This is a genomic window from Candidatus Eisenbacteria bacterium (assembly GCA_016235265.1).
Lineage (GTDB): Bacteria > Eisenbacteria > RBG-16-71-46 > RBG-16-71-46 > JACRLI01 > JACRLI01.
Genome location: JACRLI010000004.1, coordinates 57672 through 114260 on the forward strand (window position 1 = coordinate 57672; position 56589 = coordinate 114260).

Genomic DNA, 56589 nt, shown 5'->3' on the forward strand with positions numbered 1-56589 from the left:
TGTACGGAGGCGCGGTCCTGGGGTCGAGCAATCCGAGCGCATCCCAGTCCGGGACCTTCGGCGTGGTGAACACCAGCTTGCCGAAGTCGTAGACTTCAAACGCGTCGGACACCACCCAGATGTCCGTGATCGTGAACGCCACGTTGCACGCGGACTCCCAGTCCCAGTTGCCCGTGAAGAAGGAACCCTCCGCCATGTTCTCATCGAGCCTCACCCAGGAGCCGTCAAGCGGCATGGGCGCGGCGTGGACGGGGCCGGCGACCAGCGCGAGCAGCAGCGCGCCGGCGATGAGGGGGAGAAACCTCGGGACTCTCATGGGCGACCTCCCACTTGGACCGCGTGACCGCGGCCTGACCCAGCCCTCCGTGCGAAGCCGCACGTTCGCATCCGTACGCCGCTGCCGGTGCAAGGGCGTGGTTCGCGGCGGCACGTCGCGAAACCCACCGACAGCCCGTGCGCAGCCCCGGGATTGCCCGGGGCGGGAATGCTCCCGGAACGATCTGGTTTCCAGATTCTGTGAACGAGCCTTGCGCCGCCGCGGGGCGTTGTCAAGACTGGTTTCCCACTCCCGGGCGGAGGGGGCTGGGTACCAAGGAAACAGCGGACCGCCCGTCTCGCGGGCGATCCGCCGTTGTGCGACCCCGGGTCTTTGGGGGCTACCCGGGGCTACCGCAGTCCCTTAGTCGTTCTTCCGGCGCAGGGCCAGCAGGGCCACGCCGCCCAGCAGCATCAGGCCCATGGTGCCCGGCTCCGGGGTGGTGGCCTTGAATGCCACCGTGCCGTCCGGGAACGGGCCGGCGCCGACCGCGGTGATGGGGATGTGGTAGTCCTGGATGGTCAGCGAGTGGGCGCCCGCGCCAAACGTGTACACCGCGCTGCTGAAGTTGCCGCTGGCCAGGGCCACGTCCGGGTCGCTGGTGTACGGCGGGCTGGTGAACGCGCCGGCGGCGCCGAGGACGTTCCAGTCGGGCATCAGCGGGGTGCTGAATGCCAGCACGCCGAAGTCGTACACGTTGAACGCGTCGGAAACCACGGCCCAGTCGGTGATGGTGAAGTCCACGTTGCTGCTCGAGGTGAAGTCATAGCTGCCGGCGAAAAAGCCGCCGACCGGCATGGTCTCATCGAGCACCACCCAGCTGCCGTCGAGCGCCAGCGGGGTGGCCATGGCCGGGGCCGCGACGGCCGCGAACACGAGCGCGGCGGCGGACAGGAACACGAGAGCCTTCTGACGCATGCTGCCTCCAGTTTCGCCGCTTGCGCGGCGCAAAAAGTCCAGCCCTCCGTGATGGGGTTTCACGGTCGCACTTCGTGCGCCGCTGCCGGATGTGAGGGCAGGCCTTCCGGCGCTTCGCCGTCGGGCACATCGGCAGCCCGTGGGCCTGACGGGAATGACCCGGCAGACTCGGGCGTTCGGCTACTTGGGGCAACCCGCGGGTCGGTGCAAGGTAGCCTTTGGTATACCGGGTTCGAAAGTAGCATTCTCGAGCCCATATTGTCAAGAAACAAAGCTGCCATCTGGAGGCTTGAGGAGGGTGAAATCACGGGTCCTATCGTTGCAAGACAAGTAGTTACGAGGATAGTATCTATAGTATCTTCTTCCCCAGCGCGGAGCAGATAAGCTCCACCCCCAGCGAGGCGGTCTTGTTGCGATCGTCCAGCACCGGGTTGATCTCGACCAGGTCCAGCGCCCGCATCAGGCCGGAATCGGCGATCACTTCCATCGCCAGGTGCGCCTCGCGGTAGGAGATCCCGCCACGGACCGGCGTGCCGGTGCCGGGCGCCTCGTGCGGGTCCAGCACGTCCATGTCGAAGCTCACATGCACGCCCGCCGCCCCCCTGCCGGCCACCTCCAGGGCCCGGTCCACCACCCGGTGCATGCCCTGCTCGTCCACCTCGCGCATGGTGAAGACGGTCACCCCCGCGGCGCGCAGATTATCCCGCTCGCCAGGGTCGAGGTCGCGGGCGCCGATCAGCACGCACCGCTCGGGGTGCACCTTCGGGGCGAAGCCCAGCAGCCCGGTCAGCGCTGGATCTCCCATGCCGCAGCACACTGCCAGCGCCATGCCGTGGATGTTGCCCGAGGGGGTGGTGTGGCAGGTGTTGAAGTCGGCGTGGGCGTCCATCCAGACCAGCCCCAGCTCCGCGCCCTGGCCGCGGTGGTGGGCTGCGGATCCGGCGAGCGAGCCGATGGCCAGCGAGTGGTCTCCGCCCAGCGTGAGCGGCAGCCGGCCCCCGGAGAGCGAGCCCTTCACGCGCTCCGCCAGCCGGGCGCAGGCGTCGGCGATCGGGCCGAGATAACGCAGGCGCGCGTCGCCGCTGTCGGCGGCCTCGGGGATCACCGCGGACAGGTCGCCCGAGTCGTCCACGTCCACGCCGATCTCGGCGAGACGCCGGTCCAGGTCTGCCAGGCGCAGCGCCGAGGGGCCCATGTCCACCCCGCGGCGCCCGGCGCCCAGGTCGATCTGCATGCCGATGAGCCGGACCTTCGCATTCACCGCGTCATGCCCCTCGCGGCCCCGATCAGGGCCGGTAGTCCCTGGACTTGGTGGCGCCGGAGGCCAGGTCGGCCTTGATCTTGGCGGCCTTGGGGCCCTCCGGGTGGTGCTCCACGTAGTCCCGCCAGGCCTTGTCCGCCTCCTCCTGGTTGCCCAGCGACTTCTCGATCACGCCGCGGTTATACATCGCGTTGGCGTGGTGCGGGTCCTTCGCCAGGACCTTGTCCAGTTCGTCCAGCGCGGTGTGGCCGTCCCCGACCTGGAACTTGGACGTGGCCAGGTCCACGCGCACGTCCAGGTTGTCGGGCTGCAGCTTGAGGCCCTTCTCGTAATAGGGGATGGCCTCCTTGAACTTGCCCGCGTCGTACATCATGTTCGCCAGCCCCACGATGTGGGTGAAGTTGTCGGGGGTCTTGTCCACGGCCTCCTTGAGCATGGCGATCTTGGCGTTCATGTCCTCGGGCAGCGCCGGCGCCTGGCCCGAGCCCGGCGGCATGTCGGCCGGCATCCGGCCGTTGTCCTCGGCCGTCTGCTGCGCGTTCTGGGCGGGCTGCATGGAATGCACCATGTACATGCCGCCCGCGCCCAGGGCCGCGCCGATGACCACACCGATGAGCCCCACCTGCAGCGAGCGCGAATTGCCCGCGGCGGTACCCGCGACGGCCGGACGGCGCACGGGCGCCGGCTTCGGGGCCGGCGCGGGCGCCTCGGGCCTGGCCGCCCCGGCCTTCGCGCCCTCCTGCACCGGCAGCCCGCAGTCCGGACAGGTTCCGGCGCCCTCGGGGATGGCGGCCCCACATTCCCAGCATTTCCGCGGAGCGGTCATGCGCGTTCCTCCTCCTGGCAAGCTTGGATATTCCAGATCGCCGACGCTGCGCGCCGGACACGCAAAAGGGCAGGGCCCGGGCCCTGCCCTTCAGCCTGAACCGATGGGGATACTAGCTGGCCTTGCTGGCCTTGTCGCCCTTCTTGCACGGCATCGGGCACTCGGCGCTGGACGGGCAGTCCGCGTCCGCCTTCAGCACGGCGGTCTTGAAGCCGGCCTCGGTCAGCTTCTTCGAAACGACGTCGCAGTTCTTGTCGCCGTTCCAGCACACCGTGGCGGTGCCGGCCTTGGCGTCGCAGTGGCTCATCTTCACCGCGTCCATGCCCGCGAGCAGCGAGCTGACCTTCGCTGCGGCGGCCTCGTCGGTCAGGCCCGCGACCGAGAACGAGGAGTGCTGCATCTTCGCGCAGGCTGCGGCGGAGGTGTTCTTCGCGCCCTTGGCGCAGCACGAACCCCCGGCGCTGGCGGCAGTGGCCTTCATGCCCTTGGCGCAGGAGGCATCGGCGTTGGTGGCGCTGGCCTTGCTACCCTTGGCGGCGCAGGAGGCGTCGCCCTTCATGGCGGCGGACTTCATGCCCGCGCAGCCTTCGGCGGACGCGGCCGCGGCGCCGTGGGCCGAGGCACAACCTTCGGCGGAGGCGGCGGTGGCCTTCATGCCCTTGGCGTGCGGGCAGGCACCGGTGGAGGCCGCGGAGGCCTTCATGTCCTTGGAGCAGGAACCGGCGGCCGCGCTCTTGGCGGCCTGGTCGCAGGCGAGGGCGACGCCGGCGATACACAGGGCCAGCGCGAGGGTCAGGCCGAGGATCTTCTTCATCTTGGATCTCCTCCCGTCAGGTTTCATAACTCGTTGCGCGATCTGCGTTTTCGTTGTTCCTGGCGGCCTGGTTTGGGTTCCGGGCCCAGGTTCGGGGAGATTTCTGGCTACTTTACCATCCGCCCGCCCGCCGGGCAAGCGCCGACGGCCGGGCGGAAGGGGTCACAGCATTGGATGCCCGGGCGGGGATCCGGGTTGCCGGGGATCGCGTACGAAAGCACGGCCCGGGCGGGGGACCGCCCGGGCCGGCACAGGGCCTCCTGCACGAGATGGAGAACGCGGTCGCGGCGGGCCCACCCCACCTGCCGCGGGTCCGCCCTACTTCCCTTGCTTGTCGTCCACCGTGACGCGCGCACCGCCAGCGGATTTCGGAGCCCCCTTGGTCTCGATCTTGACCTCGATCCGGGTGCGCTCCCCCTCGCGGGTCACCTGTACGCTCGGATTGGTGAAGCCCACCTCCGCCAGGCGCCGGGTGATTTCCTGTTCGATCTCCGCGGTGGTCTTGCCCTTGCCCTGCACCCGGATCTCGCGGATGCGATCGGCCGCCATGGCGCACACGCTGCCCAACGCGGGCTCGCGCACCGGCCGCACCTCCGCCGTCGCCGTCACGCCCTTCGCGGTGAGCGCGCGCGCGAAGCCCTCGGCGGCGGTTCTCACCGATGCCGCCGAGCCGCCCTTCACGTGCGCGGAGAGCACGGCCCCGCCGGCCCCGTCGCCGCGCGTGCTCATGGACAGCGTGACCGTCTCCGCGCCCAGCAGGCCCTTCATCTGCCGGGCGATGTCGGCGAACGGCGTGCCGGCCTGGCTCGCCCCGGCCAGCTTCAGATCCACGTCGCAACCGGTGGTGCGCGTGTAGCGGATGGGCACGAACAGCAGCGCCAGCGCCACCGCCGCGGCCGCGGCGACGGCCCACCCGCGGCCGGAGTTCAGGGAATTCCAGAGTTTCACGGGCACTCCTCCTTCGATGTCGCGGCGGCTGCGCTCGCGCAGCAGTCGCGTGGTCGTTTCGATGTCGTCCGGCCGCTCCGCGGTGACCCGCGCCAGCGACTCGAGATCCGCCGCCAGGCGCTCGGAGGCGCGTGTCGCCTCTCCCCCGCGCGCCGGGCCTGCCTTTTCATTCGGGCTCATGATGTCTCCCCTTCGGGCCGCAGCACGATTCCACCCGGACGCACCCGGTAGCCCAGCCGTTCGTAATGCCGGCGCAGCCGTTCACGCCCCCGCGCCAGCCGGGACTTCACCGCCGCCACGCTGGCGCCCTGGACCTCGGAGATCTCCCCGATCGAGAAGCCCTCCAGTTCGAACAGGACCACCGCTTCCCGCTGCGCGGCGGGAAGCCGTGCCAGCGCGTCGGCCACGCGCCGGGCCGCGGCCCGCCGGTGCTCCCGGTCCACCCCGTTCTCCCCGGCCGGGTCCGTGCCGGCGCCGGGCCCGTCGCCGTCCAGGGAGACGAAGCGTTTCCAGAAGTCCCGCCGGGCTCGGTTCCGGTGGACCGTGACCAGGATCGCGTAGAACCAGGGACGAAACCGCGTGGCGTCCCTCAGGCCGGGCAGCTTCTCGTATGCGCGCAGCACCGCTTCCTGCAGCAGATCATCCCCGTCGGCCACCGACCGGCTCAGCCGGCGCGCGGTGAGCGCGGCCTGCCGGTGGATCGGCCCCAGGAGTTCGATCAGGCGGCGCCAGTCGCGTGGTTCCACGTGTGCTTCCCGTTCGCGTTCGGGTGGGGGTTCGAGCTCGGCCCTCGCCCCCTGAGACACCTTGGGGGGCCGGAAAAGTCGCACTCATCCTACACGCCGGCCGGCTCGCGGCACAAAAAACGATCGAGCCCGGGTGCTTGCGCACCCGGGCCCACATCGCCGCATTCCGCGCGAAACGCCGGTTTCCCGGTGCCCGCCGGCCTGCTCCTACTTGGCGGCGCCCACCTTCGCGCCCTGCAGGCGCTTCTCGAGGGCGTCCACCTCTTCCTTGATGCCCTGCGGCAGCTTGTTCCCGAACTTCGCCAGGTGCTCGCGCATCAGCGGCAGCTCGTTGGTCCAGGCTTCGACGTCCACCTTCAGGACCTCTTCCATCGCGCCCGGCGACACGTTGAGTCCGCTCACGTCCATCGAGCCCGGGGCGGGCAGGCGGCCGATCGGCGTCTCCACGGCCTTGCCGGTGCCGGTGACGCGCTCGAACACCCACTTGAGCACCCGGCTGTTCTCGCCGTAGCCCGGCCACAGGAACTTGCCGTCCGCGCCCTTGCGGAACCAGTTCACGTAGTAGAGCTTCGGCAGCTTCGCCGCGTCGGCCTTCGCGCCGACCTTGAGCCAGTGGCCGAAGTAATCGCCCATGTGGTAGCCGCAGAACGGCAGCATGGCGAACGGGTCGTAGCGCAGCGCGCCCACCTTGCCGGTCGCGGCGGCGGTGGTCTCCGAGCTCATGATCGAGCCCATGAACGTGCCGTGCTGCCAGCTCAGCGCCTCGTTGACCAGAGGCACCACGGTGCCGCGGCGGCCGCCGAAGAGGATCGCAGAGATGGGCACGCCGGCCGGGTTCTCCCAGTCCTTCGAGATCACCGGGCACTGCTTCGCCGGCGTGGTGAAGCGTGCGTTCGGGTGGCTCGCCTTGCGGCCGCACGTGGGCGTCCACGGGCGGCGCAGCCAGTCGGTCAGCTCCGCCGGCGGCGTGTCGGTCATCTCCTCCCACCAGATGTCGCCGTCGGGCGTGACCGCGACGTTGGTGAAGATGGAGTTCTTCGCGGCGGTCAGCATGGCGTTGGGGTTGCTCTTCATGCTGGTGCCGGGGGCCACGCCGAAGAAGCCCGCCTCGGGGTTGATGGCGTACAGCCGGCCGTCCGGGCCGAACTTCATCCACGCGATGTCGTCGCCCACGGTCTCGATGGTCCAGCCGGGAATCGTGGGGTTGAGCATCGCCAGGTTGGTCTTGCCGCAGGCCGACGGGAACGCCGCCGCGACGTAGATTTTCTTCCCCTCGGGGTTGGTGAGGCCGAGGATCAGCATGTGCTCGGCCAGCCAGCCCTCGTCGCGCGCCTGCACCGAGGCGATGCGCAGCGCGTGGCACTTCTTGCCCAGCAGCGCGTTGCCGCCGTAGCCGGAGCCGTACGACCAGATCTCGCGCGTCTCGGGGAAGTGGCAGATGTACTTGGTCTTGTCGTTGCACGGCCAGGGCGAATCGGGGGCGTTCTCGGCGAGCGGCGAGCCCACCGAGTGCAGGCCGCGCACGAATTCACCGTCCGTGCCCAGCACCTCGATCACCTTCGTCCCCACGCGGGCCATGGTGTGCATGTTGGCCACCACGTAGGCGGAGTCGGTGATCTCGATCCCGATCTTGGCGATGGGCGAGCCCACCGGGCCCATGCTGTAGGGGATCACGTACATGGTGCGGCCCTTCATGGCGCCGGTGAAGAGCTCGCTCAGCGTCTTCTTCATCTCGGCCGGGTCGCGCCAGTTGTTGGTGGGGCCGGCGTCGTCCTTGTTGGCCGAACAGATGAAAGTGAACTCCTCCACCCGGGCCACGTCGGCGGGGTTGGAGCGGACGTAGATGCTGTTGGGGCGCTTCTTTTCGTCCAGCCACATCGCGGTGCCGGCCTGGACCAGCAGCCTGAGCATGTTCTGGTACTCCGCCGGCGATCCGTCGCACCACACGACCTTCTCTGGCTGGCACAACGCCGCCACTTCCTTGACCCACGCCTCCAGTTTCTTGTTCTGCGTCATGGCATTCGCCTTTCCCTTGAGGAAACCACGGGCCACCAGTGCCCGGAACTCTATGGAAACGAAGCAGATCGCAGGGAAGATGGCCTCTCGGCCCGGATGGCAACCCCACCGCGTCCCCGTGGGCGCGTGGCGCGCCCTCGAAAGACTCTAGCACTTTCGGGAGGTGGTGCAAGGGCGTGGGCGGCGTGGGCGGCGAAACACGGGCGGCAGGCAGGCAGGTGGGTCAGGGATTCCTGGCCTCCCCACCTGCCTGCCCGCACGGTCGGGGCGCCGCGGAACGCGCGGCGCCCCCTACCGGGCGTTCGTGTCCGCCTGCATCACGCCGAAGATGTTGCCTTCCGTGTCCTTGGCGTAGAACAGCCAGCCCACGCCGGGAATCGCCATGCGCGGCAGCGCCATGGTCCCACCCGCAGCCATGACCTTGCGCTCCGCCTCCTCCACCGAGTCCACCCCCACCGTGCACACGTAGGCGTTCACCGCCTGGCCCTCCGCCGGGCCGGCTCCCATGCGCTTCATCATGCCGCCGTTGATCCCGGGCGCGCCGTCGGGCCCGGTCTTCACGAGCCAGTACGGTTGCGGTCCCGCCCACCCGGTGAATTCCCACCCGAAGACGGCGGTGTAGAACTTGATGGCGCGCTCGGGGTTCTCGGCGTGGATCTCGAAGTGGATGACGCGGGACATGTGGGGCCTCCGGTTGCGGGATGGGAAGTGCTCGATGGTCGAGGATATCGGCGGCCAGGCGGATTGTGCCGCATCGCGCGGCGGCCGCGCAAGATGGACCACTACCAGATGGACCACGACCACCCTCGGACCGGCCCCATGCTATCTTCCCGCCATGGACTTCCGCGAGAACGTCTCACTCGCCGGATTCACCACGCTGGGCGTGGGCGGCCCCGCGCGCTGGTTCGCCGACGCCGGCTCCGAGGGCGAGGTGCGCGAGGCGCTGGCATTCGCCGCGGCGCGCTCCCTCCCGCTGTTCGTTCTCGGCGGCGGCAGCAACCTGCTGGTGGCCGACGAGGGATTCCCCGGCGTGGTGCTGCACATGGGCCTGCGCGGCGTGCGCACCACGTCACAGGGCCCGGTGGAGATCCTGGAAGTGGGCGCGGGCGAGGACTGGGACAGGTTCGTCGGCGTGTGCGTCGCCGGCGGCCTGGCCGGCCTGGAGTGCTTGAGCGGCATCCCCGGCACCGTGGGCGGCACGCCGGTGCAGAACGTGGGCGCCTACGGGCAGGAAGTCTCCTCGGCCATCCAGAGCGTGCGCGTGCTGGACCGGCGCAGCGGCGAGACGCGTGAGATGACCCGCACCGAGTGCGCCTTCGGCTACCGCGCCAGTGTGTTCAACACTGTCGAGCGTGACCGCTTCATCGTCCTGCGCGTCACCTTCACCCTGCCGCACGGGGCCGCGCCCGCCCTGAACTACAGGGACGTGAAGGAGTACTTCGCCGCGCGCACCGGCGCCGCGGCCGCGCTCCCTTCGCTTGCCGAAGTGCGCAACGCCGTGCGCGAGATCCGCGCGCGCAAGGCGATGCTGCTGGTGCCGGGAGATCCCGACTGCCGCAGCGCGGGGTCGTTCTTCAAGAACCCGGTGGTGAGCGAGGCGCAGTACGCGCAGATTTGCGAGGCTGCCGGAGCCGACGCGCCGCGCTTCCCGGCAGGCGCGGCGGCAGCCGGCGCGTTTGCTGCCATTGGCAAGGATTCCACCTCGACGACAACTTCCACTTCCGCTCCGTCCTCCCCCGCACTCGTGAAAGTCCCCGCCGCCTGGCTCATCGAGCGAGCCGGCTTCCAGCGTGGCCATGCTCGCGGCCGCGCGGGCATTTCCAGCAAACACACCCTGGCCCTGGTCAACCGCGGGGGAGCCACGGCCACGGAGATCCTGGACCTGGCGCGGGAAGTGCGCGACGGCGTGGAGAGGAACTTCGGGGTGAAGCTGGAGGTGGAACCAGTGATGTTGGGGGGCGGGCCCTAGGCCGATGCCGGACCGCCCTTCCCCAATTTGCACCTCGATTGAGCACGAACCGCAGGGGAAGAGATGGTCCCCGGCCATTCCTTACCGATAGCGCCTCCTCAGCGCTCCCCATGTCGTCTCCGGTGTCGGCGTCGCAAGAGTTCCGTAAACGACCACGTGATCTCCGCCGAAGTCAGCCACGAAGATGTTTCCAAACCCATCCACAGCAACATCGTAGGCATCGAACTGCCCGGGGCCGCTCCCTAACGATCCGACTGACCACTCGTAGGTTCCCTGAGTCGTGTATCTGTCAACAGCAGAGTATCCGGAACCTGATCGGGCAAGATACAAATGTCCGCTGTGATCAGTGGCCATACCCCTGACATCGTTGACGTACCACTCCTTTATGAACGTGCAGTCTGGCGTGAACTTGTCGATCCGATCACAATGTGAGAATGCTGGACTGTACTGGGCGACAAATACGTTTCCGCTGTCGTCAACGGCAATGCTCGTTGAGAGACCCGTAACGACGCCTGGTGAGCACGCTACAAATGGTGGAATGGCCTCCGGACTGCGCCCCAGGTAGCCGCCGTCGGAGGTGAAGTACTGGATGCGGGCATTGCCAGAATCCAGCACGTACACGTTCCCATTCGGCCCGACGGCCACCCCCTGTGGATTCTTGAATTGTCCCGGTCCGCTGCCAGTGGAGCCCCACCCGCCTACAGGATGTCCCTGCAGGTCGTACACCAAGATCGCGTCGCCATAGTTCGAGTACAGTCTTCCAATTGAACTGTTGATTGAAATATCTCCGCCTCCGGGCGCCCAGACTCTCACCGCGGTACCACGCGATTCGAACTCCTGGATCCGGAGGTTGTACCACTCACCTGTGTAAACATGGCCGGTCCCGTCCACGGCAATGTAGTGAAGTCCCGAGAACTGGCCAGGCGCGCCGCCGTGCCCTCCCCACGATAGGACATAGGGAGGCTGCGCAAGCGCGAGGCCATACTCACCCAGCCAGAGGACCAGCGCACACAACGTAGTGCACACCGCAAGGAGATTCCTGGTCTTCATGGGTCCATCTCCATCGCCAATTACAGACTCTGTAGCTCGTGCCACGCATTTGCGTACCAGATCTTGACGCGTTCGGCGTCGATGTCGAAGGCCATGTCACCGTCTTGAGGATCAAGAACTTGCGTGGTTATGTCTTGCGAAGTCACGAGCGGGAGGCGAATGCGGTTGCCGAAGATCGCGCCGGCACGCCGGGATTCGTCCACCACCTTTACATCCCGGAATCCCTGGCTGCGGGTGGCGTGCCACGATCCCAGCACGGTCAGCTCAGACCCCGGCGCAGAGACATGAATGTCCCCGTCCGGATCCTCACTTCCGGGCGTGAGTGGGGCCGGGTAACTATCGCTGTAGATTTCGCAGTTGGAGACGAGCATACAACGCGCGACGCGCGTGACAGCGATCGCGTTGCAGCGGTCTGCAGCGTTGCGTCTGAAGGTGCAGGTATCGACAGTGATTCCGTGCGAGTCCTGGTGATCCAGATCCGGTGATGTGATTTCAATGAACCATGCGCGCCGGGTTGGAGGGACAGTCTGCCCCAGATTGTCTTCGAAGAAGCAGCCACCGAACCGGACTGTTACGCAGTTGCTCAGCGTCACCCAGCTCTGGTCGTTGGCGGCTGGCTCGAATACGCAGTCTACCAGGGAGAGGCTCTGCACCCACGTTGCCGAAAGAAGTGATCCCTGGGCATAGATTCCTGGGGAGGCTTCCGCCATCCCGAATTCGCAACGCGCAAAGCTCAGCAGGTTCAGCGAATGGGTGGGTCCCCCCGTGGCGAGTCGCACCGCACCATCCCGGTGCGCTTGAACGAAGGAGCAATCCTGAAAGTCGCACTCGATCACATCACGGACGGCATTCGGCTCCCCACAATTCACATCCAGCGCCCAACTACCGGTATCCTGGACGCGACAGTTGGTGACGGATACGCGCGCCATTGCCGAACCGGCCGCGCTCGGACTGACGACAATTCCTCTCCCGGACCCGGCCGCAACCGCCCCCTTCAGGTGCAGGCCCTCCACGCGAACGAAACCATCCTGGATCCTCAGGATGTCCTGATTGGGATTGGAGCAGTGGAGAATCGTGCGCGAGACGCCCTCTCCACGAACGAGAATGCTCTGGTTCGATGCAGGTGGAATGCTCAGCGTCGAAGGCACCTCCCAGGTTCCTGCGGGAATGATCACCGTTCCACCGGCGGGTCCCAGGGTATCCAAGGCTGTCTGGATGCCGTCGAAATGGCCGGCGTTGAGCACCAGCGGACCAGTCGTCTGTCCTGCTTCGATCCGAGGCGTCACGCCCACACCAGAAATGAGCAGGTCGACCGAGGTGCGCGCAAGAGTCGCCGCCGCCACTCCACTTGCGGGGTCCGTCTGCACCACGCCGGTGGTAGTCGGAGCGCATACGGTCGTGGCCGAATTGCTGAACATCGTCTTGTAGAGCGCGGGTCGGTTGTTGGTGGGAAGCAAGCGCGTGCCGAGGGTGATGTTGACTGCGGGATGGCCAACGTTGGAGACGATCAGAGTCTCGCGGTCGGGGCTGGGCTCCGAAACTGTGAGGGTGGACGCTGTGGTGCCGACACGAATCGTGTCGCCCCCTTCGATCTCACCGATGTCGTCCACCGGAATGGGGAAATCAAGCGCGTTCTGCGGCACCTGAACGGTCTGCGTGGCTGTCGCCCCCCCCCTGTAGACGTCCACTGTGGCGTCCGCGGGAATCTGCGTCCCGTCCCTGACTACTGGCTTGTACAGCAGGTGCGTGGGCTTTGACATCTGGATCTCACTCCCCACCTTGCCCGCAACAGTTGAAGGCGCGACGGTCTCCCTCGCGCGGACGCTGCCTGACCTTCGGAGTTCAGCACATCCTGAGGATACCACGGAATGTGTGGTCTCGTTAAGCCATCCGCCGCGCACGTCATGCCACTCGCGGATGCGGACCGCCCTGCCCGGAACCACCCCGCATGCGTTTTGAGTCGTGGGAGTATGAGTGAGGTCTGCCGGTGCGTCTGCGACCGACGAAGCCAGGAAGGCGAAGGAGGGAGCAGCCGCAGCGAAGTCGCGCCAGGAAGGCGCGACGAGCGGGCCGGCAGACCCACTCATACTCCCACGACTCAAAACGCAGGAAGCCCTACTCGCTGAACTCCCGGCTCACCGCCGTGACCGCATCCTTCAGCGTGATCAGGCCCTTCAACTTCTTGTCCTCATCCACCACCGGCAGCGCCACGAAGTCGTACTTCGCGAACGCCGCCGCCACCTCGTGGCGGTGGGCGTCGAGCTCGATCACCTGCGGGTGGGTCTCCATGACCTCCGAAACCGGCGCCTCGGGCGCGGCGCGCAGCAGGTCCAGCAGGCTTACCGTGCCGTGCAGCTTCTCGTCGGCGTCGGCCACGAACACGTAGGCGCTGGACTCGAACAGCAGGTCGGCGGCGCGCACCGTCTCCAGCGCCTTCGCGCAGGTGTCGGTGGGGCTTACCGTGATGTAGTCGGTGGTCATCAGCGCGCCCGCGGAGCCCTCGTCGTAGCTCAGCAGCTCTTGCAGCTCCTCGCGCTTCTCCACCTCCATGTCCTGCATCAGGTTCTCGGCTTCCTTCTCGGGCAATTCTTGAAGAAGGTCCGCGGCCTCGTCGGGGGCCATCTCCTCGAGGATGTCCGCGGCCTTCTCCTCGCCCACCGACTCCAGCAGCTGGACTTGGAGTTTCTCGTCCACTTCCTCCAGCGTCTCGGCGGCGGTCTCCACGTCCAGCGAGCGGAACATGGCCTGCCGCTGGTGCACGTCCAGCTCCTCGATGATGTCCGCGAGGTCCGAGGGGTGGATGTCGGCGAGGCGGCGCTGGGTCAGGTTCATCTTGAGCGCCTTCACGCTGGGGTCGCTGGCCAGCGGCTGCACGAACTTCCAGCTCACCAGGTGGTCGGCCACCTGGTAGCTGAACAGCCAGTCGGTGAGTGCGTCGAAGGCCTTCACGCCGCCCAGGCGGCGCACCAGCCCGCGGAAGCCCACGTCCACGTGCACCACGCGCAGCTCGCGGTCGCTGACCAGCAGGTGCAGGTCGTTCACCCGCTCCAGCTTGGCGCCGTGCGTGTCCACGATCTGCTTGTCCAGGATCTCGCGGCGCAGCTGGATGTGGTGGGGCTGCGGCCGGAACGGGATCACCAGGTCCTCGGCGCGCGAGCGCAGCGTGAGCTCCTTGCCGTTGAAGCCCTGCACCCCTGCCCAGTCGAGCTGCATGCGGCCCTTGCGGCTCTTGAGCACCACGGTGCTGACCTGCGGGAACACCTCGCCGAGCACGATGAGCAGGTCGTCCACCCGCCCCCAGTGGCGGCCGTCGGGGGTGACGGCCCGGGCGCCGAGCACCTCGCTGAGGAAGATGAACATCCTCAGCACGCTCTCGGGATAGACGGACGTGTTCATGCCTGGCCCCGTTTCAGGCCGGCTCGTGCCGGCGGTGTTCAGCTCGGGTAGACGGGCGGGTGCAGCCGCCCGTAGAAGCGCCCCAGCGTGGGGCGCGAGAAGATCCGGAGCGCGTCGTGGAGCCAGGCGGTGTCGGGCCTGGCGCTCACGCGCGGCACGGCCAGCGAGTCGTCCCCGCGCACGCACGCGCGCGGCTGGACGGTGAAGATCAGCGTGTAGCCCGCCCGGCGGGCGCGCTCGCGCAACTCCGGGCTCCAGCGGCCCCAGGGCCACGCCAGCAGGCGGACGTCCCGCCCCAGCGAGTCCGAGAGGCGTCGGCGGGAGCCGTCCAGCTCGCGTGTCAGCCGCGTCTCGTAGGCGGCGGGGGTCTCGTACACGCCCGCGCGCCCGGCCTGCCGGAATGTTCGCACGATGGCGCGCAGGGAATCAACAGGAAGGGGCGCGACAAGGGAGGCCGGGACCGCGGCGCGATCTCGTCCGCGCATACCCGATGCCGCACCCGCGCCCACGCGCGCGCCCGCCGCCGCACGCGCCAGCGCCTCCACCATGCCCTTGTCCGGCTGGAACTCCGGCGCCAGCAGCGCGGGACCGCCCTCGAAGCGCGGCGCCCCGCGGGTCGCGGAGCCACCCAGCGCGTCGGTCTCGCGCCAGCCGGGCGACAGCATGAAGCCCAGCAGCGAGTCCGAGCGGAACGCGAAGTGGTGGCTGGCGGTGTGCGAGCCCACTTCGCCCGCGCCGCCTGCCTCCAACAGGCGCGCCTCGCTCCAGCGCATGGACCACGGATCTGGCCGCCCCGGGTGCCGCGCCGCGTACATGTCGGCATCCGGCGGGGCGTCGGCGATGGAATCCGCCGGCGGCGAACCGGAAACCCGCGGGGGACCGTCCCCCATCCGGTCGGTCAGGGTGAAGAAGATGCCGGTGAACCCGTGGCGCTTCAGCGCCGGCGCCGCGGAGAGGTGGTTGGTGGCGTCGCCGTCGTCGAAGGTGAGCACCACGCTGCCGCGCGGCGGGCGGAACTGCCCGCGCAGGAAGGCGCGCAGCTCGGCGGAGGTCAGGCTGTGGTGGCCGTGGCGCTCCAGCCACGCGGCGACGGGCTCGAAGTCAGGAGTATGGTGGAAGAGCAGCACCACGACCGAAGGGCGGAGCCAGGGCTCCAGTGCCAGCCAGGCGCAGAGTGCGGCGATCGCGAAGGCCGCCGCGAACAGCAGGCGGCGCACGTCGGGGTCAGTTCCGGACGGCGGAGACCGCGGCCCCGGCGGCCGGGGCATTCACGGCGGCCTCGCGCTCGGGGCGCTCCTCGCCGTCCACGAACAGGAAGCGCTTGACCTTGCCGGTGGTGGTGCGGGGCAGCTCCTCGCGCCGGACCTTGAAGTCACGCACGCGCTTGTACTCGGCCAGCTCCGCGCACACCCGGGCCACCTCGGCCTTGAGCAGCGCGCGCACCACGGACTCGTCTGGCGGGCTGCCGGGCGGTTCCGGAGAGGCCGGGCCGGGAGGCGGCGCGTGGCGGGCGGCCGGGGATTCGTGGGGACCGTGGAGGTCCTGCCGGCCGGGATGTCCGTGGGGTCCGTGCGGACCGGGGCGTCCGTGGTGGTGCGCGGCGTCCGCGTGGAGGCGCGCCTCGACTTCCTCCCAGTTGGGCACGATCACCGCGCACACGTCCTCGTTGTGGCCTTTCGCGTCGCGACGCCCGTACACCAGCGCGTCCGCCACCAGCGGGCTGCCGCACAGGGCGGCTTCCACTTCCTCGGGGAAGATCTTCTTGCCGCCGCCGGTGGCGATCATGCTCTTGCGGCGGCCGCACAGGTACAGGTAGCCGTCCTCGTCCAGGCGGCCCAGGTCGCCGGTGCGGAACCAGTCGCCCTCCATCACTTCGCCGGTGAGGGCGGGGTCCCCGTAGTAGCCTTCCATCACGTTCTCTCCGCGCGCCAGCACCTCGCCGATGCCGTCGGGGCCCGGGGCGTCAATGCGGATCTCCACACCGGCCACGGGCGGGCCCACCGAACCGGGGCGCGTGCGGCCCTCGGGGTTCGCGGTGAGCACCGGGGCGGTCTCGGTGAGTCCGTATCCCTGCAGCACGTCCACTCCCAGCGCGCGGAAGCCCACGTACACCGCGTTGGGCATGGCTGCCGCGCCCGAGACCAGGAAGCGCGCCCGGGCCAGGCCGGCTTTCGCGCGCACCGGGGCCATCAGCACCCGTCCCGGCCCCAGCGGCCCGCGCAGCGCTCGGAGGGTCCGGAACACCGGCAGGAAGAAACCCCTCGCCAGCAGGTTGCCTTCGCCGAGCCGGCGCTCGAGACCCGCCAGCATCTTCTCGTAGAGCAGCGGCACCCCGAGCACGATGGTCGGCTGGCACTCGCGCAGGTCCTCGCCCAGCTCCTTGGACTTCAGGCTGCGCGCGTAGTGCACCGTGGCCCCGCCCGCCAGCGGCATGAGCATGCCCACGGTGCACTCGAAGGTGTGGTGGAGCGGGAGCACCGAGAGCAGGCGATCGCCGCGGGAGACGGGAATGGTGCCCAGCACCGCGTTCACGTTGGAGGCCAGGTTGCGGTGGGAGAGCGCCACACCCTTGGGCCGCCCGGTGGTGCCGGAGGTGAAGATCACCACCGCCAGCTGCGAGGGCGACACGATGCGCTCCTCCAGCTGCTCCTGGCGCCGCGAGGAGCGGCCGCGCGTGAGCAGCGCGGAGTACGACGCGTGCGCGGTGGGCGACTCGTCCAGCGACAGCAGCCGCGCGCGCGGCAGCGCGCCGCGGGCCACCGCCTCCAGCTTCTCGCTCACCAGGATGAACCGCAGTTCCGCCGCGCGCCCGATCTCTCCCACTTCGCGCTCCTTGAGCAGCGCGTCAATGGGCACCGCGATCGCGCCGGCCTTGTGGATGGCGAAGTAGGCCGCGCCCCAGCGGGGCCGGTTCTCGCCCAGCAGTCCGACGCGCTCCTCGGGCTGCACCCCCAGTTCCAGCAGGGCAAGCGCGAGCTCGTCGGACTCCTGTTCGAGCCCGGCGTAGGTGAACCCCTCCCCGGACCCCCCCGAGGAAAGCAAGGCCGGCTGGTCGGGATACAGGGCAGCCGACCGGGTCAGGATCTCGGGGATGGTTCGGGGCAGAGGGATGTCGCGATGATCGGTCATGGACATCGGGGGATTCTCCACGGCCAGGGCGCCTCTCCTTGGCTAACGGTAAAGTATAGGTCCCGTGAGAGTCGCGGGTCAACGCCCCCCCGCACTTGCACGGAGATGCGCAACTGGCTGCCCAGACGAAACTTGCCCTGCTCCGCCCGTTCCGGCGGCGAGCCCGGCCCGCCTAAGGTACCCGATCCCGGGGGCCGATACAGGGGACGTAACACGGCGCCCGTCGTTCCCCGGGTGCCGCCCCTGCTCGGAGGATCGATGGCGGAGTCCCGGAAGTCGCTCGGACAGTACCTCATGGAGCGTGAGCTCCTGACGCGCGAGCAGTTGCAGTCGGCGCTGGCCGAGGCTCGCCGCCAGGGGATCTTCCTGCGCCAGGCACTGGTCCGTCTCAAGCTCGTCTCCGAGGAGCACCTGCTCGAGTACGTGGAGAGCGAGCTGGGCATCCCGCGCATCGACCTCACCTCCTACGACAGCGACCCCGAGCTGCGCCGGCTGGTTCCCGAGCGGGTGGCGCGCAAGCACCACCTGGTCCCGGTGTTCAAGATCGCCAACGTGCTGACCGTGGCCATGGTGGACCCCATGGACATCCTCGCGCTGGACGAGGTGAAGATGACCTCGGGCTGCGAGGTGGAACCGGTGGCGGCGCTGGAAACGCAGGTCGAGCAGGCCATCGAGAAGTACTACCCGCTGGGCACCACCGTGATGCCCGTGGCGGGCCCCTCCCCCGACCAGGACTTCGGCCCGGGCGGCCGCGTGGACGACGCCGAGGAAGGCCCCATCGTGCGCCTGGTGAATTCGCTGCTGTTGCTCGCCGTGCGCGAGAACGCCAGCGACCTGCACATCGAACCCGAGGAGGGCGCGGTGCGCGTGCGGGTGCGCGTGGACGGCGTGCTGCGCGACGCCGGCGTGCAGCCCCGCCAGCTCCACGGCTCGGTGGTGTCGCGCATCAAGGTGATGTCGGAGATGGATATTTCGGAGCGCCGCGTGCCGCAGGACGGCCGCTGCAAGCTCTCGCTGGAAGGCACCGACCTGGACCTGCGCGTGAGCACCTGCCCCACCATCCACGGGGAGAGCGTGGTGATCCGGCTGCTGCGCAAGGACGCGCTGGTGCTTTCGCTGGACCGCCTGGGCATGTCGCCGCGCGACCTCGGCCTGGTCAACTCCATGATCGCGCGCCCCCACGGCATGATGCTGGTCACCGGCCCCACCGGCTCGGGCAAGACCACCACGCTGTACTCGTGCCTGAACGCCATCGTGAGCCCCGAGCGCAACGTGCTCACGCTGGAGGATCCGGTGGAGTACCGGCTGCCGTTCGTGCGCCAGACGCAGGTGGACCCCGAGTGCGGGCTCACCTTCGCGCGCGGGCTGCGCTCGTTCCTGCGCCAGGACCCCGACGTGATCATGCTGGGCGAGGTGCGCGACAGCGAGACGGCCGAGATCGCCATCCGCTCGGCCCTCACCGGCCACCTGGTGCTTTCCACGCTGCACACCAACGACGCGCCCAGCGCGCTGGCGCGGCTGCTGGACATGGACATCGACCCGTTCCTGATCTCCTCCTCGGTGATCGGCGTGGTGGCGCAGCGGCTGCTGCGCGGCCTGTGCCCGGACTGCAAGGCGCCCGCGCCGCCGGACCCGGCGCTGCTGGCGCTCGCCGGCGGCGACGCCGGCCCGGCCACGTTCTTCACCGGCAAGGGCTGCAAGAGCTGCAACCAGAACGGCTACCGCGGGCGCATCCCGGTCTTCGAAGTGGTGCCCATGGACGACGAGATCCGCGCGCTGGTGGCGCGGCGCGCGCCGTTCGAGTCCATCGCGCAGGCGGCGCGCCGCAGGGGCATGACCACGCTGCGCGACGACGCGCTGCTCAAGGCCCGCCAGGGACTCACCTCGCTGCAGGAAGTCACGCGCGTCACCGGCGAGGACCCCACGCTGGGAGCGGCGGAGGCGGCGTGAGCGCCACCGGCCGTGCCGGGGCGCCGCCGGCCCGCGCGCACCTCCCCGGGCAGCGCGCCTGCCCCCGGGGGAACTGAACCGTGCCCGCCTACCAGTACAAGGCCCGCGAGCGCGGCGGCGAATTCCGCGCCGGGGTGCTCGAAGCTCCAGACGAGGCCGAGGCCCTCCGGCTGCTCGAGCAGCAGGCGCTGCTCCCGGTGCGGATCGCGCCGGCCGACGCCCCCCGCGCCGCCGCCGGGCCGAAGCGCCCGGGCTTCTTCCGCAAGCGCGTGAAACCCAAGGACCTCATCACCTACACCCGCCAGCTCGAGACCCTTCTGGAGTCGGGCATCTCGCTGACCCAGAGCCTCGCGATCCTGGCCGACCAGACCTCCTGCGAACCGCTGCGCGACGCCACCCGCCGGGTGCAGGAGGCGGTGGAGCAGGGTCAATCGTTCGCGGAGGCGCTGGAGGCCGAGCCCGGCGTGTTCCCCCCGCTGTACGTGAGCATGCTGCGGGCGGGCGAAGAGGGCGGTGTGATGGCGGACATGCTGGAGCGCACCGCCACGCTGCTGGAGCAGGAAGCCGAGACCAACGAGCGCATCCGCTCCGCCACCTTCTATCCCAACCTGGTCATCGTGGAGCTGCTGCTGGCCTTCGCGGTGCTGGTGAAGTTCGTGCTCCCGCGCTACGCGGTGTTCTTCCGCACCCTGGGCGCGGACCTCCCGCTGCCCACCCGGATGATGCTGGCGGTGAGCGACGTCAGCCAGAAGTACGGCGCGCCCATCCTGGGCGGACTCATCGTGGCCGCCGTGGCCGCCGGGTTCTACGTCCGCACCCCGGCGGGGCGGTGGCACTGGCACATGCTGCAGATCCGGATGCCGATCTTCGGCGAGATCGTCCTCAAGAGCATCCTGTCGCGGTTTGCGCGCATTTTGGCGGCGCTGCTCAACAGCGGCACGCCCATCACCACCTCGCTCGACATCGTGCGGCGCACCATGCAGAACGTGGTGCTGGAGAAGGAGGTGCTGCAGATGCGCGACGGCATCATCTCCGGCCAGGGCGTGTCCGGCACCATGAAGGACAGCCGCGTGTTCCCGCCGCTGGTGGTGAAGATGCTCGCCGTGGGCGAGGAGACCGGCTCGCTCGACAAGATGCTGCTGAAGATCAGCTCCTACTACGACCGCGACGTGAGCTCCCTGGTGAAGAACCTGGCCACCGCCATCGAGCCCGTGCTGCTGGTGGTGATGGGCGTGGCGGTGCTGTTCTTCGCCCTCGCCGTGTTCATGCCCATGTGGAACCTCATGGGCGCCGTCCGGCACTGATCCCCGCCGCGTCCGGCCCGCCGGACGGCCCGTTGCCGCGCGCCGCGGCCCGCCCCCACAGGAGGAGAAGCGTCGTGAAGCACTCCCATGGAGAGCGTGGGTTCACGCTCATCGAGCTGGTCATCGTGATCGTGATCCTGGGCATCCTGGCCTCGATCGCGCTGCCCAAGTACGAGGACCTGGCCCTGCAGGCCCGCACCTCCACGCTGAAGGCCCAGGTCGGCACCATCCGCGCCGCGCTGGCCATCCAGTACGCGCGCAGCGCCAGCCTGGGGGGCGCGGTGGGCTACCCCGCGCTGACCGGGGCGGTGTTCAACGACGGGCAGGTTCCGGTGGAAGTGTTCACCGGCTCGCGCGCGGTGAAGAACACCGCCGGCCTGGACGACACGGGTGGCTGGCAGTACACGCAGGCCACCGGCCTGGTGAAGTGCAACCTGTACGCGTACTCGTCCTATTAGGCGCGCCGCGGCGCGTTTCGCCGGGATGACCGGGCGGGCAGGGGAAGTCATAAAGGTCGTCCCCGAAACGGCCGATAGGCCAAGCGTGGCGCAAGCATCCCGCCGCCCCTGGGACTGCTCCGGTCCCGGGGCGCGAACGCGGCGCCGCGATCCCGCCGTGAAACCGAGAACCAAGTGTCTTTCTTCCCGGCGCCGGGTGTCCCGCCCGGCGCGCAGCGCAGGCAACATCACAGGAGGCATTTCGTGAAGACTCTCCGCAGCCAGCGTGGTTTCACCTTGATCGAACTGGTCATCGTGATCGTGATCCTGGGCATCCTGGCCTCGGTGGCCCTGCCCAAGTACGAGGACATGCGCGAGAACGCCCGCTCCGCTGCCATCAAGGGCCAGCTGGGCGCGATCCGTGCCGCCGTGGCCATCCAGTACGCCAAGAGCTCGCTGACCAGCGGCAGCGCGACGTTCCCGGCGCTCGCGGGCACCATCTTCGCCGATGGCCAGATCCCCCTGGAGCCGGTCAACAACGTCCGCACCGTGAAGAGCACCGCGGGCGTGGACAACAGCGGCGGCTGGCAGTACACGCAGTCCACCGGCATGGTGAAGTGCAACCTGTACGCCTACTCGTCCTACTAGGAAGGGAGGCGGACCCTTGCGCGGCACCGTGACCGGCGCGGCCGACCCCGACGCCTCGCGCACCGGCTCGTCCGGGCGCGCGCGCCTCGAGGCGGCCGCGGTGGGCGTGGCCGCGGCATGCCTGTTTGCCGCGACCGCGTCCCGCGACCTGGCGGCGGGTGACGCGGGCGAACTGTTGCTGGCCGCCCGCAGCCTCGGCATCCCGCACCCTCCCGGCTACCCCCTGTGGGTGTGGCTGGCGGGGTTGTTCGGGCATGTGGCGCCCGGCCCGTTTGCCTGGCGGGTGGCGCTGCTCTCGGCGGTCTCGGCCGCCGTGGGGCTGGCGCTGCTGTACCGGCTGGCCGTCCGATCCGGCGCAGGACGCGCCGCCTCGGCGCTGGCGGTGACGGGGCTGGCGCTGACGCCGCTGTTCTGGTCCACGGCCGGTTCCGTGGAAGTGTACGCACTGGCGTTCGCGGTGAATGTGGCGGCGGCCTGGGCGCTGTGCGGGTACGCACGGCGCGGCGGCGCCCCAAGGCTGTTCGCGGCATCGGCCGCCTGCGGCCTGGCGCTGGTCGCGCACCAGTCGGCGGCGCTGCTGTTGCCGGTGGCGGCCGCGGGCATCCTGCCGCGCCTGCGCACCCAGCGCACCCGCTGGAAGCCGCTGCTCGGCGGGCTGGCCGCCGGGCTGAGCCCGTTCCTGTGGCTGCCCCTGCGCGCCGCGCAGCACCCGGCACTCAACTGGGGCAACGACGCGAGCCCCGGGCGCCTGTTCGCCAACCTGACGCGAGCCTGCTACGGCGGCCTCACGCAGAACACGCTGGAAGCCCCCCGGCTGGCCCGGGAGGCGGGGTTCTTCGCCTCGTTCCAGGCCTCGCAGTGGGGCCTGGTCGCGGCGGTGATGGCGCTGGCCGGCCTGGCCGTGTGGGCCGGCCGTTCGCGGCGCGCGGCGGCGCTGGCCGCGCTCGCGCTGATCGCGCTGCCGGCGGGACTCGCCCTGCTGCTGCGCTTCGAGCCGGACCCGGTGCACACATTCCAGGTCTCCCAGTTCCTGCTGCCGATGACGGCGGTGATGGCCCTGGGCCTCGCCCACGCCCTCGGTTTCGCGCTGCGCACCCCGCTGCGCGCGCCGGTTCTGGCGCTGGCGCTGGCGTGGCTCGCCGGTTCGGCGTTCCTCAACCGGCCGGCGACTGAACCCGCCGGCGGGACGCTGGCCCGCCGCTACGGACAGGACCTGCTGGCGGCCCTGCCGCCGGGTGCGACGTTGTTCGTGGAGGGCGACAACGAGACCTTCACGCTGGCGTGGCTGCAGAAGGGCGAAGGGCTGCGGCCCGACGTCCGCGTGATCCACCGCAGGGGTCACGTGTTCGAGGATCCCTACGGCCTCGCGGGCCTGCCGCGCCGCGAGTGGCCCGCGCGCCAGCGCGCCGTGGAGGCGCGGCTGATCGCCTCGGGCCCGGGGCCGTGGTTCTGCGCGGGCGAGATGCCCGTGCCGCCCGGATTCGCGAGCGTTCCGGAGGGCCTGGTGCGGCGCATCGTGCGCTCGCCCGCGCCGGCCCGCCCCGACCGCGTGCCCGGCCTGCCGGTCACCCTGGCGGAGGCGCGGCGCGGGGACTTCGTGACGCGCAAGGTCGCGGTCGCCTACCTGGAGGGCGCGGCCCGCAAGGCGCTTCAGACCGGCCCGATGGACCGCGCGGTGCATGCGTACCGGCAACTGGCCTACGTGGCCTACGACTTCCCCGAGGCGAGGTATGACCTCGGGCGCGTTCTTTCCATGGCCGGGCAGGCGGAAGCCGCCCGGGCCGAGATGCGTGCCGCGCTGCTGCTGGCCCCCAACGAGGGCTGGCTCCGCGCCGCGGCGCGCGAGATGGGAGTGCGTACCTCGTGAACCCGACGGCGCTGTCCCGGCTCACCCCGACGCTCCGCCGCCTCGCGGCCGCGGGGACCCGGCCGCTGGCCGTCCCCGGCCGGCGCCGCGCGCTGCGCGGCGAGGTGGTGGGCGTGGACCTCGGCGGCTCCTGCATCCGCCTGGCGCGGGTGCGCCGCGCGGGGAGCCGCCTCGAGCTGTTGTCGTTCGCGGAGATCCCGATCGCCCCGGCCCTGACCGACGAGTCGCCGCTGCGCCGCCCCGAGGTGGCCGCGGCCCTGCGCGAGGCGCTCCGCAGGCACGGCATGGCCGGCCGGCCTGCCGTGGCGCTGGTCAGCGGGCTGGACGTGGTGCTGCGCCGCACCACCATGCCCGACATGTCGCGCGCCGACCTGCTCTCGGCGCTGGCGCTGGAAGCCCACAAGTATGTCCCGTTCGCGGCCGAGCGCATCGCGCTGGACGTCGAGCGGCTGGGCCCCGCGGCCGAGCCCGGCCAGTCCGACCTGCTGGTCGCGGCGTGCGACCGGGTCCGCGTCGCGGACGCCCGCGCCCTGCTCACGAAGGCGGGTCTGAAGGTGCTGGCCATCACCACCCCGCCGCTGGCGTTCCGCAACGTGATGCGCCACACCCGGCTGGCCGAGGGCAACGACGTCACCGCGCTCTTCGACGTGGGCCGCCAGACCACCAACCTGTGCATCTTCAAGCACGACGAGTTGCGCTTCTCGCGCGAACTCTCCATGGGCAGCCAGGCGTTCACCGAGGCGCTGCGCACCATCATCGTGCCGGGACAGCCCACCGTGAAGCTCACCGACGAGGAGGCCGAGCGGCTGAAGCAGGAGCACGGCATCCCGATGGGCGAGGACGAGAAGAAGGTGGCCGGCGGGATCCCGCTGGCCCACGTGGCCATCATGCTGCGCCCCACGCTCGAGCGGCTGGTGCGAGAGATCTGGGGATCCTTCGACTACTGCAACGAGGAGTTCCTGGGGGAATCGGTGCAGCGCGTGTTCCTGACCGGGCGCGGCGCCCGGCTGCGCAACTTCGCGCCGTACCTCGAGTCCGTGCTCAAGGTGCCGGTGACGGTGCTGGACCTGGGCGCCGACGTGCTGGCCTCGGGCGCCCCGTCGGGCGTGGAGCCCGGCGCGCTGGGCTTCGCCCCGGTGCTGGCCCTGGAAGACCTCTCCGGCCTGAACCTGGTCCACGCCCTGGAGGGCCCCGAGCCCGCCGAGGGTGAAAAGGTCGCCGCGCTGTTCACGCTGCCGCGCATCGCCACCGCGGCCGTGCTGGCGCTCGCGGTGGACGGCTCGATGGTCCTGATGCAGCACGCCGAGGCCACCGGCCGGGTGCGCTCGCTGACCCAGGCCCGCGCCGCCGCGCAGACCCAGGAGCCCGGACTGCAGGCCCTGGAGGGCCGCATGCAGACGCTGCGCACCCACCAGGCGCTGCTGGCTTCGCTCTCCGGCGGCCGGCCCGACTGGGCGCTCCTGCTCAAGGACCTGTCGTTGCGCATCGGCCCCACGCTGCGCCTCTCCGAGGTGCGCCCCGAGGAGCAGAAGCCGGATCCCTCGGCCCCCGCCGGGACCACCGCCAGGCCACGCGTGGTCATGGAGGGCACGCTGATGCCCTCGGCGATGCGGCCCGAGGAGGACATCGCCACCACGCTGCGCGCACTCATGGCCTCGCCGTTCTTCCAGGACGTGCGGCTGGTGGAGTGCACCCCGGCCACCGATGGCCGCAGCCACGTGGTGATCGCGTGCGGCCTGAAGGGGGCGCCATGAACGAGCTCCTGAGGTTCCTGCCGCGGCGCACCCTGACCGCGCTCGCGATCGCCGGGCTGACCGTGGCCGGCGTGCACTTCGGCATCCTCGCGCCGCTGCAGCGGGCCACCGTGCGCCTCAACACCCAGGCCAACACGCTGGCCGCGGACGTGGCCCAGGTGTCGCAGTCCTCGCGCGAGCTCACCGAGTGGCTGAGGCAGCATCGCGGCACCCCGGAGGCCGATCCGCGCGCGCTCGATTCGATGTCCCCGGAGCTGGCGGTCCCGGCGCTGCTGCAGCGGATCTCCGAGTTGGGGGCGCGGCACGACGTGCATGTGACCGGCATCCGACCGGAGGCCCCCGACGCGCCCATCTCGGTGGACGTGGGGGACGGCGCGGCCCGCACCTACGTGCGCGTGCCGGTGCACCTGGTGGCCAGCGCCCGCTACCGCAGCCTGGGCGCGTTCCTCGAGGACCTGCAGGGCCAGGGCGGACTGGCGCTGGTGCGCACGGTGCACCTGACGCTCTCCGAGGTGCGCGGGATGGTGACCGTGGAGCTGTGGATTGACGCCTATGGGAGAGTCTCCTGATGGCCGCGAAGCCGAAGATGACGCGGAGCGCCTACGTGCTCCTGGCGCTGCTGGCGCTGGTCCTGGCGTGGACGCAGGCCATGGACCGCAAGGTGAAGGCCATGCGCGCGCGCGCGGCGGCCACTGCCACCGCCGCCCCGGCGAATCCCGCGTCCGCCGTGACGGTGGCCGTCGCGCCGGCCCAGGCCGATGTCGCGGTGGTGCGCGTGGCGCCCTGGGGCGAGGACCCGTTCTGGAAGTCCGAGGCGGCCGCCCGTTCCGGCGGGCCCGCACAGCGGCACCAGCCGTGGAAGCCCAGCGGCCGGGGCCTCAAGCTCAACGGCATCCTGTGGGGTGGCTCCGAGGCGGCGTCCTCGGCGCAGATCTGTGACGAAGTGGTCCGGGTGGGCGACAAAGCCTACCGCTGGACCATCCTCCGCATTACGCAAAACTCGGTGACCCTTACGGACCGGGGCGCCGTGATCACACTCAAACTTCACGAGGACGAGCCATGAGACGGACATCCTGGCTGGGCTTCGCCCTTGCGGCGGCGGTGATGATAGTCGCCGCGGGTGCGGGCGCGGAGGAACCGCGCTTCACGGTGGATTACAAGAGCGCCCGCGTCGAGGACGTGCTCCGGGCCCTGACGGCGCAGGCCGGCCTGGGCCTGGTGTGCTCGTCGGCGCCCGCGGGCAGCGTCACGCTGCACCTCAAGGACGTGACCTTCGAAGAGGCCATGGGACACCTGGCCGACGCGACCGGGATCGCCTACGCGCGGGCCGGCAGCGTCGTCACCGTGAACCCGGTGTCGGTGGAGACCCGCTCGTTCCCGCTGAAGTACGTGAACGCGTCGGCGGCCAGGGAACTGGTGACCCGGCTGCTCGGCCCGCAGGGCTCGGTGGACGTGTTCACCGGCTCCACCAAGGACGATCTCGGCAAGACCGTGGCGCTGAGCCCCGCGAACGCGCTGCTGGTGCGCGACAACGCCCCGCGCCTCCTGGAGATCGGGAAGATGCTGGCGCTGATCGACCGCAAGCCGCGCCAGGTCACCATCGAGGCGCGCCTGGTGGAGGTGACCCTCAACGACGACGAGAAGTTCGGGATCGACTGGCAGGTGGCCGCGCACGTGAGCGGCGCCGCCATGCCCACCACCTTCCCGTTCGAGAAGAATGCCGCGGGCGGCAGCTTCACGCCGACGCCCAACACCAGCTCGGGAACCTCCGGGGGCGCGCCCCCGTTCCCGCCGGGCGAGGCATTCCCGTACGCCGACAAGGGCGACTTCACCTTCGGGCGGCTGTCCACGTCGGAGTTCAGGGTGGCGCTCGACTTCCTGAGCAGCCGCGGCAACACCAACCTCGTGAGCACGCCCAAGATCACCACCGTGGAGAACAAGGTCGCCACCATCCTGGTCGGCAGCGTGGTGCCCATCGCCATCTACCAGAACTCGCTCCAGACCGGGGTGCTGCAGCTGGCCGGCTACGACGAGAAGCAGATCGGCATCAAGCTCTCGGTCAGCCCGAGGGTGTGCGCCGAGGGCACCATCCTGATGACGGTGCATCCCGAGGTGAGCGAGATCACCGAGTACCGCGGGCAGTTCAACGAACGGCCGGTGACCAGCACCCGCGAGGCCAGCACCGAGGTCATGGTCAAGGACGGCGAGACCCTGGTGATCGGCGGCCTGGTGCGCGAGCTGGTGACGCGCACCACCACCAAGGTGCCCCTGCTGGGCGACATCCCGCTCCTGGGCGAGCTGTTCAAGCACCGGCACAATACGAAGCAGAAGGTGGACCTGGTGGTGTTCATCACCCCGCACCTGCTGCCGGAATAGGCGAGACGGGGCGCCTCCGGCTGCGGCCCAGGGGGTTCCGGACGACCCGATGACGGACTCAAGATTCCCCGCGTCCTGCCGATAACCGCGAAAGAGCCGCGGACCGGGACCGGCCCGGGGCGAGCACCGAAAGGGAGACCCTTCATGGAAGGCAAGGCCAGCGGTCGCATCCTCGTGGTGGACGACGAGGAGGACCTGGGACGGATCCTCAAGTTCGCCCTGATGGCGGCGGGCCACGAAGTCATCCTGGCGATGGATGGCGCCGAGGGGCTGCGCATGGCCCGCGAGGATGACCCGGACCTGATCCTGCTCGACCTGATGCTGCCCAAGATCGACGGCTACAAGGTCTGCCGCATGCTCAAGTTCGACGAGCGCTACAAGCAGATCCCGATCGTGATCCTGAGCGCACGCACCCAGGAGGTGGACAAGCAGATGGCGCGCGAGACCGGCGCCGACCTGTTCATCACCAAGCCGTACAACCTGAACGAGATCCTGGCGACCATCCAACAGTTGCTGCAGACGTCGCCGAGCTACCTGAAGAAGGCCAGCTAGGGCAAGCCAGGGAACGGCGAACCTGGGCGCGTGGGACGCGCCTTGAAACGGAGCCCCCCCGCGATGGAACGCGGGGGGGCGTCCTCTTTCCCGGGGCCGGGGCAATCCCTGAAACCCGCCGATCGCGCCGGGCCGGCCCTTCGCGCCTACTTCCGCTTCGGCGCGGGCGCGGGGCTGACCACGTCCACCACCACCGACCGGCCGCGCCAGACCCTCGCGTAATTGCCGTACTCCAGCGAATCCGCCGGCCAGCCGTTCCCGTGGAAGGTGCAGTTGCCGTAGACGTACGCCAGGTCCCCGGCCCCGGAGGCGTGGGAGCGCAGCGGCATCCAGGTCCATGTGCCCGGCTTCGCGGTGACGGCGGCGTGCGCGCCCGGCGGGCCGCTGAGCGGGGGCAGCTCCTCGCGCAGGAACACTGCGTCGCGCGCCAGGAAGCTGGCGTACGCGCCCGACGCGCCGCTGGCCACGCAGGCCTTCGAGAACTCGCCCTCCATCTCCATGCACTTCGCCGCGGCGGCAGAGGCGGTTTCCGGAGAGCCCGCAACCGCAGCCGTCTCCCCCGTGGGCGCGGTGGTGCTTTCCACCGGTGCCGCGGGCCTGGGCCCGGACACGCCGATGTCGAGCATCGCCCGCCACGTGCCGTCCTTCTGCACCGCCCACACCGTGAAGTAGGTTCCGTACCCCGCCGAGTCCGCCGGGGATTTCGCGGTGGGCCGCGCCTCCCACGGGCCGGTGGTGTAGCCCATCTCGCCGGAGCCCGCGATCCCCGCGACGCGCGGGCGCCACTTGAGCAGGCCCGGCTGCTTCGGGCGCTCCTTCAGCACCTGCCTCGCGTAGACCGCGCCGGGCCGGAAGAAGACGCCGCTGTCGGCCATGAATTCCATGAACGCGTCGCGGGTGCCCTTCGTGGCCGCGGCATCGCAGAACGCGAGCTCCGAGTCCACGAGGGGCTTCACCGACACCATCTGCGCCGACGAGGCCGCCGACGAGGCCGCAAGACGCGGGGCGCCGGTCGCGCCCATGGCCACGAGGCCGAGGGCCCCCAGTGCACGGGCGGCCCACACGCGCGCTCGCCGGCCCGCGCCCATGTTCGTGCGCCGGGCCGCGCCCGGACCTGCCAGCGGCTCGCTCCGATTCATGCTCTCCTCCTCACTCGTCCAGTCCCAGCGTGCGGCGCCCCTCTCGCAGGGCCTCGTCGTAGCACGCTTCCAGGGCGGCGTTGACGCCGCGGCATCCGGCCACCACCTGCTCGGTCCACAGCAGGTACTCCCGGCGGCGTTCCAGGTTCCAGCTGGCCGGCGGCGCGTGGGCCACGTCGCGCACGTTGCAGATCTTGTCGGCGAGCTTGACCTGCTTGGCGCGGTCCGAGGCCACCGCGGCGTGCTGGATCTGCGCCTGCTTGCGGGCCGCGCGCGGCAGCGTCTTGTCGTCGGTCATCTCCTCCACCAGCAGCCGCACCTCGAGCCCGAAGCGGTCCTCGATCTCCTGCGCGGTGGTCTGGGTGTCCTCCAGCGTGTCGTGCAGCACCGCCGCCGCGAGCGTGACCATGTCGCGGACCCCGCCCACGGTGACCAGCACCCCGGCCACCGCGATGGGATGGTTGATGTAGGGCGCGGCGTTGGTGTCCTTGCGCCGCTGGTCACGGTGCCGGTCGGCGGAGAACTCGAGGGCCCGGAACACCAGGTCCAGGCCGGGCAGGGGTTCGCTCATGCTAAGATCCCGGTCGTCCGTGCACGCGCGCCCCGCACGGGGCGTGGCGGTCCCTGGCCCGGAGGTCCCCCGACCGCCGGCCACAGGCCCGCCGGTTTCCGGCAAGCCCTGGAGGTGGTCGTGGTTGCGCTCCTGACCCGATGGATCGTGCTGACGGTGGCGGTGCTGCTCTCCGGCACCATCATCAAGGGCATCACCGTGGAGAGCCCGCTCAAGGCGTTCCTCGCGGCGGTGGTGCTGAGCCTGCTCAACGCCATCCTGCGCCCGGTCCTCATCTTCCTCACCCTGCCCATCAACATCCTTACGCTGGGCCTGTTCATCCTGGTGATCAACGCCTTCCTGCTGTGGCTCACCTCGGTGATCCTGCGCGGCGGGCTGGTGATCCACGGCATCGTACCGGCGATCCTGGGCGCGCTGTTCATCTCGGTGGTCAGCGGCCTGCTGAACTGGCTGGTGCGCTCCGGGGAGAAGAAACGGCCATGACGGGCGCGCCTGGTGCGGACGCCTCCCCCCCGCCGGCCCATCGCCCCGCGCCGGCGCGCGGGCGCAACAGCCGGGCGCGCGCCTAGCGCTTGTAGCCGATCTTGCGCAGGAAGTCCTTCCGCCACACCACGCCCGCCGCGTCTTCGACGCCCAGCGGCGGCTGCCCGTCCACCACGCCCACCACGCCGCGCCCCGACGCGGTGGCCGCCACCAGGATCTCGGTGGGATTGGCCGTGGCGCAGTGCACCGTGCACACCTCCGCGCACTGCTTGACCGCGTTGAGCACGTTGATGGGGAACGCCTGCCGGAGCAGGATCACGAAGGTATGCCCCGCGCCGATGCGCCGCGCGTTGTCCGCGGCCGCGGCGCGCAGCTCGTCGTCGTTGCCCTCGGAGCGGACCAGCCGCGCCCCGGACGCCTCGCTGAAGGCGATCCCGTAGCGCCCGCCCGGCAGCGTGGTGGCACAGATCTCGTAGAGGTCCTCCACCGTCTTGATGAAGTGGGCGTGACCCACGATGACATTGGTGTCCGGCGGGAACTGGATCGGCACGGCTTCGAGTTGCATGCATTCCTCCCCGGCGCGTGGCCGCGGGCCCGGGTGCGACGCGCCTCCCGCCTTTGTACCACATCCTGCGCGGGCGTGGCGAGTCTGCCCGGGACTCGCGCGGAGGATTCGGCGGCCCTGCGCGCCGTGGCGTGCCGGCCCGGGACTCGCGCGGAGGCCTCGGCGGCCCTGCACGGCGTGACGCGCCGGTCCGGGCGCGGTCCCTTTTCACCCCGCCCGCATCCTAGGTTGGGTGCGGGCGGTTGCGTGCCCCCCAACCGTTCCCCATACTCCCGCTGGAAGCTCGGAATCCCGGGACCTGGTCCCATACCCTACTCGGAGAACGCCCCGATGAATTCCCGCTGCGTGCTGCTGCTCACCTACGGCGAGCCCCCCACGCCCGCTTTCGGCGACCAACTGAAGTACTCCTGGCGCATCCTGCTGGGCCTCACCCGCTCGGTGGCGCAGATCCCCAAGCCGGTGCTGCCGATCATCGCGCTCAAGCGAGGAATGGCGCGCAACAGGATGTGGACGGAGGAGAAGTACGGCTCGCCCCTGGAGCAGATCACCGAGCAGCAGGCCGGGCGGGTGCGCGCCGAGCTGGAACGGCTGGACCCGGCCACGAGCTGGGACGTGCGGCCGGCCTACGAGTTCCGCGATCCGCTGCTGGTGGACGCCATCCGCGCCGTGCCCGCCGGGATGCCGGTGGACGTGGTGCCGATGTACGTGACCTGCTCGGCGTTCACCCACGATCTCTCGCGGCAGCTCCTGCGGGGACTCCCGCCGGCTGCCCTGGGCAATCGCACCGTGGAGGTGATGCCGCCGCTCGGCGAGCCGCGACTCGCGGGCGTGCTGGTGGACCACCTGCTGTCCGAGCTGCAGCGCGAGAACTTTCGCCCCGGCGCGGACTGCGCCCTGGTCCTCGCCGCGCACGGCACCCTCATGAGCCCCCCGCGCCCCTACGAGACCGGCCGGGTGGCCACCGAACGCCTTTATGGCCTGGTGCGCGATGCGCTGAAGGGACACTTCGGCAGGATCCAGAACTGCTGGCTCAACCACGTCTACGGAGGAGAATGGACCCGCCCCGCGGCCGACGAAGCCCTGGCCGACCTGGCGAAGGAGGGCTTCAAGCGGGTGGTGTACTACCCCTACGGCTTCCTGGCCGACAACGCCGAGAGCCAGCTCGAAGGCACCCAGGTCCTGCGAACCCAGACCGCCATGCAGACGCACCACGTGGCCTGCCTCAACGAGAACGCGGCGCTGGCGAAGCTGGTCGCGAGGCAGGTGGCCGGAAGGGTTCCGCTGAGGGCGAAGCGCGGGAGCTGAGCCGCAGCCAGGCGGAGCAGGATGCGGAGCCGAGCGTGCCGCGTGGGCTTTACCTGCCCGGCCCGCTCGGAAGCGCGCGCCGCGACGAAGCTAAACCGTCCGCGAATACACCGGCTTGTCCGGCGTGACGTCCCTCAGGTACCGGTCGAAGTGCATCGCCACCAGCCGCACGAACAACCGGCCTTCCTCGGTGCACTCCAGCACCCCCGGCTCCACCCGCACCAGCCCGTCCTCCCCCGGCCCGCGCTTCAGCGCCTCCAGTTCCCTGGCGAACGTCTCCCCGAAGCGGATGCCCCAGTGCTCTTCCAGTCGGGGGATGTCCACCCGGAAGTTGCACATGATCTGCATGATCACGTCGCGCCGCAGGGCGTCGTCGCCCACCATGGCGTAGCCGCGGTCCACCGGCGGCAGCCCCTTGTCCACGTTGCCGTAGTAGAAGGGCAGCTTCTTGGTGTTCTGCGCGAACGCGCCGCGCACGTCCCCGATGGACGACACGCCGAGACCCACCTGGTCCACCGCGGGCATGACCGTGTAGCCCATGAAGTTCCGGTACAGGCGGCCCTCCTTCCGGGCCATCGCCAGCTCGTCGGTGACCACGGCGAAGTGATCCATGCCCACCTGCACGTAGTCCGAGGACAGGAAACTGTCGATGGCGGTGGCGAACAACTCGAACTTCACGTCGCGTGCGGGCAGGCCGGCGGGGTCGATGCCCTTCTGGTTGTGCTTGATCCAGGGCACGTAGGCGTAGGAGTAGCAGGCCACCCGGTCGGGCCGCAGCCCGGCCACCTGCTCCACGGTGTGCCGGAACGAATCGGGTGTCTGGTGCGGCAGGCCGTAGATCAGGTCCAGGTTGATGGAACTGAACCCGGCCTCGCGGCACCGATGGAACAGGTCGCGCGTCATCTCGAAGGGCTGGATGCGGTTGACCGCCTCCTGCACCTGCGGGTCGAAGTCCTGCACGCCCATCGAAATCCGGTTCCAACCCAGCCGCCTCAGCAGCTCGACCTGCTCCTGGGTGGTGACGCGCGGGTCCACCTCGATGGCGATCTCGGCGTCGGGCGTGAACTCGAACTCCTCGCGCACGACCGCGTGGAGCTTCTCCATCTGGTCGGGCGTGAGATACGTGGGAGTGCCGCCGCCCCAGTGGTACTGGTTCACCTTGCGGCGCTTCCCGAGCAGCTTCGCGGTGAGGCGGATCTCGCGATGCAGGCTCTCGAGGTAGCGCGTGGACACCTCGGGCTTGCGGGTGATGATGACGTTGCAGCCGCAGAAGTAGCAGCGCTCCTCGCAGAACGGCAGGTGGATGTACATCGAGATGGGCTGGTCCACCAGCTCGGAGGCCTGCTGCAGGCGCTCCACGTACATTTCGGCGGTGAAGCCCTCGTGGAACTCCACGGCCGTGGGGTAGGAAGTGTACCGGGGACCGGGTCGGTCGAAGCGGGCCAGGCGCTCCGCGGTGACGCGCACCGAGGATGAGCCGCTCAAGGTTGGTTCCTCCATTCGCGCACGGCGTCCACCAGCGCCTGCACCACGGCAGGGTCCGTGCCGGGCAGGATGCCGTGCCCCAGGTTCATGATATGCCCCGGCCGCCCGCCGTTGGAAGCCAGGATGGCCTTCGCGCGGCGCACCACCTCCGCGACGGGACCCAGCAGCGCGGCCGGGTCCAGGTTGCCCTGCACCGCGAGCTTCGGCCCGAGCACGTCTCGGGAGGTCCCCAGGTCGGCGCGGTAATCCAGTCCCACCACGTTCACCGGCAGCCGGCCGATCCGCTTCAGGGCGCCACACGTGCCCTGGGAGTAGTAAATGCGCGGCACGTCGCCCTTCACGCCGGCGAGCACCTCCTCCACCGGTCGGGCGGCGAACCGGTCGAACTCCTCGGGGCCCAGCAGGCCGGCGTGGGTGTCGAACAGCATGATGGCGTCGGCGCCGGCCTCGACCTGCGCCTGCAGGTACTCGGTGGTGGCCTGCGCCACCTTGCGCAGCAGGTCGGCGGCGCACGCGGGGTCCCTGAAGAGCAGCGACTTGATGCGCTCGAAGTTCCGCGAGCCCCCGCCCTCCACCATGTAGGTGGCCACGGTGAACGGCGCGCCCGCGAACCCGATCAGGGGCGCGCGGCCCTTCAGCCGCTCCCGGGCCTCGCGCACCGCCAGCGGCACGAACGTGGTGGCCTCGCGCACCCCCGCCACGGTGAGGCCGGCCACGGCCGCGGGGCCGTCCACGCGGGTGCGGAACACCGGGCCGGGGTTGAACTCCACGTCCACTCCCATGGCCTGCGCCACCACCAGGATGTCGCTGAAGATGATCGCCGCGTCCAGGCCGAAGCGGTCAATGGGCTGCAGCGTGGCCTCGGCGGCCAGCGCCGGGGTGCGGCAGATCTCCATGAAGTCGTGCTTCTCGCGCAGCGCGCGGTACTCGGGCAGGTAGCGCCCGGCCTGGCGCATGATCCACAGCGGAGTGCGATCCGCGGGCTCGCAGCGGCAGGTCTTCAGGAACAGCGGCGTCTCGAGCGCGGTCTTCACGCGATCCCCCTCGCTTCCACCAGCGCCTCCGAGGCGGCGCGCAACGTGGCTTCGATTTCGTGGTCCGTGTGGGCGGCGGACAGGAACGCCGCCTCGAACGGCGAGGGCGGCAGGTACACGCCCCGCCTCAGCATCGCCGCGTGGAACGCGGCGAACTTCTTCCGGTCGGCGCGGCCCACCGAGCCCAGGTCGTCCACCGGCCCGGGTGCGAAGAACAGGGTGAACATGGAGCCCACCTGGTTCACGGTGACCTCCACCCCGGCCCGGGTCGCGGCCTCGCGCAGCCCGGCCGCCAGCCTGGCGGCCTGCGCCTCGGCCTTCTCGCACACCGGCTCGTGCTCCACCCGGGCCAGCGTGGCCAGCCCCGCGGCCACCGCCACCGGGTTGCCGGAGTTGGTGCCCGCCTGGTACACCGGTCCGCTGGGTGAGACGCGGTCCATCAGGTCCGCGCGCCCGCCGTAGGCGCCGATGGGCAGCCCGCCGCCGATCACCTTGCCCAGCAGCGTGAGGTCGGGGCGGATGTGGTAGCGGCCCTGCGCGCCGCCCTTCGCGACGCGGAAGCCGGTCATCACCTCGTCAAACACCAGCACCGCGCCCTCGCGGGTGCAGGCCTCGCGCAGGCCCTCCAGGAACCCGGGCCGCGGCGGGAGCACGCCGTAGTTGCCCACCACCGGCTCCACGAACACCGCGGCCACCTGCCCGGGGTGCGCGCGGAACACCGCGTTCACCGAGTCCAGGTCGTTGTAGCGCGCGATGCGCGTCATGGCCGCCAGGGCGGCCGGCACGCCCGGCGAGTCGGGCACGTCCAGCGTGGCGGCGCCGCTGCCGGCGCGCACCAGGAACGAATCGCCGTGGCCGTGATAGCAGCCGTCGAACTTGAGGAACAGGTCGCGCCCGGTGGCCGCGCGGGCCAGCCGCAGCGCGCTCATGGCGGCCTCGGTGCCGGAGTTCACCAGCCGCACCCGCTCCAGCGAGGGCAGCAGGCGCAGCAGCGTCTCCGCCAGCGTCACCTCGGCCTCCGTGGAGGCGCCGAACACGATGCCGCGCGCGGCCTGCTCGGCCACGGCCCGCACCACGGAAGGGTCGCCGTGCCCCAGCAGCATGGGGCCCCACGCCAGCACGTAGTCCACGTAGCGGTGGCCGTCGGCGTCGAAGAGGTACGGGCCCTCGGCGTGGTCCATGAAGCGGGGCGTGCCGCCGACGGCGCGGAACGCGCGCACCGGGGAGTTCACCCCGCCGGGCATCAGCGCCCCGGCGCGGCGGAACAGCTCCTCGCTGCGGGGGATGGAGTCCTGCATCACAGCTTCTCCGCCAGCTCGATGGCGTGGTAGGTGAGGATGATGTCCGCGCCGGCGCGGCGGATGGCGGTGAGGACCTCCAGCGCCACCCGCTCGGCGTCGATCCAGCCGCGCTCCCCCGCCGCCTTGATCATGGAGTACTCGCCGGAGACGTTGTAGGCGGCCACCGGCACGCGGAACTCGTTCTTCACCCGCCAGATGATGTCCAGGTAGGCCAGCGCGGGCTTGACCATCACCGCGTCCGCGCCCTCCTCCAGGTCCAGGGCCACCTCGCTCAGCGCCTCGTCGGCGTTGGGCGGGTCCATCTGGTAGCCGCGGCGGTCGCCGGACTGCGGCGTGCTCTCCGCCGCCTCGCGGAACGGGCCGTAGAAGCCCGAGGCGTACTTGGCGGCGTAGGAGACGATGGGGGTGAGCTCGTGCCCGGCCTCGTCCAGCGCGGCGCGGATGGCGCCAATGCGGCCGTCCATCATGTCGGAGGGCGCGATGACGTCCGCGCCGGCGTTCGCGTAGGCCACCGAGGCCTTCGCCAGCAGCGGCAGCGTGGCATCGTTGTCCACGTAGCCGTCCTTGAGGATGCCGCAGTGGCCGTGGCTGGTGTACTCGCACATGCAGACGTCGGTCCACACGATGAGCTGCGGCAGCTCGGCCTTCAGCGCGCGCACCGTCTGCGGCACGATGCCGTCGGCGGCGTAGCCCGCGGAGCCCACCGGGTCCTTCTTCTCGGGAATGCCGAAGAGGATCACCGAGCCCACCCCGCGCTTCACCGCCAGCGCGGCGGTGTCCAGCAGCCGGTCAATGGACTGCTGGTAGCAGCCGGGCATGGAACCCACGGGGTGCTCCACGTTCTCGCCCGGGCATGCGAACAGCGGCAGCACCAGCTGGCTTGGCGAAAGACGGGCCTCGCGCACCATGGCCCGCAGCTCGGGCGTGCGTCGGAAGCGCCTCATCCGGGTGATCGGAAAGCTCATCGTCCCCTCCCTGCACGCGCGCGGCGTGCGTGACGCTCAAGTTCCGCAGGCGGACCCGTCCGCCCTACTCTTCGCCCAACACCTTTGCCAGCGCGGCGGCCACACCGGCCCTGCCGGGGTCTGCCGCCCGCTCCACCCGCACCGCGCCCGCGGCGCGCAGCGCCGTCTCGGTGGTGCGGCCCGGAGCCACCGCCGGCAGCGCGGCCAGCGCCTTCCATCCACCCGGCCCCAGCGCGGCGCGAAGCGCCTCCACGCCGGAGGGCGAGGTGAACACCGCCGCCGCGACCCACCGCCGATCCAGGGCGGCGCGCAGCTGCTCCACGTCCGGCACCGCGTCCACGGTGCGGTAGACCTCCAGTTCGCGCACCTGGACGCCGGCCGCGCGCAGCGCATCCGGCAGCGTGCCCAGGGAGAGGTTGCCGCGCGGGAACAGCACCCGCGCCCCGGGCGCAAGGGTACGCAGCAGGTGCGCGGCCAGCGCCGCCGCACCCTGCGCCTCGCCCTGGGGCGGCACGTCCACGTCCAGGCCCGCCTCGCGCAGCGGCCGGGCGGTGGCACTGCCCACGGCGGCCAGCCGCACCCGCGGCGCGGGGCGCATCGCGCCCAGCACCGCGGCCACGGCCTCGGCCGCCCGCGCGCTGGTCACCGCCACCGCGTCCGGCGCCGGCCCGGCGCGCAGCGCCTCCGCCAGCGCATCGCTGTCGGCGCCCGGCTCGAAGCGGATCGCGGGCACCACCAGCGCGGCACAGCCCGCCGCGGCGAGGACCACCTCCTCCGGGCCACCCGCCTCCGGCGGGCGCGGGAACAGCACCAGCCGGCTCATATCGCTCAGGCCTTCGGCGGAGGGGGGATCACCGGGGCCAGCTTCAGCAGCTCCTCGGCGCCCTGGGCCCGCAATTTGTCGGAAACGGCCCGCCCCACCGCCTCGGGGTCGCTCGCCGGGCCGGAACCGGTGGCGCGCACCACCTGGCTGCCGTCGGGCGAGCACGCGATGCCGTCCAGGGTCAGCGTGCCGCCCTCCACGCGCGCCCATGCGCCCAGCGGCAGGCGGCACCCACCGCCCAGCGAGCGCAGCAGTTCGCGCTCGGCGCGCGCCGCCACGAAGGCGGCCGCGTCGGTCAGCTTCTCCACCGCCGCGCGGGTGGCGCGGTCGGCCTCGCGCGTCTCCAGGCCCAGCGCGCCCTGCGCCACGGCGGGCAGCATCACCGAGGGCTCGAAGATCTCGGTCACCTTGTCGGCCAGGCCCAGGCGCTTCAGGCCGGCGAGCGCCAGCACGATGGCGTCGCACTGGCCCTCCTCCACCTTGCGCAGGCGCGTGGGCACGTTCCCGCGCACTTCCACGCACCTGAGGTCGGGCCGCGCGTGCAGCACCTGCGCCGAACGACGCAGCGACGAGGTGGCCACGGTGCTCCCGGCGGGCAGCTCGGCCAGCTTCGCTCCGCTGCGGCTCACCAGCACGTCGCGCACGTCCTCGCGCGCGGGCACGGCCGCCAGCACCAGGCCCTCCGGCAGCACCGTCGGCAGGTCCTTGAGCGAGTGCACCGCGAGATCCACCTGCTCGCGCAGCAGCGCCTCCTCCAGCTCGCGGGTGAACGCGCCCAGGCCGGCGATCTCGGCCAGCGGGCGGTCCACGTGCTTGTCGCCGGAGGTCTTCAGCTCCACCAGGTCCACCGGGGACTCGCCCGCGGAGCGCAGCAGCGCCGCGATGTGGCGCGACTGCGCCAGCGCCAGCGCGCTACCCCTCGTTCCGATCCTCATCAGGCTCCTCTCCGGGCCGCACGCCCTCCACGTCGAACAGGTGCCGCACCGCCTCGGCCAGCTCGGTGCCCCGCCGCGGGTCCTGCTGCGCCTTCACCAGGCGCATGGTCGGGCCGCGCAGGATCTTCGAGACCAGGCTGCGGGTCAGCTCCTCCAGCTTCGGCAGGTCCTCGGGAGCGAACTTGCGCGCGTAGCGGCTCAGCTCGCGGGCGCGCAGCTCCTCGAGGCTCGCGCGCACCGTGGCCATGGTCGGGGCGATCGCCAGGCCCCGGTACCACTCGAGGAACTTCAACTGCTCCTCGGAGACGATGGCCTCGGCGCGCGGCGCTTCCTTCCGCCGGCGCTCCAGGTTGTCGTCCACGATGCTCTTCACCGCCTCGGTGGAGTACACGAACACGTTCGGCAGGCGGTTCACGTCGGGGTGGATGTCGCGGGGCACCGCCAGGTCCACCAGCACCGAGCTGCGGCCGCGGCGCGCGCGCATGGCTTCGCGCATCATGTCCACCGTGATCAGCGGCTGCGGCGCGGAGGTGGCGCTGAACACCAGGTCGGCCTCGGGCAGCAGCCGCGGCAGCGCGTCCAGGCCGAACGCCTGGCCGCCCACCTTGCCCGCCAGGGCCTGTCCGCGCTCCAGGGTGCGGTTGACGATGCGGAAGTCCCTCGCGCCGCCGTCCAGCAACTGGATGGCGGCGATGCGGCAGGTGTCGCCCGCGCCCAGGATCAGCACCTTCTTGCTGCCGAGATTGCCGAGCACCTTGGCGGCCAGGGCCACCGCCACCGAGGCCATGGACACCGAGCCCTGGGTCATGGCGGTCTCGCTGCGGATCCGCCGCGCGCAGTGCATGGCCGAGTCCACCATGCGGCGCAGCACCGTGCCGCTCATGCCGCGCTTCGCCGCCAGGTCGGCGGCGGCGCGCACCTGGCCCGCGATCTCGGTCTCGCCGATCACCATCGAGTCCAGCCCCGAGGTGACCCGGAACAGGTGCGCCACCGATTCCTCGGTGCGCCACACATAGGTGGTGTCGGCGTGCTGCATCAGGTCGATGCCCTTGAGGGCCTTCACGATCTCGGAGACCGCGACCAGCGGGTTCTCGAATTCCTCGCCGCGGGTGTAGAACTCGGTGCGGTTGCACGTCGAGAGGATGATGGCCTCGCGGCTGAACCTGCGACGCAGCGCCTCCAGCGCCTCCTCGGCCTCCGAGGGGGTCAGCGCCACGTTTTCACGGATCTCGGCGGGCGAGGTCCGGTAGTTCAGTCCGACGCACAGGATCATGCCGCGGGCGCCTCAGCGGAACTGGTGGAAGGAGCTCGACAGCGGCCCGATCACGAGGGTGGAGAGCAGCAGCATCGCGAACCCGGCCAGGGTGAGGAACACCGGGGCGCGGCTGCTCTGGGACCAGCGATAGTGGGCCATGATGGCCACGCCGAAGATCACCCACACGAGAAACGACGAGATCACCTTGGGGTCGGCGAAATAGGTGGGCTTGAGCCTCGAGAGCCAGATCGCCCCGATGGCGATGGCCGCGGTCAGCAGCACGAAGCCGACCAGCGTGGAACGGATGTTCATCTGCTTGAGCTGCTCCAGGGGCGGCAGCCGGTGATAGACCAGCGTGAGCCGGCCCAGCTTGAGCTCGTGGTAGAGCATCAGGAACAGCAACCCGTAGACCGCCGCCAGCGCGAAGGCGCAGTAGGCGGTGACCGCGCTCAGCATGTGCACGGCGAAGAACGGCGACTCCAGCAGCTTCAGCAGCTCCTGGGGCGGCTTCACCCCGGGGAAGGGCAGCCCGCCGATCAGGACCAGCAGCGCCACCACCGGCACCACGAACACCCCGGTCATCGGCGTGTGCTGGCGGATCTCGAGATACAGGTACACCGCCGCGAGGCTCAGGGAGACGGTGGTGAGCGCCCCCGAGAGCGTGGACAGGGGCAGGGTGTGCACCTCCACGCTCCGCCACACCATGTAGACCAGGTGGGCGGCCATGGACAGCAGCAGCAGCGGTCGGGCGGCCCGTCCTAGGGCCGGCGTGCGGCCCACGAACAGGGCCCCGTAGCCGAGCCCGGTCACTGCGTACAAGGCGAAGATTAACAGGTGAATAGGCGACAAATCGCTCGATCCTTGCGGTGGTTCGGGGGGCGAACGGATGTTCGCCGGCCGGGTGGGCCGGAACCTCGGGAAGTATAGAGGTTCGCCGGAGGGGTTGCAAACCTGCCCGCGGGGGACCTGCCCGCGGCGGACCCCACGCGCGGCGCCGGGGAGGCCCGGGGAGCCGCCCCGCCATGCGCGGTTGAGCGCCTCCCGCGCCGCTGGTAGCATCCGCCCATGCTTCCAGTCCAGCGACCCGTGCCATGGTACTGGTCCACCCTGGCCGGAGTCGCCGCCCTGGCTGCCTGCCTGCGCTTCGCCCCGCCGGTTTCCGGCAGCGGGGACTCGAGCGAATTCACGCTCGTGCTCGCCCTGAACGGCATCGCCCACCCCACGGGCTACCCCCTGTACACGCTCTTCGGTCACGCTTACGTCATGGCCCTGCACGCCCTCGGCGCGTCCTGGGCGTTCGCCGCCAACACCTGGAGCGCGCTCGGGGCGGGCGTGGCGGTGGGGTTGATGCACGCGCTGGGCGCCCGCCTGATCCCGCCCGGGGCCGGGCTGCCGGTCCCGGCGCGCGCGGCGCTGGCCGCGCTCCCGGTGGCGCTCTTCGCGCTCCACCCGGCATGGATCGACGTGGCCACGGTGGCCGAGGTGTACTCGTGGCACCAGGCCTGGGTCATGGGCGCGGCGCTGTTGTTCTGGCGCCTGGTGGGGGCGCCCGGCGGGGTGCGCGCGCCGGGCGGAGACGGCGGCCGGGGCGCGGGACTGTCGGCGCGAGCGGCCGCGGGCTGGGGCCTGATGTGTGGCGCGGGGCTCGCACATCACCTGGCGGCGGGGCTGGTCGTCGGCCCGCTCACGCGGTCGCTGCTGTGGGCCCACCCTGGGACCGGCCGGCGCCGGCTCGCCCATCTCGCCGTCGCCGCCCTCGCGGCCCTGGTTCCACTGTCGAGCTATGGACTGCTGTTTGTCCGGATGGGGGCCGGAGGTCCGGCTCACTGGGTGGGGCTCGAGCCCACATGGGTCGGGTTCTGGCGCCACGTCACCGGCGCGCAGTACCACGGCCTGGTCGGGCACTTCGGCTTCTCGGGGGAGGAAGGGTCGGCGATCGCAGCCACGGTGCTCCCCTTCCTGGTGCCGGGGCTGCTGCTGTTCGCCGCGTCATGCGCGGGCAGGGGCAGGGCGGCGCGCCTGGGCCTGCTCGCACTCATGGCCGCGGTGCTCCTGCAAACCGGCTTCGCGCTGTCCTACGGCGTCAGCGATCCGGGCGCCTTCTTCCTGCCGCCCCTGGGGCTGGCGCTGCTCCCGGTGGTGCCCGTCCTCGCGGCGCGCATGGGGGCGGGCAGGGCCGGCCGCAGGCCGGCGATCGCGGCGGGCGCGGCGCTGGGAGGGCTCGCCGTGGCGCTGTGGCTGCCGTGGTCGCAGAGTGCCCTGCAGTTGCGCTCCGCGCACGTGGGGCTGGACGCGATGGTGCACGAAATGTGGTCCGGGATTCGCTGCGAGCGCGGACTGGTGCTCTGGCACAACGACATGTTCCAGCGCCTGCGCGAGTACCAGCTCTTCGGCGGGGAGAATCCGGGGCTCGAGGTGCTGAACCCGTGGATGTTCACCGACCCCGTGGTGCGGCGGAAGTTCGCGGCGCGACATGGATTTGATCCGCTGGGGAACCTCAGATTCTCGCGGCGCGACCTGCTGTCGACGGGCCCGGAATCCCCGGCCACCCGGGCCTTCTTCCTGGAGGTCGCCCGCCACATCAACGCGAACACCGAACTGCCGGTGGTGGAGTTCGCGCCGGACGTGCCGATGGTGCGCGTGCTCGACAAGCCGCGTTGAACGAAACCTCCGGCAGCCCCGGGCCCGCGCTCCGCATCGCAGGGGAGCAGCGAAGCGGGAGCGCGTCTCAGCCCTGCAGGTCGTTCGCGACTTCGCGGACCGCCGGCACCACCCCCAGCGGATCGGCGCCGGGCTCGATGCCCACCGAGATGTGCCCGGCCGGCAGGGGCCACACCAGCTCGAAGAAGCTGCCGTAGCGCACGACCAGGAATTCCAGGCCGCCGCAGTCGATGTCCCCGCGCTGTCCCGCCAGCTTGAGCAGCGTCGGGTTCACCAGCAACTCCTCATACTTGTCGGACTCCGCGGCGCTGGCGTTGGCCAGGCCGGGACGGGCGGCGGAGGTCAGGCGGCCGTGGTGGTAGATCGCGACGTAGCGGATCCCGGGGGAGAGGGCGAACACCCGGTCGAGCACCTGTTTCATCTCAACCCCCCGCCTGGATGCCGACGACCTCGTACCCCGCCTCCGCGACGGCGGCCTTCAACGCCCCGTCCTCGAACGTGCCGCCTTCCACCACCGCGCTCTTCGTGGCCAGGTCCACCTTCGCGGAGGTGACCCCGGAGACCCCGGTGAGCGCGGCGGTCACGTGTGCCACGCAGTGGGCGCAGCTCATGCCTTCGATCGAGAGATGCTTCGTCATCACTTTCCTCCAGCGGCGTCAGCGGATCGGTTGGTATCTCTTCAGGCGCAGGGCGTTCGTGAGCACGGAAACCGAGCTCATGGACATCGCCGCCGCGGCCAGGATGGGGCTCAACTGCGGGCCGCCGAAGGCGTACAGCAGCCCCGCGGCCACGGGAATGCCCAGCACGTTGTACCCGAAGGCCCAGAACAGGTTCTGCCGGATGTTGCGCATGACCGCCTTCGAGAGCCCGATGGCGGCCGGTACCCCCATCAGGTCGCTCCGCATCAGCACCACGTCGGCGCTCTCCATGGCCACGTCGGTGCCCGAGCCGATGGCCACACCCAGGTCCGCCTGGGCCAGCGCCGGCGCGTCGTTGATGCCGTCGCCGACCATGGCCACCCGGCGGCCGGCGGCCTGCAGTTTCTTCACCTCCGCGGCCTTGTCCTGCGGCAGCGTCTCCGCCAGCACGCGCTCGATGCCCACCTGGCGCGCGATGGCGCCGGCGGTCCGGGCCGAGTCGCCGGTGATCATCACCACTTCGATGCCCATGCCGCGCAGGGCGGCGATGGCCCGCGCGCTGGACTCCTTCACCACGTCGGCCACCGCCACCAGCCCGGCGTAGCGGCCGTCCACGGCGACGTGCGCGGGGCTCCTGCCGTCCCCGGCCAGCCGGTCCGCCGTCTCCGCGCCCGCGGCGGTGTCCACACCCCGCGACGTCAGGAAGCCGGCGGTTCCGAGCAGGACCGGCTGTCCCTCGACCACTGCCTCGATGCCGCGGCCCGGGATGGCCCGGAAATCGCGGACCTCCCGCTCGGCCGCGCCGCGCGCGCGCGCCGCGCGCACGATGGCGTCGCCCAGGGGGTGCTCGGAGCCCCTCTCGGCGGCGGCCGCGAGCGAGAGCAGTTCGAGCTCACCGAAGCCCGGTGCCGGGGCGATGTCGGTCACTTCGGGCTCCCCGCGGGTGAGGGTCCCGGTCTTGTCGAACACCACCGTGTCGATGCGGTGGGCGGTCTCCAGCGCCGCGGCGGACTTGATCAGCACGCCGTGCTCCGCGCCCTTGCCGGTGCCGACCATGATCGCCGTCGGCGTGGCCAGCCCCAGCGCGCAGGGGCAGGCGATGGTGAGCACCGCGACGAAGACGGTGAGGGCGAACGCGGGCGTGTGCCCGAGCAGCAGCCACGCGCCCGCCGCCAGCACCGCGACCCCGAACACGACGGGTACGAAGATCCCCGAGACGACGTCCGCCGTGCGCGCGATGGGCGCCTTCGAGCCCTGCGCCTCCTCCACCAGGGCGATGACGCGCGCCAGCACCGTGTCCGCCCCCACCTTCGTGGCACGGAAGGTGATCGAGCCGTGCTTGTTGAGGCTGGCCCCGACGACCGGCGCGCCCGGCTCCTTCGTCACCGGCAGGCTCTCACCGGTGAGCATGGACTCGTCCACCGTGCTCCGGCCGTCCACGACCTGCCCGTCCACGGGGATCCTCCCCCCCGGGCGCACCCGCACCAGGTCGCCGACCTCGACCTCCCCCACCGGGACCTCGATCTCCGCGCCGTCGTGGAGCACCGTCGCGGTGCCGGGCTGCAGCCCCATGAGCCTCTTGATGGACTCCGAGGTCCGCCCCTTGGTCACGGCCTCGAGGGCCTTGCCGAGGAGGATGAGCGTGATGATGACCCCGGCGGTCTCGAAGTAGAGATTGTGGACCGCGTGCGCGTCGCCGCCGGCCACGGCGAACACCGACGCGGCGCTGTAGACGAGCGCGGCGCTGGTGCCCATGGCGATCAGCGTGTCCATGTTGGGGGAGAGCCGCAGCAGCGCCCTCGTGCCCGCGACGTAGAACCGGTATCCCGCGGCGACCGCCGGGACCACCAGTCCCAGCTGGAGCAGCGCGTTGCGCAGCGGATGTTGCGCCGGCGCGAAGGCTCCGGGCAGGGGCAGGCCCAGCATCGCCCCCATGGCCACGTACAGCAGCGGCAGCGAGAAGGCGGCCGAGATCGCGAACCGGATCCACAGGGACCGGACTTCGCGCTCCCGGGCATCCCGGTGCGCGTCCGCCTTCGCGCCGGTGTCGGATGCGAGCGGCGTGTAGCCGGCCCGCGTGATGGCCTGCCGGATCGCGGACAGCCGCGTCACGCCCGGGTCGTATTCCACGGACGCCTTCTCGGAGGCGAAGTTGACCGCCACCCGCGTGACGCCCTCCACCTTGCCGACGGCACGCTCGATGCTCCGGGCGCACGCCGCGCAGGTCATGCCCTGGATGGGCACCTGGACGGACTTCCCCGGGGGCCCGGCCATGGTCGCGGATTCAGGCAAGGTACTTCTCCAGGATGTGCGCGATCTCCTCGATCTTCTCGGGGCCCTTGTCGGTCCGGACGGCGTCGCGCACGCAGGTGTTCATGTGCTGCTTGAGGACGACGAGGTTCGCCTTCTTCAGCAGCGCGATGGACGCATGGACCTGCTTGGAAACGTCGATGCAGTAGCGGTCGTCCTCCACCATCCGGATGACCGCCTCCACCTGCCCGCGGGCGGTTTTCAGCAGGTCCAGCACCTTGCGGCTGTCGTGACTGGCGTGATCCATGGTCGGGCCTTCCCGGGGTTCGTGCGCTGCCGGCGCGTGCGATGGTTCGAGTGCCTCTCTCGCGTGTGGCGCTGCCCGCGCGGCGCGCCCTATCCCTCCCCATATGGGGAGGGGTGAGTTGAGTATGCCCCGGCACCCGGGGGCCGTCAAGGGGGTCCCTGGCTCACGGTTCCGCCTGCAGTTCGCGCAGCCGCGCCATGAGCCGCCGCACGTCGTCCATCGAGCTTTCGGGGTGCATGAACACCAGCCTCAGGTGGCGCCGGTTGCGGAACAGCGTGGTGGACAGGTGAAAGTCGCCGTCCGCGATCAGGCGGTCCCGGAGCCGGATCTGCTCGGCGTCGTCACCCGGGGCGTGGAAGCACAGGATGTTGGACTCGGGCTCCACGGGGCACTCGAATCCCGGGACCGTGCGAATGTGCTCGCATGCCTCGCGCGCCAAGGCGAACCGGCCGTCCACGTAGTCGGCGAGGCCGCGCTCCCCCAGCGCGGCCAGGACGGCGAAGATCTTCAGGCCCAGGCCCGCCTTGGTGCACTCCACGGACCGGTGCATAAAGTCGAAGCCCGGCTGGTGCTTCTCGTGGAACAGGTAGCTGGCCTCCTGCTGGAAGGCCCCGTCCAGCGTGCGGCGGTCGCGCACCAGCACCGCGGCGCACACGCCAGGCGCGCGCATCATCTTGTGCGCGTCCCACACCAGCGAGTCCGCGGTCTCCACGCCGTCGAGCCGGTGCCGGTGCTTCGGGGAGAGCAGCGCCGTGGCGCCGTGGGCGCCGTCCACGTGGAACCACAGGCCCCGCTCCCGGCAGAACGCGCCGATTTCGCGCAGCGGATCGTACGTGCCCACCGCGGTGCCGCACGCGTTCGCGACCAGCGCGACAGGCCGCCGCCCATCCTGCAGCACCCGGTCGAGCAGCGCGGGCAGCCGGTCCACGCGGATGACGTCGCGCGTGTCCACCTCGGCATGGTAGATGGCGCGCGAGCCGATCCCCAGGATGCCCGCGGCGCGCGCCACGGAGTAGTGGCTGGACGCGGGCGCGATGAGCGCCAGGCCGGGCGGACTGCCGTCCTCCCACGCCGAGGGCACGGCGTGGCTGCGGGCCGCAGCCAGCGCGGTAAGGTTGGCCAGCGATCCGCCGTGGGTCAGGACCCCCGCTCCGTGGGGCGCCGCAGCGTCCGCCCCGTTCCCCGCCGCCCCCGGCACCGGCTGCGGCGTCCATCCCACGCGCTCCAGCAGCCAGTTGACCATGAAGAACTCGATGGTCGCCGCCGCGGGACCCATCTCGTAGATGCCCATGGGGTTGTTGGTGAAGCCGTCCACCAGCGCCGCGAGCGCTCCCGTGGGGTGCGGCACGGCGACCTGGTGCGCCAGGTACGAGGGGTGCTGCAGCCGGGTGGTGGCCGCGAGATACCGTTCCAGGAAGGCGCGCAGCGCCTCTCCGTTCAGGCCGCCCTCGGACACCCACCGGGCCAGGTCCAGCTCTTCGATGATTTCGTTCATCGGCGTCAGCCGGATCACCGGCCGGCTTCGAGACACCGACTCCGCACCGTAGCGCTCGAGGGCCTCGACCACGATGCTCGCCTCCGACGTGAACGACATGGCTCCACCTCCTGCATCCGAGTCACTTGCACTCTGCGAGCACATGGCCAGCATGGAGTTACTGCTTTCTCGCACGGGTCGCGTGCGGCCGGGCCGCGCCACAGACCGCGCCTGCCGGGCCGCGCCACAGGCCGCGCCTGCCGGGCCGCGCCACAGGCCGCGCCTTGTCACTCCACCCGGCCTCCGCTAGCATTCTACCTTGTCTGGACTTTCGGTTCCGCGGCAGGGCCCCGAGGTGGCGCGGATGCGCCCCGGGCCGGGGACGCGGGGTACGGGTGGAAAAAGGAGCGATGCCATGACATTTGGATTCGGACCCAGGCGCGCGGTTTACATCGACATCGCGGCGGAACTGAAGGCGGGCAAGGCGCCGCTCACGGCCGCGGACGCGGGCCATTTCGAGGCCTTCGACGCCGTGTACCGCTCGCTGGTCGCGCTGTTGTTCAACTACGTGCCCCTCTCCGGGCACCCCGGCGGCTCCATCTCCTCCGGCCGCTTCGTCACCTCGCTGCTCTACGACGGGCTGGACTACGACCTTTCCAGCCCCGACCGCGAGGACGCCGACATTCTCTCCTACGCCGCCGGCCACAAGGCACTGGGCCTGTACGGACTGTGGGCGCTGCGCGACGAGATCGCGCGCATCGCCGCCCCGAAGCTGCTGCCCGCCGACGCGAAGCTGCGCCTGCGCATGGAGGACCTGCTGGGCTTCCGCCGCAACCCGGTGACGGCCACCCCCCTGTACCGGAAGTTCCAGGCCAAGCCCCTCGACGGCCACCCCACGCCGGCCACGCCGTTCGTGAAGCTCTCCACCGGCGCCTCCGGGGTGGGCGTATCCACTTCGCTGGGGCTGGCCTTCGGCGCCATGGACGCCTACGCCGCGGCCGCGCCGCGGGTGCACATCGTGGAGGGCGAAGGCGGCATGACTCCCGGCCGCGTGGCCGAGGCGCTCGCCGCGGCGGGCACCGCCTCGCTGGGTAACGCGTTCCTGCACGTGGACTGGAACCAGGCCTCCATTGACTCGAACCAGGTGTGCCGCGACGGCGACAAGCCGGGCGACTACGTGCAGTGGACCCCCGCGGAGCTGTGCTACCTGCACGACTGGAACGTGGTGTTCGTGGAGGACGGCCGCGACTTCCAGCAGGTGATCGCCGCGCAGCGCCGCGCGGTGGCAATCCAGAACGGACAGCCCACTGCGGTCGTGTACCGCACCACCAAGGGCTGGCAGTACGGCATCGAGGGCCGCGCCTCGCACGGCGCCGGCCACAAGCTGTGTTCCGACGGATTCCACGCGGCCGTGGCACCCCTGCTCGCGAAGACCGGCGCCACATTGCCGGCGTGCGAGGCCAACGCCCAGCGCTGCAGCGGCGGCGCGAAGCCCGAGGTCATGGAGGAGTGCTTCTGGGAGGCCCTCGGCGTGATCCGCGCGGCGCTCGAGCAGGACCGCGCCACCACCGACTTCCTGGCCGCCCGGCTGACCGGGGCGAAGGACCGGCTCGCCCGGCTGGCCCGCAAGCCGCGCGCCGGCGGTCCGGATCTCGCGCCGGCGTACGCCGCGGCCGCGAAGGCCCACGCGCACGTCCCCGACGAGGTGGCGCTGCAGCCCGGCGAAAGCACCACGCTGCGCGGTGAGCTGGGCCGCGTGCTGAACCACTACAACAGCCTCTCGAAGGGTGCGCTACTGGCGGCCGCCGCGGACCTGCTCGGCTCCACCAGCGTGAACGTGGTGGGCAAGGGCTTCCCCGAGGGCTTCTTCAACGCGAAGACCAACCCCGGCGCGCGGATGCTCTCCACCGGCGGCATCTGCGAGGACGCCATGTGCGGCATCCTGGCGGGCATCTCCTCGTTCGGGCATCACGTGGGCGTGGGCTCCTCCTACGGCGCGTTCCTGGCGCCGCTGGGCCACATCCCCGCGAGGCTGCACTGCATCGGCCAGCAGGCGCGGCAGGTGATCGCCCGCGAGCCGTACCGCCCGTTCATCATGGTGTGCGCGCACGCCGGGCTGAAGACCGGCGAGGACGGGCCCACGCACGCCGACCCGCAGGCCCTGCAGCTGCTGCAGGAGAACTTCCCGCGCGGCACCGCGATCACGCTCACCCCGTGGGACCCGGCGGAGATGTGGCCGCTGCTCTCCGCCGCGCTGACCCAGCGCCCGGCGGTGATCTCGCCGTTCGTGACGCGGCCCAACGAGAAGGTGCCCGACCGGAAGAAGCTGGGTCTGGCGCCGGCGTCGGCCTCCGCCACCGGCGTGTACCTGCTGCGCGCCGCCCGGGGCAACGGCGGCCACGGCGACGGCACGGTGGTGCTGCAGGAGAGCGGCGTCACCTACGCGTTCGTGGAGGGCGCGCTGCCGCTGCTGGAGAAGGAAGGCGTGGACCTGAACGTGTACTACGTGGCCAGCGCCGAGCTCTTCGACGCCCTGCCGCGCGCCGAGCAGGACCGCATCTTCCCCGAGTCGCGCGCGCGGGAGGCCATGGGTATCACCGGCTTCACCCTGCCCACGATGTACCGCTGGATCCTCTCGGAGCAGGGTCGAACCGCCACGCTGCACCCGTTCCTCAAGGGTCACTTCCTGGGCAGCGGCCAGGCCGACAAGGTGCTGGCCGAGGCCGGCCTGGACGGCGAGAGCCAGTTCCGGGCGATCCTCAAGTACGTGAAGGGTCGCCAGCCCCAGCCGCTGTAGGGCGGCGCTGCGGTGGCCTCGTGCGCGTGGCGCCGCACGGCAGGCCCCCCGGCGGCGCGGCGCGGCTGCGAGGCGCCGGGCGGGCCACCTTCGCCGGGCAGGACCCACGAATAGAAACGGGGTGGCCGAAGGGCCGCCCCGTTCGCTTGTCTTTCTGCCGCCGCGCTATTCCACGTCCACGTGGTCCACCACCCCCACGATCATCGTGCGCACCGGCTCGCGGTTCCCGCCCAGGATCTGCGAGGCGCCGTTGCCCTCGTCCAGGATCAGCACCTTCTCGCCGGGCCCGGCGCCCACCTTGTCGAGCGCGATCATCGGCTGGCCCGTCGGCTTGTCGTGCTCACCCACCACCTGCACCAGCAGCAGCTTGTGGTTGCAGATGGGGCAGATCTTGACGGTGGACACCACCTCGCCGACGACGTAGCCGAGTTTCATGAATGCCCCTATGCCGCCCTGAGGGGCGACAGATCCGCGACGGGAATCGGGGGGAATCCCAACCGACGCAACACGCGGTTCAGAGTGGCCGCCGTCACCTTGCCTGGGGCGGTCATCTCGATCCCGATGGCCTTCCCGCGCCGGTTGAAATCAACGAGCAGGCCCGCAGCCGCCTTCTCCGTACGGCAGCTACGGTCCCGGGGAGCGCGCGGCAGATATAGATAGGCGGCCAGCGGCCGCCCATGCCGGTAGGTGATCTCAAGATAGGATTCGATCATCGTCGTTCCTTCTGCACCGGATAGGCTGTAATGACTACTAGCAGCGACGCGACCAGATCAGGCTCCACCACAATCTCCCAGGGGCGATTGGCATGCCGCGTCAGTGCGCGCCATCTCCCTGCGGCGACGTCCCGGCGCAGGGACGAGGCTCTCCCAAGCATAGCCCTCAGGTCCACTTCTGAGAAGCACCTGTCCTCCATCCGCTTCAAGAGATGTGGGGTCAGTTCCAACTCCCAGTGCCACCACCGGGGCCACTTGCTCCGTGGCATTTGGTGTCTCGGTTACCCGCGGGGGTCTGGTCCTGCCGTGGGGTCGGGCGCAAGCGGAGTTACTTCTTCGAATTCGAGGGAACAACACGGGAGGCGTGTGGGAATCGAATTCCAATCGGAGAGACGTGCTTCGGCGGCCGGCGAGCACCGGCGTGGCCTACTGGTTCGAGCTTACCCCTCCGTGCCGCTCCGGGTCTTCACCGACCCGGTTTCTCGACACAACAGGTCGAGGACCTCCTCGACCTCGTCGGAACCGTCCAGGTCCCTCAGACCATTGGTGTCGATGCGGTGCACGCGCACGGTGGAGGAGATCTCGTCGGCCCAGCGCTCGTAGCTCTTCTCCAGGCGCGCGAGATAGTCGGCGCTGATGGTGCGCTCGCACTCCCGGCCGCGCTTGGCGATGCGCTTGAGCAGCGTGTCGGGGTGCGCCCGCAGGTAGATCACCATGCTGGGCGGACGGAACTCGGACAGGATCCGCTCATATTCCTCGCGGTACTGCCGGTGTTCCTCGGAGGAGATGTAGCCCATGTCGAACAGCCCGCGCTCGAACACCTCCGCGTCCTCGTAGATGGTGCGGTCCTGGATGAAGTGATCCGCCGAGAGCATCATGCGGCGCTGGAAATCGGCGCGGTGCTCCAGGAAGTAGAGCTGCGAGCGAAGCGCCCACGTCTTCATGTCGCCGTAGAACTTCGCCAGGTAGGGGTTCTCGATCGCGGGTTCGAAGTATGCGATCCAGCCGAGGCGCTGGTGGATGAGGCGTGTCAGGTAGGTCTTGCCGACGCCGATGTTGCCGGCGATCGCCAGGAAGAAGGGCTGTCCCATGGCGGGCATTATCGCACCGCGAAGAAGGCGGGTTCAAGGAATGCGGCGCACCGGCCCGAAAAAAATCGCCGGCCAGGCCGCCGCGGGGCAGTGAGGCCCTCGCGGACGGCGCAGCCGGCGAAAGATATCCACCGCCGGGAGCGTTTCCCGGTTCCCCGGGGTCACCGGGGCGGGTTATCCACCGCCGGGGCGGCGGACGACGCGGGGTCCTGCGCCGCCCGCCGCCCGCGGACGTCAGTCGTCGTTCTTGTCGCGCCCGCGGTGGCCGTGCCGCTCGCGCTTCTCGTCGCGCCGCGCCTCCCGCCAGTCCTCACGGGCATGGCGGCGGTCGTCGCGCCGATGGTCACGCCATTCGCGGCCGCGCCATCCGTGGTTCTCGCGCCACTGGCTGGCGGACACGTGCCGGTAGTGGCGGTAGCGCGGGCCCACCTGGATCACCTCGCGCGGGATGACGTTGACGTTGATGCAGGCCCACGGGCCGCGCCACCCGCGGGAGCGGTACCAGTACCCTTCACGGTAGGCGTACCACCAGGGGCCGGCGCAGTAGACGTCGGCGTCGTCGTAGTCACCCACGAAGTAGATCCCGGTGCCGGCGATCCCGGAGCGGCGCGGCTCGGACTGGAACAGGATCCGGGCGGGCGGGGCATTCACATCCACCGAGACGCGGACCACGGCGCCCGCCGCAGCCGGCGTAAGCACCATCCCAAGGCAGAGCAGGAGAGCCGCTTTTGCGAATCCGGAGGTAGGCGTGCCGGCCAGTCCGGCCGGACGGTCTGTGCGCGATGTGAGGGTCTTCATTGTAGTTTCCTCCACGTTCGGCCTTCGGGGGTCTGGCACCTCACCTGCCGCGTATTGCATAGGCCATGCCGGAACCGGCGGCCCGACTCGAAACCCGGCTTCCATTGCAGGAACGGTAGTTACGAGCACCATGGCCAGGCGGCAAACGCAAACGGCGGAACTCCGGGTGGCAGTTGGTACACACCGGTGCCGCAGCAGGGACACACGGCTTGAGAGGGGCCTACCAGGCTCAAGTTGGGGCCCGCTCCGGCCGAAATTTAGATTGACCTAACTTTAGAATTAGGTGACCCTGAATTCATGCGTTCCATGGAGCCCGAGCCCATGCACAGCCCGACGGTCGAGAACTACCTCAAGGCGCTGTACCTGCTGGCCGTCCCCGGCCGGGGAGTGAGCACCTCCCGGCTGGCCTCGCGGTTGGAGATCCGCGCCGCGTCCGTGACCCACATGCTGCGGCGGCTGGCCGACGCGCGCCTGGTGGCCTACGAGCGCTACCGGGGCGCCACCCTGACGCCGGAGGGCGAGCGCGCCGCCACCGCGGTGGTGCGGCGCCACCGGATTCTCGAACAGTTCCTGCACCGGATGTGCGGGTTGCCGCTGGACCAGGTGCACCTCGAGGCCGAGAAACTCGAGCACGCCGCCTCCGACGCCTTCGTGGACGCCCTGGATCGCCTGCTCGGCCACCCGGTGCTGGACCCGCACGGCGATCCCATCCCCGACCGCACCGGTCGCGTGCGCGGCGACGCGTCGCACCCCCTGGACGAGCTCGAGGCCGGCACGGTCGCGGTGGTGAGCCGCGTCGAGGATTCCCGCCTGGAGGCGCTGCGGCACCTGGTGAGCCTGGGGCTTGTCCCCGGCGCGCGCATCACCCTCCTCCGCCGACTGGAGTTCGACGGCTCCGTGGAGTTGCAGGTGGGCCGCACGCGGGTGGTGCTGAGCCGCGAGCTGGCGCGCACCCTCCGCGTGGCCCGCAATGTCACCTACCGGGGCCGCGCCGCGGCCGGGGACGCGCCGGGGACGCCTGAAGCCGGAGCCGCACGCCAGGGATCTTCGCGCGGCCCCGGCCCGCGGAAGCCCGCGCCCCCCGATCCGGAAGGCAGGCCATGAGCCCGGACGACCCGCGCGATCCCACTCGCACCACCGAACCGGACGCGGCTGGCTCGGAGACCCCGGAGGGCGCCATCCCCTCGCTCGAGGGCCTCCACGGCTCGGTGGAGGTCCCCCACCACTCGGAGAGCTTCGTGCGCCAGTGGCGGGCGTTCGTGGGCCCCGCGGTGCTGATCAGCGTGGGCTACATGGACCCGGGCAACTGGGGCACCGACCTCATGGGCGGAGCGCAGTACAAGTTCGACCTGCTGTGGGTCGTGGGCGTGGCCAGTCTGATGGCGGTCTTCATGCAGGTGATCTCGGCGCGGCTGGGCGTGGTCACCGGCAAGGACCTGGCCCAGTGCTGCCGCGACTGGTACCCGGCCTGGACGCGCTGGCCCAACTGGATCCTGACCGAGCTGGCCATCGGCGCGTGCGACCTGGCCGAGGTGCTGGGCAGCGCGGTGGCGCTGAATCTGCTGTTCCACATCCCGCTGCTGTGGGCGGTGATCATCACCGCGTTCGACGTGATGCTGCTGCTGGCGCTGCAGAAATCGGGGATGCGCACCATCGAGGCGGTGGTGATGGTGCTGGTGGCCACCATCTCCGTGTGCTACTTCATCGAGATCTTCGTGTTGCAGCAGACGCGGCCCGACTTCCTGGAGATGGCCCGCGCCATGTCCACGCCCGGGTTCCGCCAGGCCGGCATGCTGTACGTGGCGGTGGGCATCATCGGCGCCACGGTGATGCCGCACAACCTGTACCTGCACTCCGCGCTGGTGCAGTCGCGCAACTTCCAGCGCGACGAGCCCTCGGTGCGCCGCGCCATCCGGTTCAACACCATCGACTCCACCGTGGCGCTGAGCATCGCCTTCCTGGTGAACGCTTCCATCCTGGTGCTCGCGGCGCTGGTGTTCCACGGCAAGACCCAGGTCACGGTCCCCGGCGGCGGCACGGTGGTGTTCGGCCCGGACAGCGACTGGATCCGCGTGGCCTACCTGACGCTGGCGCCGCTGCTGGGCGCCACCGCCGCCAGCACGCTCTTCGCCGTGGCCCTGCTGGCCAGCGGCCAGAGCAGCACCATCACCGGCACGCTGGCCGGCCAGGTGGTCATGGAGGGGTTCATGACCTGGCGCATCGCGCCGTGGGTGCGCCGCGTGATCACGCGCGGGCTCGCCATCCTGCCCGCGGTGGTGATCATCGCGGTGCGCGGCGACAGCAGCGTCACGGACCTGCTGACCCTGAGCCAGGTGGTCCTCGCGCTCCAACTCCCCCTGGCGATGTTTCCCCTGCTACACTTCACCAGTTCCCGGAAGCGGATGGGCAAGTGGAAGCTGGGGGGCGTGCTGCTGGTCGGCGGCTGGGCCAGCGCCTTCCTGATCACCGCGATGGACCTCTACGGCCTGCCGTCGTCCGTCCACACGGCATGGCACGTGATCACGGGACGATAGCGGCGCGACCAGGCCCCGGAGGAGCGCATGTACCAGAAGATCCTCATCACCGTGGACCACACGCCCACCGACCGCGCCATCCTGGACCACGTGAAGCCGATGGCGAAGCTCATGAACAGTCGCGTGGTGCTGCTGCACGTGGCCACCGGCTGGGCGGCGCAGTGGTACGGAGCCGACGGCGTGAGCGAGGAGATCCGCGAGGACCAGGCCTACCTCGAGAAGGTGAAGGCCGAGTTCGAGGCGGAGGCGATCCCCGTGGAGACGCACCTGGCGTTCGGCGACCCGGTGAAGGAGATCGTGCGCTGGGTCCAGGAACAGGGCTGCGACCTCATCGCCATGAGCACCCACGGCCATCGCTTCCTGGCCGACATCTTCCTCGGCGCCACCGCCTCCAAGGTCCAGCACCAGGTGAGCGTGCCGGTCCTGCTGCTGAGGGCGTGGTAGGGCGAGGGCATCCCCCCGCCGGCATCCACGCGCCCCGGATCCACGCGCCCGACACCCCCGCCTTGCCGCATCCCGCCTCCCGGTGATACCTTCGGCCTTCCCATGGAACGCACGGATCTGGAGAGTCTCGTCCGCAGGCTGGTGACCGAAGTCGTGGATCGCCTGGAGAAATCCGGGCCGGTCCCCACGGCGCCGCGCCGCGAGGAGCCCAACCCGCTGGGGCCGCCGCCACCCGCAACCGCGGTGTCCGCCGCCCCGAACGTCTCGGCCGCGGTGTCCGCCGCCCCGGACGTTTCGGCCTCGTCGCTCCGCGTCGCCATCGGCTCCGACCACGGCGGCTTCCCGCTCAAGGGCCTGCTCCTGCCCCACCTGCACGGCCTCGGCTACCAGGTGACCGACGTGGGCACCCACGGCCCCGAAGCGGTGGACTATCCGGATTTCGCGAAGCAGGTCGCATGGCTGGTGGCGCGCGGCGCCGCCGACCGCGGCGTGGTGATTGACGGCGCCGGCATCGGCTCCGCCATGGCCGCCAACAAGGTGCGCGGCGTCCGTGCCGCCGTGTGCCACGACCTCAAGACGGTGCTCAACTCCCGCGACCACAACGACGCCAACGTGCTGTCCATCGGCTCCGGCGTGGTGACGCCGGACCTGGCGAAGGAAATGGTCGAGACGTGGCTGCGGACGCCCTTCGGCGGCGGCCGCCACGCCAAGCGGGTGGCGAAGATCAACGAACTGGACGAAACG

Annotated in this window: 53 protein-coding genes (2 of these 53 running past the window's edge); 19 read left to right on the forward strand and 34 right to left on the reverse strand. The window is 70.6% G+C overall.

What is annotated here, in order from left to right; all coding sequences use genetic code 11:
* The 9 genes from HZB25_02245 to HZB25_02285 form a co-directional block, all read right to left on the reverse strand.
* On the reverse strand, nt 1-316 hold the 5' portion of the coding sequence (locus tag HZB25_02245; GenBank protein ID MBI5836042.1) for a PEP-CTERM sorting domain-containing protein. 239 nt of this gene lie to the left of the window's left edge; the window shows 316 of its 555 coding nt (coding positions 1-316); its start codon is at nt 314-316; its stop codon lies off the left edge, out of view.
* Nucleotides 317-679: 363 nt separating this feature from the next.
* Complete coding sequence (locus HZB25_02250) at nt 680-1234, reverse strand: PEP-CTERM sorting domain-containing protein (GenBank protein MBI5836043.1); 555 nt, start codon at nt 1232-1234, stop codon at nt 680-682.
* Nucleotides 1235-1583: 349 nt separating this feature from the next.
* A complete protein-coding gene (gene rocF, locus HZB25_02255) occupies nt 1584-2468 on the reverse strand; it encodes an arginase (GenBank protein ID MBI5836044.1) in 885 nt (294 codons plus the stop codon).
* 52 nt (nt 2469-2520) lie between these two features.
* Nucleotides 2521-3321: a tetratricopeptide repeat protein gene (locus HZB25_02260; protein MBI5836045.1), complete on the reverse strand. Its 801-nt coding sequence runs from the start codon at nt 3319-3321 to the stop codon at nt 2521-2523.
* A 112-nt stretch (nt 3322-3433) separates the two neighbouring features.
* Nucleotides 3434-4135, reverse strand: coding sequence for a hypothetical protein (locus tag HZB25_02265; GenBank protein MBI5836046.1), 702 nt, complete (start codon nt 4133-4135; stop codon nt 3434-3436).
* Between the two features lie 318 nt (nt 4136-4453).
* Nucleotides 4454-5263, reverse strand: coding sequence for a hypothetical protein (locus HZB25_02270; GenBank protein ID MBI5836047.1), 810 nt, complete (start codon nt 5261-5263; stop codon nt 4454-4456).
* A complete protein-coding gene (locus HZB25_02275; protein MBI5836048.1) occupies nt 5260-5829 on the reverse strand; it encodes an RNA polymerase sigma factor in 570 nt (189 codons plus the stop codon). Before HZB25_02275 ends, HZB25_02270 begins: the two co-directional genes overlap by 4 nt.
* A 207-nt stretch (nt 5830-6036) precedes the next feature.
* Nucleotides 6037-7845, reverse strand: coding sequence for a phosphoenolpyruvate carboxykinase (GTP) (locus tag HZB25_02280; GenBank protein MBI5836049.1), 1809 nt, complete (start codon nt 7843-7845; stop codon nt 6037-6039).
* Nucleotides 7846-8136: 291 nt separating this feature from the next.
* A complete protein-coding gene (locus HZB25_02285; GenBank protein ID MBI5836050.1) occupies nt 8137-8526 on the reverse strand; it encodes a VOC family protein in 390 nt (129 codons plus the stop codon).
* A 154-nt stretch (nt 8527-8680) separates the two neighbouring features.
* Here HZB25_02285 and HZB25_02290 point away from each other — a divergent pair, with 154 nt between their 5' ends.
* Nucleotides 8681-9814 (forward strand): UDP-N-acetylmuramate dehydrogenase, encoded by a 1134-nt coding sequence (locus HZB25_02290; GenBank protein ID MBI5836051.1) that lies wholly within the window; start codon nt 8681-8683, stop codon nt 9812-9814.
* 81 nt (nt 9815-9895) lie between these two features.
* Here the strand turns inward: HZB25_02290 and HZB25_02295 are convergent, their stop codons facing one another.
* From HZB25_02295 to HZB25_02315, 5 genes are all read right to left on the reverse strand, one after another.
* Nucleotides 9896-10864: a hypothetical protein gene (locus HZB25_02295; GenBank protein MBI5836052.1), complete on the reverse strand. Its 969-nt coding sequence runs from the start codon at nt 10862-10864 to the stop codon at nt 9896-9898.
* Between the two features lie 20 nt (nt 10865-10884).
* Nucleotides 10885-12624: a hypothetical protein gene (locus HZB25_02300; protein ID MBI5836053.1), complete on the reverse strand. Its 1740-nt coding sequence runs from the start codon at nt 12622-12624 to the stop codon at nt 10885-10887.
* Nucleotides 12625-12979: 355 nt separating this feature from the next.
* Nucleotides 12980-14260, reverse strand: coding sequence for a magnesium transporter (locus tag HZB25_02305; protein ID MBI5836054.1), 1281 nt, complete (start codon nt 14258-14260; stop codon nt 12980-12982).
* Nucleotides 14261-14298: 38 nt separating this feature from the next.
* Entirely contained in the window at nt 14299-15477 is a 1179-nt protein-coding gene (locus HZB25_02310) for a polysaccharide deacetylase family protein (protein ID MBI5836055.1), read from the reverse strand.
* A 7-nt stretch (nt 15478-15484) separates the two neighbouring features.
* Nucleotides 15485-17389 carry an AMP-binding protein gene (locus HZB25_02315; GenBank protein ID MBI5836056.1) on the reverse strand — a complete coding sequence of 635 codons (1905 nt, stop codon included), beginning with the start codon at nt 17387-17389 and terminating at the stop codon, nt 15485-15487.
* 258 nt (nt 17390-17647) lie between these two features.
* Here HZB25_02315 and tadA point away from each other — a divergent pair, with 258 nt between their 5' ends.
* From tadA to HZB25_02365, 10 genes are all read left to right on the forward strand, one after another.
* Complete coding sequence (tadA, locus tag HZB25_02320) at nt 17648-19339, forward strand: Flp pilus assembly complex ATPase component TadA (protein ID MBI5836057.1); 1692 nt, start codon at nt 17648-17650, stop codon at nt 19337-19339.
* An 80-nt stretch (nt 19340-19419) separates the two neighbouring features.
* Nucleotides 19420-20643, forward strand: a complete 1224-nt coding sequence (locus HZB25_02325) for a type II secretion system F family protein (protein MBI5836058.1) — start codon at nt 19420-19422, stop codon at nt 20641-20643.
* Nucleotides 20644-20717: 74 nt separating this feature from the next.
* Nucleotides 20718-21101 carry a prepilin-type N-terminal cleavage/methylation domain-containing protein gene (locus tag HZB25_02330; GenBank protein ID MBI5836059.1) on the forward strand — a complete coding sequence of 128 codons (384 nt, stop codon included), beginning with the start codon at nt 20718-20720 and terminating at the stop codon, nt 21099-21101.
* A 243-nt stretch (nt 21102-21344) separates the two neighbouring features.
* A complete protein-coding gene (locus HZB25_02335; GenBank protein ID MBI5836060.1) occupies nt 21345-21728 on the forward strand; it encodes a type II secretion system protein in 384 nt (127 codons plus the stop codon).
* Between the two features lie 16 nt (nt 21729-21744).
* Nucleotides 21745-23595, forward strand: a complete 1851-nt coding sequence (locus HZB25_02340) for a DUF2723 domain-containing protein (protein ID MBI5836061.1) — start codon at nt 21745-21747, stop codon at nt 23593-23595.
* Nucleotides 23592-25349 carry a type IV pilus assembly protein PilM gene (gene pilM / locus HZB25_02345; GenBank protein ID MBI5836062.1) on the forward strand — a complete coding sequence of 586 codons (1758 nt, stop codon included), beginning with the start codon at nt 23592-23594 and terminating at the stop codon, nt 25347-25349. Before HZB25_02340 ends, pilM begins: the two co-directional genes overlap by 4 nt.
* Complete coding sequence (gene pilO, locus HZB25_02350; protein MBI5836063.1) at nt 25346-25918, forward strand: type 4a pilus biogenesis protein PilO; 573 nt, start codon at nt 25346-25348, stop codon at nt 25916-25918. The genes pilM and pilO overlap by 4 nt, the downstream gene beginning before the upstream one ends.
* Complete coding sequence (locus tag HZB25_02355; protein ID MBI5836064.1) at nt 25918-26412, forward strand: hypothetical protein; 495 nt, start codon at nt 25918-25920, stop codon at nt 26410-26412. The genes pilO and HZB25_02355 overlap by 1 nt, the downstream gene beginning before the upstream one ends.
* Nucleotides 26409-27725, forward strand: coding sequence for a hypothetical protein (locus tag HZB25_02360; GenBank protein MBI5836065.1), 1317 nt, complete (start codon nt 26409-26411; stop codon nt 27723-27725). Before HZB25_02355 ends, HZB25_02360 begins: the two co-directional genes overlap by 4 nt.
* A 144-nt stretch (nt 27726-27869) precedes the next feature.
* The gene (locus HZB25_02365) at nt 27870-28277 is read left to right on the forward strand and encodes a response regulator (protein MBI5836066.1); all 408 of its coding nucleotides are present in this window, start codon (nt 27870-27872) and stop codon (nt 28275-28277) included.
* A 146-nt stretch (nt 28278-28423) separates the two neighbouring features.
* On the opposite strand, the gene HZB25_02370 is transcribed toward HZB25_02365, so the two are convergent.
* A complete protein-coding gene (locus HZB25_02370) occupies nt 28424-29416 on the reverse strand; it encodes a hypothetical protein (protein ID MBI5836067.1) in 993 nt (330 codons plus the stop codon).
* Nucleotides 29417-29426: 10 nt separating this feature from the next.
* Entirely contained in the window at nt 29427-29987 is a 561-nt protein-coding gene (locus HZB25_02375) for a bifunctional (p)ppGpp synthetase/guanosine-3',5'-bis(diphosphate) 3'-pyrophosphohydrolase (GenBank protein MBI5836068.1), read from the reverse strand.
* Between the two features lie 120 nt (nt 29988-30107).
* On the opposite strand from HZB25_02375, the gene HZB25_02380 reads away from it, so the two are divergent.
* Nucleotides 30108-30470 (forward strand): phage holin family protein, encoded by a 363-nt coding sequence (locus HZB25_02380; protein MBI5836069.1) that lies wholly within the window; start codon nt 30108-30110, stop codon nt 30468-30470.
* An 82-nt stretch (nt 30471-30552) separates the two neighbouring features.
* Here the strand turns inward: HZB25_02380 and HZB25_02385 are convergent, their stop codons facing one another.
* Entirely contained in the window at nt 30553-31035 is a 483-nt protein-coding gene (locus HZB25_02385) for an adenosine-specific kinase (protein ID MBI5836070.1), read from the reverse strand.
* A 330-nt stretch (nt 31036-31365) separates the two neighbouring features.
* Here HZB25_02385 and HZB25_02390 point away from each other — a divergent pair, with 330 nt between their 5' ends.
* Nucleotides 31366-32340: a ferrochelatase gene (locus HZB25_02390; protein MBI5836071.1), complete on the forward strand. Its 975-nt coding sequence runs from the start codon at nt 31366-31368 to the stop codon at nt 32338-32340.
* Nucleotides 32341-32430: 90 nt separating this feature from the next.
* On the opposite strand, the gene hemN is transcribed toward HZB25_02390, so the two are convergent.
* From hemN to ccsA, 8 genes are all read right to left on the reverse strand, one after another.
* Nucleotides 32431-33825 carry an oxygen-independent coproporphyrinogen III oxidase gene (gene hemN, locus HZB25_02395; GenBank protein ID MBI5836072.1) on the reverse strand — a complete coding sequence of 465 codons (1395 nt, stop codon included), beginning with the start codon at nt 33823-33825 and terminating at the stop codon, nt 32431-32433.
* A complete protein-coding gene (hemE, locus tag HZB25_02400) occupies nt 33822-34859 on the reverse strand; it encodes a uroporphyrinogen decarboxylase (protein ID MBI5836073.1) in 1038 nt (345 codons plus the stop codon). Before hemE ends, hemN begins: the two co-directional genes overlap by 4 nt.
* Entirely contained in the window at nt 34856-36157 is a 1302-nt protein-coding gene (gene hemL, locus HZB25_02405; GenBank protein MBI5836074.1) for a glutamate-1-semialdehyde 2,1-aminomutase, read from the reverse strand. The genes hemE and hemL overlap by 4 nt, the downstream gene beginning before the upstream one ends.
* The gene (gene hemB / locus HZB25_02410) at nt 36157-37125 is read right to left on the reverse strand and encodes a porphobilinogen synthase (protein ID MBI5836075.1); all 969 of its coding nucleotides are present in this window, start codon (nt 37123-37125) and stop codon (nt 36157-36159) included. The genes hemL and hemB overlap by 1 nt, the downstream gene beginning before the upstream one ends.
* A gap of 64 nt (nt 37126-37189) precedes the next feature.
* On the reverse strand, nt 37190-37948 hold the full coding sequence (locus tag HZB25_02415) for a uroporphyrinogen-III synthase (protein ID MBI5836076.1): 759 nt from the start codon (nt 37946-37948) through the stop codon (nt 37190-37192).
* Between the two features lie 5 nt (nt 37949-37953).
* Nucleotides 37954-38883 carry a hydroxymethylbilane synthase gene (gene hemC / locus HZB25_02420; GenBank protein MBI5836077.1) on the reverse strand — a complete coding sequence of 310 codons (930 nt, stop codon included), beginning with the start codon at nt 38881-38883 and terminating at the stop codon, nt 37954-37956.
* Nucleotides 38861-40156, reverse strand: coding sequence for a glutamyl-tRNA reductase (locus tag HZB25_02425; GenBank protein MBI5836078.1), 1296 nt, complete (start codon nt 40154-40156; stop codon nt 38861-38863). The genes hemC and HZB25_02425 overlap by 23 nt, the downstream gene beginning before the upstream one ends.
* A 12-nt stretch (nt 40157-40168) precedes the next feature.
* Entirely contained in the window at nt 40169-40957 is a 789-nt protein-coding gene (ccsA, locus tag HZB25_02430) for a cytochrome c biogenesis protein CcsA (protein ID MBI5836079.1), read from the reverse strand.
* A 246-nt stretch (nt 40958-41203) separates the two neighbouring features.
* Here ccsA and HZB25_02435 point away from each other — a divergent pair, with 246 nt between their 5' ends.
* Nucleotides 41204-42799, forward strand: coding sequence for a DUF2723 domain-containing protein (locus HZB25_02435; GenBank protein MBI5836080.1), 1596 nt, complete (start codon nt 41204-41206; stop codon nt 42797-42799).
* Between the two features lie 67 nt (nt 42800-42866).
* Here HZB25_02435 and HZB25_02440 read toward each other — a convergent pair whose 3' ends face one another.
* From HZB25_02440 to HZB25_02460, 5 genes are all read right to left on the reverse strand, one after another.
* On the reverse strand, nt 42867-43220 hold the full coding sequence (locus tag HZB25_02440) for a hypothetical protein (protein ID MBI5836081.1): 354 nt from the start codon (nt 43218-43220) through the stop codon (nt 42867-42869).
* A 1-nt stretch (nt 43221) separates the two neighbouring features.
* Nucleotides 43222-43437 (reverse strand): heavy-metal-associated domain-containing protein, encoded by a 216-nt coding sequence (locus HZB25_02445; GenBank protein MBI5836082.1) that lies wholly within the window; start codon nt 43435-43437, stop codon nt 43222-43224.
* A gap of 18 nt (nt 43438-43455) precedes the next feature.
* A complete protein-coding gene (locus tag HZB25_02450; protein MBI5836083.1) occupies nt 43456-45711 on the reverse strand; it encodes a copper-translocating P-type ATPase in 2256 nt (751 codons plus the stop codon).
* 10 nt (nt 45712-45721) lie between these two features.
* Nucleotides 45722-45994 carry a metal-sensing transcriptional repressor gene (locus tag HZB25_02455; GenBank protein ID MBI5836084.1) on the reverse strand — a complete coding sequence of 91 codons (273 nt, stop codon included), beginning with the start codon at nt 45992-45994 and terminating at the stop codon, nt 45722-45724.
* Between the two features lie 163 nt (nt 45995-46157).
* A complete protein-coding gene (locus HZB25_02460; protein ID MBI5836085.1) occupies nt 46158-47588 on the reverse strand; it encodes an aminotransferase class V-fold PLP-dependent enzyme in 1431 nt (476 codons plus the stop codon).
* 295 nt (nt 47589-47883) lie between these two features.
* On the opposite strand from HZB25_02460, the gene HZB25_02465 reads away from it, so the two are divergent.
* Nucleotides 47884-50265: a hypothetical protein gene (locus HZB25_02465; GenBank protein ID MBI5836086.1), complete on the forward strand. Its 2382-nt coding sequence runs from the start codon at nt 47884-47886 to the stop codon at nt 50263-50265.
* A 165-nt stretch (nt 50266-50430) separates the two neighbouring features.
* Here HZB25_02465 and HZB25_02470 read toward each other — a convergent pair whose 3' ends face one another.
* The 4 genes from HZB25_02470 to HZB25_02485 all read right to left on the reverse strand — a co-directional run bounded on the left by HZB25_02470 (nt 50431) and on the right by HZB25_02485 (nt 52741).
* A complete protein-coding gene (locus HZB25_02470; protein MBI5836087.1) occupies nt 50431-50700 on the reverse strand; it encodes a EutN/CcmL family microcompartment protein in 270 nt (89 codons plus the stop codon).
* Nucleotides 50701-50708: 8 nt separating this feature from the next.
* Complete coding sequence (locus HZB25_02475) at nt 50709-50978, reverse strand: DUF2283 domain-containing protein (GenBank protein ID MBI5836088.1); 270 nt, start codon at nt 50976-50978, stop codon at nt 50709-50711.
* A 440-nt stretch (nt 50979-51418) separates the two neighbouring features.
* Nucleotides 51419-52069: a deoxynucleoside kinase gene (locus HZB25_02480; protein MBI5836089.1), complete on the reverse strand. Its 651-nt coding sequence runs from the start codon at nt 52067-52069 to the stop codon at nt 51419-51421.
* A gap of 234 nt (nt 52070-52303) precedes the next feature.
* Complete coding sequence (locus HZB25_02485; GenBank protein ID MBI5836090.1) at nt 52304-52741, reverse strand: hypothetical protein; 438 nt, start codon at nt 52739-52741, stop codon at nt 52304-52306.
* 423 nt (nt 52742-53164) lie between these two features.
* On the opposite strand from HZB25_02485, the gene HZB25_02490 reads away from it, so the two are divergent.
* From HZB25_02490 to rpiB, 4 genes are all read left to right on the forward strand, one after another.
* Nucleotides 53165-53971: a metal-dependent transcriptional regulator gene (locus HZB25_02490; GenBank protein ID MBI5836091.1), complete on the forward strand. Its 807-nt coding sequence runs from the start codon at nt 53165-53167 to the stop codon at nt 53969-53971.
* Complete coding sequence (locus HZB25_02495; protein ID MBI5836092.1) at nt 53968-55401, forward strand: Nramp family divalent metal transporter; 1434 nt, start codon at nt 53968-53970, stop codon at nt 55399-55401. Before HZB25_02490 ends, HZB25_02495 begins: the two co-directional genes overlap by 4 nt.
* Before the next feature lie 27 nt (nt 55402-55428).
* Nucleotides 55429-55845, forward strand: coding sequence for a universal stress protein (locus tag HZB25_02500; protein ID MBI5836093.1), 417 nt, complete (start codon nt 55429-55431; stop codon nt 55843-55845).
* Nucleotides 55846-55947: 102 nt separating this feature from the next.
* A protein-coding gene (gene rpiB / locus HZB25_02505) for a ribose 5-phosphate isomerase B (protein MBI5836094.1) crosses the window boundary here: on the forward strand, nt 55948-56589 show its 5' portion. The gene runs 12 nt beyond the window's last position; 642 of the gene's 654 nt are visible here — the first part of the coding sequence; it begins with the start codon at nt 55948-55950; the stop codon falls past the right edge of the window.

Excerpts from the sequence above, each read along its gene's own strand:
- HZB25_02250 (MBI5836043.1), bottom strand. The coding sequence starts at position 1,234 with ATGCGTCAGAAGGCTCTCGTGTTCCTGTCCGCCGCCGCGCTCGTGTTC.
- rocF (MBI5836044.1), bottom strand. The coding sequence starts at position 2,468 with ATGCAGATCGACCTGGGCGCCGGGCGCCGCGGGGTGGACATGGGCCCC.
- HZB25_02260 (MBI5836045.1), bottom strand. The coding sequence starts at position 3,321 with ATGACCGCTCCGCGGAAATGCTGGGAATGTGGGGCCGCCATCCCCGAG.
- HZB25_02265 (MBI5836046.1), bottom strand. The coding sequence starts at position 4,135 with ATGAAGAAGATCCTCGGCCTGACCCTCGCGCTGGCCCTGTGTATCGCC.
- HZB25_02270 (MBI5836047.1), bottom strand. The coding sequence starts at position 5,263 with ATGAGCCCGAATGAAAAGGCAGGCCCGGCGCGCGGGGGAGAGGCGACA.
- HZB25_02280 (MBI5836049.1), bottom strand. The coding sequence starts at position 7,845 with ATGACGCAGAACAAGAAACTGGAGGCGTGGGTCAAGGAAGTGGCGGCG.
- HZB25_02285 (MBI5836050.1), bottom strand. The coding sequence starts at position 8,526 with ATGTCCCGCGTCATCCACTTCGAGATCCACGCCGAGAACCCCGAGCGC.
- HZB25_02290 (MBI5836051.1), top strand. The coding sequence starts at position 8,681 with ATGGACTTCCGCGAGAACGTCTCACTCGCCGGATTCACCACGCTGGGC.
- HZB25_02295 (MBI5836052.1), bottom strand. The coding sequence starts at position 10,864 with ATGAAGACCAGGAATCTCCTTGCGGTGTGCACTACGTTGTGTGCGCTG.
- HZB25_02300 (MBI5836053.1), bottom strand. The coding sequence starts at position 12,624 with ATGTCAAAGCCCACGCACCTGCTGTACAAGCCAGTAGTCAGGGACGGG.
- HZB25_02305 (MBI5836054.1), bottom strand. The coding sequence starts at position 14,260 with ATGAACACGTCCGTCTATCCCGAGAGCGTGCTGAGGATGTTCATCTTC.
- HZB25_02315 (MBI5836056.1), bottom strand. The coding sequence starts at position 17,389 with ATGACCGATCATCGCGACATCCCTCTGCCCCGAACCATCCCCGAGATC.
- tadA (MBI5836057.1), top strand. The coding sequence starts at position 17,648 with ATGGCGGAGTCCCGGAAGTCGCTCGGACAGTACCTCATGGAGCGTGAG.
- pilO (MBI5836063.1), top strand. The coding sequence starts at position 25,346 with ATGAACGAGCTCCTGAGGTTCCTGCCGCGGCGCACCCTGACCGCGCTC.
- HZB25_02355 (MBI5836064.1), top strand. The coding sequence starts at position 25,918 with ATGGCCGCGAAGCCGAAGATGACGCGGAGCGCCTACGTGCTCCTGGCG.
- HZB25_02360 (MBI5836065.1), top strand. The coding sequence starts at position 26,409 with ATGAGACGGACATCCTGGCTGGGCTTCGCCCTTGCGGCGGCGGTGATG.
- HZB25_02365 (MBI5836066.1), top strand. The coding sequence starts at position 27,870 with ATGGAAGGCAAGGCCAGCGGTCGCATCCTCGTGGTGGACGACGAGGAG.
- HZB25_02370 (MBI5836067.1), bottom strand. The coding sequence starts at position 29,416 with ATGAATCGGAGCGAGCCGCTGGCAGGTCCGGGCGCGGCCCGGCGCACG.
- HZB25_02375 (MBI5836068.1), bottom strand. The coding sequence starts at position 29,987 with ATGAGCGAACCCCTGCCCGGCCTGGACCTGGTGTTCCGGGCCCTCGAG.
- HZB25_02385 (MBI5836070.1), bottom strand. The coding sequence starts at position 31,035 with ATGCAACTCGAAGCCGTGCCGATCCAGTTCCCGCCGGACACCAATGTC.
- HZB25_02390 (MBI5836071.1), top strand. The coding sequence starts at position 31,366 with ATGAATTCCCGCTGCGTGCTGCTGCTCACCTACGGCGAGCCCCCCACG.
- hemL (MBI5836074.1), bottom strand. The coding sequence starts at position 36,157 with ATGCAGGACTCCATCCCCCGCAGCGAGGAGCTGTTCCGCCGCGCCGGG.
- hemB (MBI5836075.1), bottom strand. The coding sequence starts at position 37,125 with ATGAGCTTTCCGATCACCCGGATGAGGCGCTTCCGACGCACGCCCGAG.
- HZB25_02415 (MBI5836076.1), bottom strand. The coding sequence starts at position 37,948 with ATGAGCCGGCTGGTGCTGTTCCCGCGCCCGCCGGAGGCGGGTGGCCCG.
- hemC (MBI5836077.1), bottom strand. The coding sequence starts at position 38,883 with ATGAGGATCGGAACGAGGGGTAGCGCGCTGGCGCTGGCGCAGTCGCGC.
- HZB25_02425 (MBI5836078.1), bottom strand. The coding sequence starts at position 40,156 with ATGATCCTGTGCGTCGGACTGAACTACCGGACCTCGCCCGCCGAGATC.
- HZB25_02435 (MBI5836080.1), top strand. The coding sequence starts at position 41,204 with ATGCTTCCAGTCCAGCGACCCGTGCCATGGTACTGGTCCACCCTGGCC.
- HZB25_02440 (MBI5836081.1), bottom strand. The coding sequence starts at position 43,220 with ATGAAACAGGTGCTCGACCGGGTGTTCGCCCTCTCCCCCGGGATCCGC.
- HZB25_02445 (MBI5836082.1), bottom strand. The coding sequence starts at position 43,437 with ATGACGAAGCATCTCTCGATCGAAGGCATGAGCTGCGCCCACTGCGTG.
- HZB25_02450 (MBI5836083.1), bottom strand. The coding sequence starts at position 45,711 with ATGGCCGGGCCCCCGGGGAAGTCCGTCCAGGTGCCCATCCAGGGCATG.
- HZB25_02455 (MBI5836084.1), bottom strand. The coding sequence starts at position 45,994 with ATGGATCACGCCAGTCACGACAGCCGCAAGGTGCTGGACCTGCTGAAA.
- HZB25_02460 (MBI5836085.1), bottom strand. The coding sequence starts at position 47,588 with ATGTCGTTCACGTCGGAGGCGAGCATCGTGGTCGAGGCCCTCGAGCGC.
- HZB25_02465 (MBI5836086.1), top strand. The coding sequence starts at position 47,884 with ATGACATTTGGATTCGGACCCAGGCGCGCGGTTTACATCGACATCGCG.
- HZB25_02470 (MBI5836087.1), bottom strand. The coding sequence starts at position 50,700 with ATGAAACTCGGCTACGTCGTCGGCGAGGTGGTGTCCACCGTCAAGATC.
- HZB25_02475 (MBI5836088.1), bottom strand. The coding sequence starts at position 50,978 with ATGATCGAATCCTATCTTGAGATCACCTACCGGCATGGGCGGCCGCTG.
- HZB25_02480 (MBI5836089.1), bottom strand. The coding sequence starts at position 52,069 with ATGGGACAGCCCTTCTTCCTGGCGATCGCCGGCAACATCGGCGTCGGC.
- HZB25_02490 (MBI5836091.1), top strand. The coding sequence starts at position 53,165 with ATGCGTTCCATGGAGCCCGAGCCCATGCACAGCCCGACGGTCGAGAAC.
- HZB25_02495 (MBI5836092.1), top strand. The coding sequence starts at position 53,968 with ATGAGCCCGGACGACCCGCGCGATCCCACTCGCACCACCGAACCGGAC.
- HZB25_02500 (MBI5836093.1), top strand. The coding sequence starts at position 55,429 with ATGTACCAGAAGATCCTCATCACCGTGGACCACACGCCCACCGACCGC.